Origin of the sequence: Roseicyclus sp. (assembly GCF_965662675.1) — a bacterium.
Lineage (GTDB): Bacteria > Pseudomonadota > Alphaproteobacteria > Rhodobacterales > Rhodobacteraceae > Roseicyclus.
This window is the reverse complement of the sequence record NZ_CBFIIK010000005.1, coordinates 1-55952: the sequence shown is the minus strand read 5'-3', so window position 1 is coordinate 55952 and position 55952 is coordinate 1. Positions and strand designations below refer to the sequence as shown.

Genomic DNA, 55952 nt, shown 5'->3' with positions numbered 1-55952 from the left:
GACATGCTGCAAGATCGCCTGATGGATGCACGCCCCGATTATGGCTGGCTATCCGAGGAAACCCCAGACGACCACGCAAGACTGGCGGCGCGGCGGGTTTTCGTCATCGACCCGATCGACGGCACCCGCGCCTTTATCGAAGGCAGCTCCGCCTTTTCGCATTCGCTGGCCGTGGTCGAGGATGGGGCGGTGATCGCGGCAGCGGTCTACCTGCCAATCCGCGGCAAGCTATACGCCGCGGCCCTTGGCGGGGGGGCGACACTCAACGACATGCCGATCCGTGCCTCGGAGGCGCGTCATTTCCACGAGGCCGAGGTTCTGGCCACGAAGCATACGCTTGGCCCTGCGCATTGGCCCCACGGCGTGCCGGCGGTGACCCGTGCCTATCGCCCGTCGCTGGCCTATCGCATGGCGCTGGTGGGCGAGGGGCGGTTCGACGCGATGATGACGTTCCGCGCTACATGGGAATGGGATATCGCCGCAGGTAGCCTGATCATCACCGAGGCTGGCGGCATGGCCACCGATGCGACGGGCCAGCACCTCCGTTTCAACAGTGCCAGTCCAAAAGTCGCCGGCGTGTTTGCCGGTGCGCCGGGATTGCACGCGGCCTTGCTGCATGCACGGGGCGCAGGCGATGGCCCGGCCGCTTGACCCGCGCCGACCAATCCCTAGGGTGCGCCGCAGCTACGACGGTCGCCCAAACATGAATGGCTGACATCTTCGATGGAACGCTCACTCTCCCTTGCACTCTATCTCGCCTGGTCCGGACGCGGCGCTCTGAGCTTTGCCGAACGCAAGCTGACGCAGCGCGCGGCTGTGGGCAAGGAAGACCCCGCGCGGCTGGATGAACGCCGCGGAATTGCCGGTCATGCCAGACCGCAAGGGCCGTTGATCTGGTTTCACGCGGCCAGCGTGGGCGAATCCCTTGCCCTGTTGGAATTGATCCGCTTGCTTTTGGAGGAACGACCCGATCTGTCCATTCTGGTCACAACCGGCACCGTGACATCCGCCGCCGTGATGGCCGATCGCTTACCCGAGGGGGCGATGCATCAATATGTGCCGCTGGATGCGCGCGTATTCGTGGGCCGTTTCCTTGATCACTGGAAACCCGATGTCGCGGTCTGGACCGAAAGCGAGCTATGGCCGGCCTTGATCTGCGAGACCCACGCGCGCGGCATTGCCATGTTGCTGCTCAATGCGCGCATGTCCAAGGCCAGCCATGATCGTTGGCGGTTCCTGCGTGGCATGGCACGCAGTCTCTTGGGACGCTTCCGGCTTGCGATGGTCCAAGACGATCTGAGCGCGATCTATCTGCGCCGCCTCGGCATGCCCATGGATCGCGTAATGGTGACAGGGACGCTCAAGGAAGGGGCCGCGGCCCTTCCCGTCGACAATCGGTTACTCGATGCCATGCGCGCCGTCATAGGAAACCGCCCGGTCTGGGTCGCGGCCTCGACCCATCCCGGCGAAGAGCGCAAGGTGCTGGAGGCGCACCGCATCGCGATGCGGACCAATCCGCGGCTCTTGCTGATCTTGGTACCGCGACACCCCGCGCGGAGTGATGAAATCGCCCTGATGCTGTCAGATGATGGTTGGGCCTTTACCCGACGCAGCGCAGGCGAAAACCCCGAGGCCGAGGCCCCCGTCTACCTGGCCGATACGATGGGCGAGTTGGGGCTGTGGTATCGCTTGGCGAGCGTCAGCTTCGTCGCTGGTTCATGGGAACCGATCGGCGGTCATAATCCGTTCGAGCCCGCAGCCCTTGGATCGGCCATTTTGCATGGCCCCTATGTCACCAATTTCGTCGATATCTACCAACGGCTGACCGATGCGCGCGCCGCGCGGCTTGTGCCATCTCCGCAGGCCTTGGCCGAGGCGGTCGATGAGTTGCTCGCACCCGATCGCGCTGCGGTCATGGCCCATGCCGCATGGGAGGTGGTCTCGGCCGGGGCGGATGTGACGGATCGCGCCAAGGCGATCTTGCTCGAGACCTTGGACGAGGCGGCCGGCTGATGCGCGCGCCGATGTTCTGGCACGAGCCACCGGGGCTTTGGGCGACGTTACTATCGCCGCTTGGCGCGCTTTACGCAGGCGCGACGCGGCACCGGCTGGCCAGCGGACCGCGCGAGAAGCTGGGCGTGCCGGTGATCTGCGTCGGCAATCTGAATGCAGGCGGCACCGGCAAGACACCGACCGTCATCGCGCTGGCTGCGCGTTTGGCGGCGCGCGGGATCACCGCGCATGCGGTGACGCGTGGCCATGGCGGGACGCTGCAAGGCCCGGTGCAGGTCGTGGAACGCCAGCACAAAGCCGCGGAAACCGGCGATGAGGCGCTGCTGTTGGCGGCCTTTATGCCGGTTTGGGTGGCCAAGGATCGCGCCGCGGGCGCACGCGCGGCCATCGCCGCGGGCGCGCAGGCGATCTTGCTCGATGACGGGTTTCAGAACCCGAGCCTTTCCCATGATCTGGCGGTGGTTGTGGTGGATGCGCATATGGGCTTCGGCAATGGCAAGGTGATCCCGGCGGGGCCGTTGCGCGAACCCATCGCCGTCGGCTTGGCGCGGGCCGATCTGGTTCTGTCTATCGGCGATGATGCGGCACAGTCGCGTTTTGGCGCAAGATGGGGCGCAAGCGTGCAGGTGCCGCATGTCACGGGCACGCTTGCGCCCTTGCCAACCGGCCTGCCGCTTGCGGGAATGCCCGTGCTCGCCTTTGCGGGCATCGGCCACCCAGAGAAATTCTTTCGCACGCTCAGCGCGCTGGGGGCGGATTTGCGCGCCACCCATGCACTGCGCGATCATCAACCACTGAGCGATGCCTTGATGCAGCGCATGTTGCGCGAGGCCAAGGCGCAAGGTGCGCAGGTGGTGACAACCGAGAAAGACGCCGTCCGCCTTGCGCCCGCGCTGCGCGCTGAGGTCATGACCTTGCCCGTGCGGCTGGAAATTGCGGATTGGACGGCACTCGATGCGGCGATCGCACGGATCTTGACGGGGCGGACAACGCAGCCATGACCGCAAGAAAAGGGCGGCCCAAAGGCCGCCCCATCGCGGCTTATTGCGCGGCGACAAGCGCCTCGTCGATCAGGGCCGACATGTCGCCATAGCTCATGTTGGAATGCAAACGTCCCGCGATGACAAAGGCAGGCGTCCCCGAAATATTATGCGCGGCCATGTTCGTCTCATAGGTGGTGATCAGCGCTTGGGCCATATCCGCATCGGTCAGGCAGCTGTCGAGCTGTTCATTGGTCATGCCCGCCGTACGCCCGATCCGGCGCAGGTTCTCGGCCACCTCGGCGGGTGCGCCTTGGGTCCATTCGGCTTGGCGCTGATAGATCATGTCGATGATGCCGAAATAGCGCTCGGGCCCGGCACAGCGCGCCACCATCCCGGCCCACAAGCCGAAGCGGTCGAAATAGACCTCGCGATAAACGTACCGCACGCGGCCTTGATCGATGTAATCGGCCTTGAGCAGGGGCAGCGTGTTCTCATGGAACGTTTTGCAATGCGGGCAGGTGAAGGAGGCGTATTCGATGATCTCGACCGGCGCATCGGGATCGCCCATCACCATCTCGATCACCTGCGGCGTATCGGCGGTGGCGGCATCACTTGTCTGCGCATTGGCCGGTTGCGGCAATAGCGGCAAGGCGGGGGTGCTTTGCGGGCGCATCAAGGCGTAGCCGCCAGCGACCAAGGCACCGGCACCTGCGCCCAAAAGAATGGTTCTGCGATCCATGTTCTACTCTTCTCCTCAACGATCTCGTGGGGTTAGCACATTGCGCGCAAGGCGTGCGAGTGCCTGTTTCAGCCCGTCATCGGCCACTTGGTCGACGGTCGCCATTGCGCGCGACAATTGGGACGGGTCGGGGGGCTTGGGTACTTTGGGCGGCGCAGGGCGAAAGGCCACCTGACCATCGGCAAAGCCCGTGGGCGCGGTCTGAGTGATATGCACATGCGCAATCGCGCGGTAGCCATAGGTGGCATTGACCTGCGCGAGGATGCGATCCTTTTGCATGTCCAGAACCGGGGCATGGCCGCCCGTCGTCAGCAAGACCAAGGTGCCGCCGAAGCCGCGGCTCCAGCTGATGCGGACGGGGCGGGCGATGGCGGCGATCTCGGTGCCGACGATCTCTTCCCAGTGGGTCAGAAGCTTGGCCTCGCCAAAGCCACGCCGCTCGGCGGGTGCCTTGAGCGTGCTGCTAAGCAACGCGCCCGCCGTCTCGAAGCCGCGCTTGCGGCGCGCGGGCGGCTCGTTCGGCGTTATCTTGGGCTTGCGCGGCATGGGTTGCTTTCGTGTTGTCGCGATCAATCTATGCCTTAATGCGATGCTAACCAATAACAGGCTGCGGGGGAGCAGATAAACCTTGCGTGACGGGTTTGCCGATAGCGACGCCAGCGCGTCTTTGTTGCCATGGTATGATCGCCATGCGCGCGATTTGCCATGGCGTATCTCGCCCGCCGCGCTGCGCGCAGGGGCAAGGCCCGATCCCTACCTTGTGTGGCTATCCGAGATCATGCTGCAACAAACTACCGTGGCCGCCGTGCGCGACTATTTCCAATCTTTCACAAAGCGTTGGCCTGATGTTGGCGCCTTGGCCGCCGCCGAAGATGCAGAGGTGATGGGCGCTTGGGCCGGGCTTGGCTATTATGCGCGCGCGCGCAACCTGTTGAAATGCGCGCGTGTCGTGGCGCAGGACCATGCTGGAATTTTTCCCGATACCGAGGCGGGGCTTTTGACCCTGCCCGGTATCGGTCCCTATACCGCCGCCGCGATCGCCGCGATCGCCTTCGACAGGCCCGCGGCGGTGATGGATGGCAATGTTGAGCGTGTTCTTGCACGGCTTTTCGCGGTGCAAACACCCCTTCCAGCCGCGAAAACAGAGCTGAAAGCCCTGGCCGCGCGGCTCACGCCCGTGCAGCGCCCCGGCTGCTATGCGCAAGCGGTGATGGATCTGGGCGCGACGATCTGCACGCCGCGCAATCCGACCTGTGGCATCTGCCCGCTACGCAGCATGTGCCAAGCCAGCATGATGGGCATCGCCGCCGACCTGCCGCGCAAGACACCCAAGAAACAAGTTCCGACGCGGCACGGCATCGCCTATCTGGTGCGGCGCTGCGACGGGGCGGTGCTGCTCGAAACACGGCCGGAGACGGGGCTTTTGGGCGGCATGCTGGGCTGGCCCGGCAGCGATTGGGCCGAAACACCACCGGCCGAGGCCCCGCCCATCACCCTGCACTGGCATGACCCGAAGCTGGAGGTGCGCCACACTTTCACGCATTTCCACCTACGGCTGTCGCTCAGGCTGGGGCATGCGGGGCAAGATGCGACACCTGATCGCGGAGAATTTCACCCGCGCGCCATATTCCGGCCCGCAAACCTGCCTACCGTGATGCGCAAGGCGTGGGATTTGGCGCAAGGGTCATGGCCAGAGGATTGACCAAAAGCGCCCCACGCGCAAAGCATAGCCAATGGGAGAAAGGAACGACCAGCCATGATCCCCGCAACGCAAGTCGCAAGATTAGCCCGCGCCCTGCCCTATTGGATGTCGCTGGCGCTGTTTCCGCTCATCGCCTTTGTCGCCGGGCAAGGGGGCTGGTGGTTGCTTGCGATGCCGCTCATGACGTGGTGGCTGTTCAGCATGCTCGATCTGGTCATCGGGCTGGATCTGGAAAATGCCGATCCCACCACGCCCGAGCGTGACCTGTTTTGGTATCGGATGGTCACGCTGATCTGGTTCCCGCTTCAGCTTGTGACGATTTTCGCGCTGATCCCTTACGCGGTGCATAGCGATCACCTGTCCACCGCCGAGGCGTTCGGCCTGTTCTTCGGGGTGGGTGTGATTTCGGGCACCATCGGGATCAATTACTCCCACGAACTCATGCACCAATCGAACCGGCTGGAACGCTGGCTGGCCGATCTGCTGTTGGCGACCGTGCTATATTCGCATTTCCGATCCGAGCATCTGTTGGTGCATCACCGCTATGTCGGCACCAGCCGCGATCCGGTCACCGCGCGCTATAACGAGGGGTTCCACCGCTTTTTCCCGCGCGTGCTGCGCGAAAGCCTGACCAGCGCATTCACCGCCGAAAAGGCGATGCTGGCCCGGCGGGGCAAAGCGTGGACCGATCCCGCCAACCCGTTCTGGCGCTATTGGCTGTTGCAGGGGTTTTTCCTGATCCTCGCCTTCGGCATTGGCGGCTGGCTGGGGCTGGCGCTGTTCATCTTCCAAGCCGTCGTCGCGGTCTGGCAGTTGGAATTGACCAACTACATCGAGCATTACGGGCTGACGCGCAAACACTTGGGCGAAGGCAAATACGAGCATGTGCAGCCGCGCCATTCGTGGAATGCGGCGCACAAGGCGTCAAACTGGCTATTGATCAACCTGCAGCGCCATTCAGACCACCACTACAAGCCCGACCGCCGCTTTCCGCTTTTGCAGAACTACGCCGAGGATGCCGCCCCGCAACTGCCCTTTGGTTATCCGGTGATGACGATGGCCGCGATGATCCCGCCCTTATGGCGCCGCATCATGAACCCGCGCGTCAAGGCGTGGCGCAAACAGTTCTACCCCGAGATCGCGGATTGGCAGCCCTATAACAAAGGCGCGCTGCCCGCCCCGCGATAAAGGCCTGCCGCGTCAAGCGCGGCCTGCCTGCGATGACAGTGTCATGGGCGAAATACCTAGGCTGGCCAGCGCCCCTTCCCATTTGCTTTCCAGCCGGGGGGCGAAAACCAGATCGGGCGGCGCATCGGCGGTCAACCAACTGTTCTCGCCGATCTCATCCTCCAACTGGCCCGGGCCCCATCCGGCATAACCCAAGGCCATAAAGGCCCGCGCAGGGCCCAGACCAGCCGCGATATCGCGCAAGATATCGCGCGTCGCGGTCAGCGCGAAATCGGCATTGATCTCCAAGAGTTCGGCGTCATCGGGGCGATACTCGGCACTGTGCAACACGAAACCGCGGCGCATATCCACCGGTCCGCCATAGCAGACAGGCATATCCGGCGTGCCTGCTTGCGTCGTGATCTCCAATTGCGTCAAGACATCGGAAAAACGGACATCGGACATGGGCTTGTTCAAGATCAACCCCATCGCCCCATCGGCGGAATGGGCGCAAATCAACACGACCCCGCCGTGAAACCGCGGATCGGCAAGACCGGGCATCGCGATCAAGAGCTGTCCCGTCAGATTGGCGAAGATGGGATTGGGTGTGTCCATGATCAGACAATGGGGTCTCGACCCCGCACGATCAAGCGATGCACGCGGCAAGTGGGCCACAGATACGGGTGCGTCGCCAAAACGTGACTTTCAATTTCATCGCCAAGTTTCTAGCTGCATCAGGATGAGGATCGCAGCAAAAAGATATTTCGCCGTTCTGGCCACCCTGAGCCTGCTTTGGGGCGGCAATGCCGCGCGCGCCGAGTTTCAGGGGCAATCCGTGTCAGATGTGGTCGCGGTGTCGTTCCTGTCGGGCTGGCGCTTGGCTGATGGCAACCATATGGCCGCGATCCGGATCGATCTGGCACCGGGGTGGAAGACCTATTGGCGCGCGCCGGGCGAAGGCGGGGTGCCGACACTCATTCATCTCGACGAGACGCGTGATGTCCGCGACGTCGTGATCCATTGGCCAAGGCCGGATGTCTTCGTGGTCAATGGCATGCGCTCGATCGGTTACAAGGACAGCGTGGTTCTGCCCTTGGAATTCGCCCTCGATGCGCCGGGCGAGATCGCGATCGCAGGACGCGTGGATATGGGCGTATGCCTCGATGTCTGCATCCCCATAACGCTGAACCTATCGGGTGGTTTGCCCACGGGCACGCAGCGCGACGCGGCGATCGTCGCGGCGCTGACCGACCGACCCCTCACCGCCGCCGAGGCCGGTGCCGGCACGGCGCGCTGCCAACTGACCCCGATTTCCGACGGGCTCCGCGTGAGCGTTTCAATCGCGCTACCCGAGACGGGGGCGTTGGAAACCGTGGTGATCGAACATCGCGATCCCGGCATGTGGGTGTCAGAAACCGTTACCCGGCGCGAAGGCACAACTGTTTCGGCCACCGCCGATATCGTGCCGCCGCATCACGGGGCTTTTGCGCTGAACCGGCGCGATCTGCGCTTCAGCGTGATCGGCTCACGAATGGCGGTTGAGCTGGACGGCTGTCAGGGCTGAACGCTCAGGCCGACCCCGCCTTGGTCCGGCGCGTCAGCACCAAGGCCACCACCCAGACCACCAAGCACAACAGACCCGCGCCCGCGATAAAGACGCCAAAGGCCGCTCTCGTTCCGTCGCCCAAGCCAGCCAATGGCCCGATCATGCCCCCGCCCAAGATCACGCTGCCCAATGTCGCGGCGAACAGGGCCAGAATGGCAAAGGTCAATCCACCCATCCCCAACGCAACGCCGCGTTGGCGATGGATCGCGCCCAAGGCACGGCGCAAGGCGGTGAATTGCTTGGCGATATCTTGCTGCATGGCCAAGATCGCGGGCACGACCAAAAGCACGATCAACATCCCGAAACCCAAACCGTAAACCAGCGTGATCACCGTGGGCTTGAGGAATTGCGCATCCGACGATGTCTCATAGAGCAGCGGCGCAAGCCCCAGAACCGTGGTGAGCGTCGTCAGCAGAACGGGGCGCAAACGGTCACAGGTACCGTCGATGATCGCAGGGATCAAACCACGCTCTTCGGCATATTCATCGACAGTCGTCACCAGCACGATCGAGTCGTTGATGATGATGCCCGTCATCCCGATCAAGCCCACCACGGTGAACATGGATAGTGGCACATCCCACAGCGCATGGCCCCATATCGCGCCCACAAGGCCGAAGGGAATGATCGCCATTACCACCATCGGCCGCGTCCAGCTGCCGAAGATCCACGCCAGCACAAGATAGATGCCGACAAGGCACAAGATGAAGCCGGTCATCGCGTCGCCAAGAAAGGCTTGTTCCTGCTCGGCGAGGCCCGCCAAGCGGGTGGCTACGCCATAACGCTCTTCGACCTGTGGGATCAGAACCTCGCGCAGTTCGGTCATGATCTCTTCGGCGCGCACGGGGTCATCCTCGGACAGATCGCCGGTGACAGAGATCAGCCGCACGCCGTTTTCGCGCTGGATGGTGGAAAAGCCCTGCCGCGCGGTGACGGTCACGATATCGGCCAGCGGCACATATTGCCCCGAGGCCGCGCGCAACAGCGTCCGGTCGAGGAAATCAGCCGTCAACTCATCCTTGGGCATTTCCACGCGGATAGTGGCAGTGCGCGGCCCGTCGGGGAAACTTGCCGCTTCGATACCGCCCAAGCGGTCGCGCAGGACACGGCCCAACGTCCCGATCTCAAAGCCCAGCGCCGCACCTTGCGGCGTCAGTTCAAGGCTCAACTCTTCGCGGTCATAGGCCATGCTGTCTTGCAGCCCCGACACCTCGGAAAAGCGGGAAAGCTGGGCCTGCAGGCTCACCGCCGCCTCTTTGAGGGTCGTTGTGTCGGCGCCGAAAATCTGCACATCGATCGCATCGCCGCCGGGGCCGCCACGGAACCCGCGGAAACTGACGGTTTCGGTCAACGGAAGCTGGCGCACCTCGTCTTGCAAATCGGCGACGAAGGCGAATGAGGAATAGGGGCGCAGATCGGCGTCGATCAATTCGATCGCGATGGAGCCCAACAGATCGGCATCCTTGTTATCGACACCAGACAGCCCGCCGCCCGTATTGCCGCCGACTTCGGCCACGACATAGACCAACGGGTTGGCGCCATGCTCGGCCTCATAGCGCGCGGCGACCGCATCGGCGGCGCGCTGCATCTCGCGCATCATGGCCAGGCTATCATCGCGATCCGCCGCGTCGAGCATGGCGAAATTTCCTGTCACCGACGACAGCTCCGGCGCGTTGAAAAAGCGCCAGACGACATCGCCGCGCATGAAGCTGGCTACTTGGGTCGCCAGCAAGAAGATCATCGCCGCCAAGACCGGGTAACGCGCCACAACGACAAAGCGCATCATCGGGCGAAAGGCGGTGCGCTTGAACCAGTCAAAACCCCGATTGACCACCCGCGAAGGCAGATCATACCAATGCGTCTTGGCAGAATGGGCCAGCGCATGGGCCATGTGATTGGGCAAGATCAAGAAGCATTCCACAAGGCTCGCGATCAAGACCACGATCACCGTAAAGGGGATATCGGCGATCAAGCTGCCGAAACGGCCCCCAATCGCGGTCAGCGCGGCAAAAGCCAAAACGGTGGTCACCGTGGCTGAAAACACCGGGGCCGCCATGCGCCGCGCGGCGGTTTCAGCGGCGGTGACCGGGTCTTCGCCCAGATGTCGCGCGCGGTAGTCGGCATGTTCTCCCACGACGATGGCGTCATCCACGACGATGCCAAGCGTGATGATCAGCGCGAAAAGCGAGATCATGTTGATCGTCAGCCCCGCCGCCCACATCAGCGCGATGGCCGCCATCATCGCCACGGGAATACCCGCCGCCACCCAGAATGCGGTGCGCGCATTCAAAAACAGGAACAACAAGCCCACGACCAGCGCCAAACCCAACAGCGCATTGTCGAGCAAGATATTGATCCGGCCCGTGATCGCCTCGGCGCGGGTACGGATCAGGTCGATGGTGGTGCCGCTGGGCAGCGTCGCCTCCATCTCGGTGGCGACCTGTTCGACCAGCGCCTGAATCGCAATCGCATCGCCATCTTCCGAACGGTCCACGCGGATGGTGATGGCCGGGTTCTCACCCACGAAATAGGCACGTTCGCGGTCCACACCCTCGGAGCGGACAAGGGCGACATCGCCGATGCTGAGCGTCGATCCATCGGCATTTGTGCGCAGAGACAGCGCCGCGATCTCGGCGGCGCTACGCTGGGCGGCACCGGTGCGGATACGCGCATTTGCGCTATCGACATCCCCCGCAGGCGCGGTGGTCGCTGCCGCGGCGATCACGCCCGCGATCTCGGACATGGAGATATCATGCCGGATCAGCGCGGCAGGCGAGACCTCGACCACGGTTTGGCCAGCCGCGACACCACGAATCGTGGTGCGCGTAACACCGACGGCAAAAAGGCGGGCGGCAAATTCATCGGCGAAACGGCCAAGCTGGGCAGGCTCGACAGGACCGGTGATCACCACATCGGTGACATTGTCCCACCACGAGCCACGGCGCACCGATGGGTCATCGGCATCTTCAGGCAGATCAGACACGGCATCGAGTGCGGCCTGCACCTCATCGGCGGCGCGGCCCATATCCCAGCCCGGCTCGAATTCCACCCCGATCGAGGCACGCCCCTCGCGGCTGGAGGCATCGGTGGCGACGACACCCGGCACAAGCAAAAGCGCGGGCTCCAGAACGGCAACGACGCCTTCATCCACATCTTCGGCGCCCGCACCTTCCCAACCGATGACGATCGTGATCTCGTCCGAGATGACATCGGGAAAGAACTGCGCGCGCATCTGCGGGATCGCGGCCAGACCCGCCACGACCAAAAGCGTCAACAACAGGTTCGCCGCCGTGCGGTGGCGGGTGAAGTAGCTCAAGATGCCGACACCGCCGGGGGGAAGACTGCGCATGGCTTAGCTTCCCATCCGGCTTTCGATGCGCGCAACCATCTGGGCGGGCACCTCGTCTTGCGACAATTGGTTAAGCATATTCGCCTTCACATCGGCGGGGATGAAGCCATTGGCCTCGACAAAGGCGATCAGGCGGGCGCGCCGCTCGGGATCAAGCGCGATGGTCTGCGGCGTGTCAGGCACGGCGGTATCGGAACCGCTCTCGCGGATCGGATTGATCCGGATACCGTCACCCAGAACCGGCGTGCGGGCCAAAACCACCTCGCGCCCATCCAGACCAGGCGCGCGCACCAGCACGTCATCGCCTTGGCGGCGCAAAAGCGTCACGGCCACGGATTGCAGCCGGTCTTCGTCGCCCAGAACGAGGATACGCCCATCCGATCCATAGGCCGTCGCCGGAAGCCGCGCGACACCGTCAAGCGGCGGCTCTTCCAGTTCGACGCGCACGAAATCACCCACGCGCAGGCCACGCGGCACATCGATACTGGCAAACAAAAGCCGCCCCGATTGCCCCGCCTCGACCGCGCCGCTTTCGCGGGTCAATCGCGCGGTCGAGGCCAGATCCATGCCGAATACATCCAAGATCACTCGCACATCGGCATCGGGCAATGCCGCGCCATCGCGCAAAATCTGTGCATACTGCGCGGTCGAAATGCGAAATGCCACCTCGAGCGCGTCAGGGTCGATCAGCCGCGCGATCTGTTCGTTGCGGTTGACCAAGCGCCCCTCAACCAACGTGACGCCGGAAAGCACACCGTCGAAAGCGGCGGTCAGCACGGTTTCGGCGCGCGCGCGCTCGGCCTCGGCCAAGGTGATGCGGCGGCGCTCAAGCGCGGTTTCTGCCTGTGCAACACGGGCCTGCGCTTGAGCGAGAGCCTGCCTGCGCGACAAGACCGCTTGGGCCGCCGTCGCCGCCGCAAGCTCGGCGGTTTCGACAGATGCCGCACTGCCGACACCGCGCGCGAGCAGATCGTTTTGCCGCGCCAATGCGCGGTCGCGCAATTCAGCCTGACGGCGCGCCGCGGCCACATCTTCGTCGGCCAGCGCAAGCGCGCGCCCGGCATCGGCCAGTTCGGCCTCGGCGTCGCGCAGATCGGTGCGCGCGGTGGCCAAGGCGGAATCAGCCTGCGCGGGATCGATCCGCAACAAGACCTCGCCCGCCATGACCGCGCCGCCCTCTTGGAAACTGGGGGAAAGGGCGATCACCGTCCCCTCGGCGGGAGCGCGCAGCTCGAGCGTGCGGCGCGAACGGATTTCGCCAAAAGCGGTCAGAACCGGTGTTTGCGACCCGATCGCGATCGGCGCGACCTCGGCGGAAAAGACACGCTCGCGCGCAGGCATCCCGCCGCCGCCATCGGCCATACGATCTTGGATCGCACCGAAAATCGTCTGTCCGGCCATGGCCAAAAGGCCAAGCGTCACGGCAAAAAGGAATAGCCCGGTCAGGGCACGGCGGAAAAAGCGCATAATTGGCTGCCTTTAGGGGTCGCTTGAGCTAAGATAGGCACGAAAACCGACAGGGCAAAAAACATCGTTGCAGCGGTTACACGTAGCATCGACCTATTTCCGTCGCAGGTGCTCGTCCAACCGTGGCAATATCTCCACGAAGTTGCAGGGCCTATGGCGATAATCAAGCTGGAAGCACAGGATTTCATCCCACGCATCGCGGCAGGCCCCGCTCGATCCCGGCAGCGCGAACAGATAGGTGCCACCCGCCACACCGCCCGTCGCGCGCGATTGCACCGCCGAGGTGCCGATCTTTTGCATCGAGATCATGGTGAAGACCGTGGCAAAGGCCTCGATCTCTTTCTCATAGACATCGCGATGTGCCTCGACCGTGACATCGCGGCCCGTCAGGCCGGTGCCGCCCGTGGTCAAGATCACATCGATGTCGGGATCGGCCACCCATGCGCGCAGTTGATCGGCGATCGCGGCACGCTCATCGCGCAGGAGGTGGCGCGCAGCCAGAATATGGCCCGCCGTCGTCAGACGTTCGACCAAGAGATCGCCGGATTTATCCTCGGCCAAGCTCCGGGTGTCCGAGACCGCCAAAACGGCGATGCGCACGGGGTGAAAGGGGCGGGTTTCGTCGATGCGGCTCATGTCTTCGTCCTCAACCGGGAATTGAGCGACAAAAGATCCGCCCATGCCGCTGCTTTTTCCTGTGGGCGGCGCAACAGATAGGCGGGGTGCAGCATGGGGATCGCGGGGCGATCATCCAGCGTGACCCAAGCGCCGCGCAGCCGCGTGATGCCGGTTTGGCCGATCAAGGCCTCGCAGGCGGCATTGCCCATCAACACGACCAGATCCGGCGCGGCCAAGGCGATGTGGCGGCGCATGAAGGGGGCCATCATCGCCAGCTCCTCGGCCTCGGGCTTGCGGTTTTGTGGCGGGCGCCACGGCACAACATTGGCGATATAGACCGCCTGCGCCGGATCGGTCGCGGCACGGTCAAGGCCGATGGCCGCCAACATCCGGTCGAGCAACTGGCCCGATTGACCGACGAAGGGCTTGCCTTGCTGTTCCTCGTCGCGCCCCGGCGCCTCGCCCACGATCATCACGCGCGCGCCCGGCAGGCCATCGGCAAAAACCAGCCGTGTCGCGGTTTCGCGCAGCGGGCAATGCGCGAACCCTTCCATTGCGGCGCGCAGCGCGGGCAGGTCTTGTGCGGCGCTAGCGGCGGCTTGGGCCAAAGCGACCACATCGACAGCGGGCGCCAAGGGCGCCTCATCGACGGGCGGCGGCGCAACCGCGCCGCCCATTTTGGGCGCAATGGCGGCAGCGGCGGTGGCGGGCGCTTGATCAGCCAAGGCGAAACGGTCGACGGGCGCGTCGAGAATCGCTTCATCCGCGCCCAGCTCTATCTGCCAGTCGAGCATCGCAAGCGCGTCGTGAAAGCCCATATCATCCATAAGCCCAAGGTTATGCCGCCCGGCGTCGCGATGGAAGAGCCGAACAGCTTGCCGCCCTGCCCCACCCGCACTTATAAGCGGGAAACGCGTCATGCACCGGGGCAGAGCGATGACATTCAGCCAGACCCATCTTCTGGGGATAGAAGACCTCCATCCGGTGGAGATCACGACGCTTCTCGATCGCGCCAATGCCTATGCCGAGGCCGAGCGCGGCAGCCGCGAGCATGGCCAACCCCTCAAGGGGCTGACGCAGATCAACATGTTCTTCGAGGCCTCGACCCGCACGCAGGCCAGTTTCGAGATCGCCGGCAAGCGGCTGGGTGCCGATGTGATGAACATGGCGATGGCGGCTTCCTCGCTGAAAAAGGGCGAGACGCTGATCGACACGGCGCTGACGCTGAACGCGATGCATCCCGATCTGCTGGTCGTGCGCCACCCCCATTCCGGCGCGGTCAAACTGCTGGCCGACAAGGTGAATTGCGCCGTGCTGAATGCGGGCGACGGGCGGCATGAACACCCCACGCAAGCGCTACTCGATGCGCTGACGATCCGGCGGGCCAAGGGCCGTTTGCACCGGCTGACCATCGCGATCTGCGGGGATATTGCGCACAGCCGCGTCGCGCGCTCGAATATCCACCTTTTGGGCAAGATGGAAAACCGCGTGCGCCTGATCGGGCCGCCCACGCTGATCCCTTCAGGGGCGGGTGATTGGGGGGTCGAAGTCTATGGCGACATGGCCGAGGGGCTGAAAGACGCCGATGTGGTGATGATGCTCAGGCTTCAGAAAGAGCGGATGGATGGTGCCTTCATCCCGTCGGAGCGCGAGTATTTCCACCGCTTCGGGCTGAACGCCGAAAAGCTGGCACATGCCAAGCCCGACGCCATCGTGATGCATCCGGGGCCCATGAACCGCGGGGTCGAGATCGACGGCAACATCGCCGATGACATCAACCGCTCGGTGATCCAGGAACAGGTCGAGATGGGCGTAGCCGTGCGCATGGCCGCGATGGCGCTTCTGGCCGAGAACCTGCGTGCGCGGCGGGCGGCATGAGCGAGCGGCTTTTTGTCTTTGCGGTCAACGCACAGACGGATGTCTGCCACACGCATCACTCCCGCGCCCAAGGCGTGACGCCCACGCTGCCGCCCTTGGCCGATTGGTTGGGCGCGGGCGTGGATACCGACGAGATCGAACTGTTTACGCTACAAGATATCGGGGATCTCCGGCTGAGCGATTATGTCGATCTGGCCTTTGCCCCCGAGGATATTCCAAGCGATGCCGCGCGGCGGATGAATGCGCTGGAGGGGTCGGTGCTGTTGGTGCCGGGCCGGGCGCTGTCGGGCGACCTCGCGCCCGGCGCCGCGCTGACACTGATCGCGAGCTTGCCCTTGGCGCAGGCCGATCACAGCGCCGCCTTGCCCAAGGCGACGATGGACACCCTGACGGGCGGGAACGATGCGCCGGTGATCATGCCTCGGCACCTCGGCACGCTGCCTTGGCTGATCTTGGGACTTGCGCTGGTTGCGCTGATCCTTTTGTGGGTGTCGTGATGAGGATGACGGCGCCATTTTGCCCAAACGGCGCAACAAGCAGCAACCGCGTGGCGGGATGGACGGCATAAGATGACCAACGCACTTCTCAGAAACGCGCGCCTGATCGACCCCGAGGCGGGGACGGAAACGCTGGGTTGGCTCAGGATCGAGGGGGGGCGCATCGCGGAAACCGGAGAGGGGCCACGCGCGGGCGGCATCGACTGCGGCGGTGCCTGCATCGCGCCCGGCATCATCGACATCGGCGTCAAGGTCGGGGAACCGGGCGAGCGGCACAAGGAAAGCTTTCGCACCGCGGGGCGGGCCGCCGCGGCCGGGGGGGTCACGACGATGGTCACCCGGCCCGATACCGCCACCCCCATCGACACGCCCGAGGTGCTGGAATTCGTCACCCGCCGCGCGCAAGAGGATGCAGCCGTCAAGGTGCGCCCCATGGCCGCCCTGACCAAAGCCCGTGAAGGGCGCGAGATGACCGAGATCGGTTTCTTGATCGACGCAGGCGCCGTGGCCTTCACCGACGGAGATGCCGTTACCGCCGATCCAAAAGTGCTGTCGCGCTGCATGACCTATGCGCGCTCTTTGGGCGCGCTGATCGTGGGCCATGCCCAAGACCCAGGGCTGAGCGACGGGGCCGCTGTGACATCTGGCAAATTCGCCTCGCTGCGCGGGCTGCCGGCGGTGTCACCGATGGCCGAGCGGATGGGGCTGGAGCGGGATCTGGCCTTGGTCGAGATGACGGGGGTGCGCTATCACGCCGACCAGATCACCACCGCCACAGCCCTGCCCGCGCTGGCGCGTGCGAAAGCGGCGGGCCTTGATGTCACGGCTGGCGTGTCGATCCATCACCTGACACTCAACGCCTTCGACGTCGGCGACTACCGCACCTTTTTCAAGGTCAAGCCGCCCTTGCGCGACGAGGATGACCGCGCGGCGATGGTGGCCGCGCTCCGCGATGGGCTGATCGACATCATCTGTTCGATGCACACGCCGCAAGACGAGGAGAGCAAGCGCCTTCCGTTCGAGGCGGCGGCCTCGGGCGCGGTCGGGCTTGAAACACTCTTGCCAGCCGCACTCAGGCTCTACCACGCCGAGGCGCTCAGCTTGCCGGAATTGTTCCGCGCGCTGTCGCTGAACCCGGCGCAGCGCTTCGGGTTGCAGGGCGGGCGGCTTGCGCCCGGCACACCCGCCGATCTTGTGATGTTCGATCCCGACATCCCCTATGTTCTCGACCGTTTCGCATTGCAGTCCAAGTCGAAGAATACCCCCTTCGACGGACAACGCATGCAAGGGCGTGTGCTGCGCACATGGGTCGATGGCGCGGTGGTCTATGACCGCGCGCAAGGCGCGCTTGCATGATCCCCATGATCGAGACCTCGGTTGCGCTCTTGGGGTTGGCGGCATGCTTGGCCTATTTGCTGGGCGCAATCCCCTTTGGCGTTGTGATGGCGCGGCTTTTTCGGCTGGGCGACCTGCGCCAGATCGGATCGGGCAATATCGGGGCCACCAACGTCTTGCGCACCGGCAACAAGCTGGCGGCTTTTCTGACCTTGGTGCTGGATGCGGCCAAGGGCGGGGTCGCGGTGCTGCTTGCGCGCCAATTGCTTGGCGAGGATGCCGCCCAGATCGCGGCGTTCACCGCCTTCTTGGGCCATTGCTACCCGGTGTTTCTGGGGTTTCGTGGTGGCAAGGGTGTCGCGACCTTCCTTGGCACGCTTCTGGCGCTGGCTTGGCCCGTCGGTCTGGCCGCCTGTGCGACATGGGCGGCGGTAGCAGCGGTCAGCCGGATCTCTTCACTCGCCGCGCTGGTGGCAGCCGCGCTGTCGCCGCTCTGGGCGCTGATGCTGGGATTGCCGCAGGTCACAGCCTTGGCCATCGCGCTGGCCGCGCTGATCGCGTTGCGCCATCAGGCCAATATCGCCCGGCTAGTGGCGGGGACCGAGCCGCGCATCGGCAAGAAACGATAGGTCAGTAGCGATAGGCGTTGTAGATCTGGGTCAGATCGCCTGCCCAATCGTCATGGTAATGGGCAAGCAGTTCATCGGCAGGCACGCGGCCGGTGTCGATGCTTTCCTTTAGGGCATTCAGGAAATGCGTCTCGTCGGGGATCAGCCCTTCGGCACCGGGGCAGGCCCGGGCCTTGAGCCCGGCCTCGGCGATGGCAACAGCCTCGCGCGCGATGTCATGCATGCGGACCGCGCCCACCACGGCCTGCAACCCATCGACCGAGGCCGCGACCCGCAACGCATCGCGCGTCTCGGCATCCCAGCCCTTGACCAGATCCCAGGCCGCATCGAGGGCGGATTGATCATACATCAGCCCCACCCAGAATGCGGGCAGCGCGCAAAGCCGGCGCCACGGGCCACCATCGGCGCCGCGCATCTCGATATACTTCTTGACCCGCGCCTCGGGGAACACCGTGGTCAAGTGATCGGCCCAATCCGACAATGTCGGCATCTCGCCGGGAAGCGCGGGCAATTGCCCCTTGAGGAAGTCACGAAATGACTGACCCAACGCGTTGATGTATTTGCCGTCGCGATAGACGAAATACATCGGCACATCGAGGACATACTGCACCCAAGCCTCGAAGCCGAAACCCTCCTCGAAGACGAAGGGCAGCATGCCGGTGCGCGCGGGATCAAGATCGCGCCAGACGCGCGCACGCCATGATTTATGCCCGTTGGGCTTGCCGTCGAGGAAGGGCGAATTGGCGAAGAGTGCGGTGGCGACCGGCTGAAGCGCCAAGGCCACGCGCATTTTCTGAACCATATCGGCCTCGGAGCCGAAATCGAGATTGACCTGCACCGTGCAGGTGCGACGCATCATCGTGGTGCCCATGGTGCCGACCGATTGCATATAGCCATCCATCAGCTTGTAGCGCCCCTTGGGCATCAAGGGCATGTCTTCATGCCGCCAGATCGGGGCGGCCCCAAGTCCGATGAATTCCACGCCGATCCGGTCGGCCACTTCGCGTACTTCGCGCAGATGCGCGTTCACCTCGTCGCAGGTCTGGTGGATCGTCTCGAGCGGTGCGCCCGACAACTCCAACTGCCCGCCCGGCTCGAGGCTGACATTCGCGCCATCCTTGGTCAGACCGATGATGTTGCCGCCCTCGAACACGGGCGTCCAGCCGAACTTGGCCTGCATCCCCTCCAGCACCGCCTTGATCGAGCGCGGGCCGTCATAGGGCAAAGGCGCGAGCGTATCGCGGCAATAGCCGAATTTCTCATGCTCGGTGCCGATACGCCACTGATCCTTGGGCTTGCAGCCCGAGGCGAGATATTCGGCCAATTGGTCATGATGTTCGATCGGGCCGCCGCCGGACTGGGGGATGGACATCGTGTTCTTCTTCCGCGCTCGGGGCAGTCTCGCGCCGAGAGGTGGCCCGATGGGGCTACTGTGTCAAGGCCGGAACGCCCACGCGCCGCCAAAGTCGCTGTTCGCCCAAGGCCATACCATGGCGCGCCGCCAACAAGCGTTGGCCGCCAAGACCCGGCAGGGTCGTGAAGGCATCGAAAAGCGCATCCGCCCCCGTTGCATCGACCGGCACCTCCAAATCCTGTCCCGCTTCGCGCAGAACCCAGACAGCCGCACCCGCATGGTCGCGCCTGAGGGCAAGCTCGGTCAGTTCGGCAAGCGAGATCGCGCCGCCGGTGACCGGGCCCATGTAGAGAATGCGCCCCTCGATCACTTGTACGACACCGGGCCCGTCGCCTGCGCTGGCGAAACGGGCGCGCCGCACCGCAGGGATCAGCGCGAGCGCCGCCAAAACGGCCAGCACATAGCCGAAACCCTGCACCACCGGGCCGGGGCGCGCCGCGATCCACAAGCCCAGCGCCAGCACAAGGGCTGCCGCGATCACCTCGGCCCAGCGGCGCAGAAGGCGTGCGACTTCGGGCCGAAGAAACCCGATCACCGCCAATCCCCCAAGCGGGCCTGAAACAGTGTCAGCGCGGCCACGGCGGCGGTATCCGCGCGCAAAATGCGGGGACCAAGGGAAATGGCCGTGACGAAGGGCAGCGCGCGCAGGCGGTCGCGCTCGGCCGTGGAAAAGCCGCCTTCGGGACCGATCAGAATGGCCCAGCCCCCGGGCAAGGCATCGGTTGCGGCCCCGTCGGGCAAGGGCGCGGCGCGGCCAACCGCGTCTTCATCGGCAAAGATCAAGCGCCGCCCATCGGGCCAGTCCGACAGCAGCCGGTCGAGACGCTGCAAATCCGTGACCTCGGGCACGAAGGTGCCGCCGCATTGCTCGGCGGCCTCGATGGCATGGGCCTGTAGCCGGTCTTGGCGGATACGTTCGGCATTGGTGAAATCCGTCTGCACCGGAATGATGCGCGCGACCCCCATCTCGGTCGCTTTCTCTACGATGAAATCGGTGCGCGCTTTTTTGATCGGCGCGAACAACAGCCACAGGTCGGGTGGCAGCATCAAGGGCGCGGTTTGCACATCGCAGACAAGGCTGCCGCCGCGCTTGCCCGCCTCGGCCACGATGGCGCGCCATTCGCCGTCGCGGCCATTGAACAGTGCCACTTCGGCGCCCTGCCCCAACCGCATGACGTTGAACAGGTAATTGGCCTGCTCCCGCGACAGCGCGACCGTTTGCCCCGGCTGCAAGGCGTGGTCTACATAGAGACGTATCTTGGGACGGTCCGACATGGGGCAAAGACTATGAGCGAGGCCAGCGAAACACCAGAGGGTCAGGTGGCCGATGCGGTGCAGGGCAATTGGGTCGACCGCTTGGCCCCTCCCGCCACGCGGCCCTATCTGCGGCTCAGCCGCGCCGATCGCCCGATCGGGACATGGCTGTTGCTTTTGCCCTGCTGGTGGGCGGTTTTCCTAGCGGCAGCGTCGGGGGACGCCGGGCTTGGTCCAAGCGAGCTTTGGCTGTTCGCGGGCGCGGCCATCGGGGCTTTCTTGATGCGCGGTGCAGGCTGCACATGGAACGACATCACCGACCGCCATATCGACGGGTCGGTGGCGCGCACGCGGTCGCGGCCGATCCCATCGGGTCAGGTCAGCGTCACGCAAGCCTTGGTCTGGCTGGTGGCCCAAGCGCTGGTGGCCTTTGCGATCCTGTTGACCTTCAACCTCAACGCGATCGTCTTGGGCATCGCCTCTCTTTTGACGGTGGCGATCTATCCCTTCGCCAAGCGCTTCACATGGTGGCCGCAGGTATTTCTGGGCCTTGCCTTCAACTGGGGCGCTTTGCTGCTATGGACCGCGCAAACAGGCCAACTCGGCTGGCCGGCGATCTTGTTGTATCTCGGCGGGATCAGCTGGACGCTGTTCTACGATACGATTTATGCCCATCAAGATCGCGAGGATGACGCCTTGATCGGCGTGAAATCGACCGCGCGGCTTTTTGCACAGCATACGCGGGCATGGCTGCGCGTCTTTCTCATCGCGACGGTTGGATTGCTTGGTCTGGCGGTGCTTGTCGCGTTGGGCGATGCGTCGATCTTGGCCTTGGTTGTTGCGGTGGCCGGTGTCTGGGGCATGGGCTGGCACATGCTGTGGCAATTGCAGCAGCTCGATATCGATGACCCCGCGATCTGCCTGCGGCTGTTTCGCGCCAATCGTGATACGGGGTTGATCCCTGCGCTGTTTTTCGCCGTCGCGGCTTTGCTTTGATTGAACCCGAGCCCGCAAGACTGTAGGCCGCTGGGAAACCTCCGCGCGAAAGATGCCAAAACAGCTCATGATCCGGTCCCCCCTGCTTCTTCGCATTTGCGCCTTCGGCCTTGGGCTTACGCTGTGCATCGTGACGGCTGGCCTGCTTGCCTTGTGGATGGAGCGGCGGTCGGTCGATGCCATCAGCGGCGCGCTGGCGGAAGGCGGGCTGACTTGGGCCACGGTATCGGCGGATGGTCTCAAGGTCTTTCTCGACGGCACCGCACCGAACGAGGCTGCCGCCTTTCGGGCCAGCCAGCGCTCCGCGGCACTGGTCGATGCCGATCGCATCATCAGCCGGGTCGAGATCGCCCGGCGCGATGATCTGCGGCCGCCGCGTTTTTCCCTCGACATTCTGCGCGCAAGTGACGGGATTCAGGTCATCGGCCTTGTCCCGGCGGCGACGGGTGTCGATGCGATCAATGACACCGTGACGCAGCTTGCCCAAGGTGACGCCGTCGACAATCTGGTCGAGACCGCCGATTTCGCCGTGCCGCCCACATGGGAGGCGGCGCTTGGCTATGGGCTGAATGCGCTCAGCCGCCTTCCGCGATCCAAGGTCACCATCTATGCCGACCGGGTCGAGGTGCAGGCCATCGCTGAGAGCGTCGTCCAACAGGCCGAATTCATGCGGATGCTGGGCCAAAATCAGCCCGACGCGGTCGCGGTTTACCTCGATATCTCGGCACCGCGCCCGGTTTTCACACCTTTTCAGCTCAGGTTTTCAATCGGCGAGGGTGAAGCGCGCTTGGAAAGTTGCGCGGCCGATACCGAGGCTGCGCAGCGCCGTATCCAAGCCGCCGCTGTGGCCGCAGGCGCTGCGGCAAATCCCGTTTGCCAGATCGGGCTCGGGGCCCCTTCGGCGCAATGGAGCGACGCCGTTGTCACCGCGATCGCCGCCTTGGCGGATTTGGGCAATGGAACGATCGCCTTTTCCGATACCGACGTGACCTTGATCGCGGCCGAAGGCACCAGCCAAGACGATTTCGACCGGGTCATGGGGGAATTGGCCAATGCCTTGCCGGATCTGTTTTCGCTGCAAGGGGTCTTGACCCAAGCCAGCGAAAGCGGCGCGAGCCCCGAGGGCCCCGCCCGGCTGATCGCAACGCTGGATGCCGAAGGCCAAATGCGGCTGCGCGGGCGCGTACCCGAGGGTGCGGTCGGGCGCTCGGTCGAGGCCTTTGCCCGCGCTCTTTTCGGCGCGGAGCGTGCGGATATCGCGATGCGCGAGGTCGGCGACCTGCCTGCCGGTTGGTCGGTGCGCGCGATGATCGGGCTGGAGGCACTTTCACGGCTGAACGAAGGCACCATGACGCTGGAGCCCGAGGCGCTTTTGTTGCGCGGACGCACCGGCGATGCGGCGATGGAGGCAGAGCTTTCACGCTACTTGGGTGACGCCTTGGGCCAAGGGGCAGCTTTCGAACTGCGCGTCAGCTATCTCGAGGCGCTCGATCCCATGACGGCCCTGCCCAGCCCGGAAGACTGTGTCGCGCGCATCGATGCGATCCAGGCTGACACGAAGATCACCTTTGATCCCGGTTCGGTCGAGATCAACGAAAGCGCAGCCGCCATTCTCGATCAGATCGCGGCGGTGTTGCCCGATTGCCGCCATGTCAGGATGGAGATCGCAGGCCATACCGACAGCCAAGGCCGGGAGGAAATGAACCTCAACCTCAGCCAGTCGCGCGCGGCCGCGGTGCTTAACGGCCTTTTGGCGCGCAATGTGCTGGTGTCCAACCTCGTCGCCCAAGGCTATGGCGAAAGCCAACCGATTGCGTCGAACGAGACCGAGGCAGGACGCGAACAAAACCGCCGGATCACCTTCAGATTGCTGAGCGAAGCCAGCGATGAAAGCGTGCTGGAGAACGATGCACCCCAAGATCCGCGCGGCCCGTCGATCGGCAATCCGCAGCCACGCCCCGACCGAAGCCAAGATGGGGTCGCGCGCGCCCAAGAGCAGGAGTGACCTGAGTTGAACCGTCTCGAATTCGTCATCGCCATCGCGGCTATCTTGTTTGTCGCCTTTATTCTCGGATGGGTGGCGCACATGCTTTTGTCGCGCTTCCATCAAGTGTCGAGCGCCGATCTGAACGAAATGGATGCAATGGCAAAAGCGCTGCATGACGCCGAGGAAACCCGCGATCAAGCCATCGCTTATCTGCAGCAGCGTGAGGCGGAGCTGACGGGCCAGTTGAGCCAGACCGAGGCGGAATTACGCGCGACCATGGATGGGCTGCGCGAGGCACGCCAAGAGACCGAGGAATTGCGGCTCTATATCGAGCGGAGCAATCAAGGGCAGGATTGAAGGCCGGCGCCTTTCAGCGTGGTCGAGGATGGGGGCTCTGCCCCCGCCCGTTCCGGGCTCCCCCGGGATATTTTTGAAACGAAGAAGTCGGCGGGTTCGGGCGCCCTACTCGGGTTTTGACCATGCGCTGAGTGCATCTTCGTCTTCGGCGCGCGCCGTGACCCAGCTGGTTTGCGAGGCCGTGATCTCTTTCTTCCAGAAAGGGGCGCGTGATTTGAGGTAATCCATCAAGAAGGCGGCCGCATCGAAGGCATCGGCGCGGTGCCGCGCGGCGGTGGCGACCATCATGATCGGGTCGGACGGGGCAAGCGGGCCGTAGCGATGCAAGATCATCGCGTCGATCAGATTGAAACGCGCCAGCGCATCAGCCCGGATCGCGGCAAGGGCCGTTTCGGTCATGCCGGGGTAGTGTTCGATTTCCATCGCTTGCAGATCGCCGCTCGCCAGATCGCGGGTAAGACCCGAAAAGCTGACGACAGCGCCGGCACCGGGCACGGTCGCGGCGAAGGCATTGAGCTCGGCGCCCATGTCGAAAGGCGCGGATTGCACGCGGATGGGCGGAGCAGCCATGCTCAGCCCCCTGTCATCGGTGGGAAAAAGGCCACCTCGCGCGCGCCAGCGAGCGGTGCATCCATGCCGACCAATTCATGATCGATCGCCGCGCGGATCGCGCCCGGGTCGGAAAATGCCAAGGCATAGCCTTCGTCGCGGCCGCGCAGCTCGACGATCAGATCGGCAATGCTGACAGCCTCGGTCTCGACCGTTTCGGCGGATGTGCCAACGCGTTCGCGCAGCCAGGCGAAATAGCGAATTTCGAGTTTCATCACCGCTCCGTCAGATAGGGCATCGCCTTGCGGAAATAATCGAGCCCGGTGACCAGTGTCAGGGCGGCGGCGAACCACAAAAGGAAGAGCCCGCCATAAGACGACAGCATCAGGCCGCTGAATTTCCAGTTCAGCCCGACATCATCGCGGATCGCGCCATCGAGGATGCCCGCGACGATCTCGGCATTCATGCCCAAGGTCTGCATCACGAAGTAATGATCGAAGAGGCCCCAGGCGAAAAGCATGGTGATCGCCACCATCTGGACGAGCGTTTTCCATTTCGCCAGCTGCGTGACCTTGAGCGTGCTGGCCTGATGGCCCAAGAACTCGCGCAGGCCCGACACAAAAACCTCGCGCAGCAAGATCGCGACGACGGGGATCAAGGTCCAGGCGGTGATGCCATGGATGCCGAGGATCACCGCAAGCGCGATCACCACCACGGCCTTGTCCGCGATCGGGTCGAGCATGGCGCCGAAACGGCTGATCTGGTTCCACGCGCGGGCAAGGTAGCCGTCGACATAATCGGTCAGCGAGGCGAGCAGAAAGATCGTCATCGCCGCCCAATCCGCGAAAGGGCGGGGCAGGATCAAGAACACCAGCGCGACCATCGGGGCGGCGATCATGCGGGCGACAGTCAGGATATTTGGCAAGGTCCAGCGCATGAGGGATGGGTAGCGCGAATGCGGCTCCGGCGGAAGGGGGGCGTTAGCCGCGCTCGTGGAAATGATCGTAGATCTTCTGTGCCAAGGCCTCGTTCACGCCGTCGACGGCCCGCAGATCCGCGAGATCCGCGCGCGCAACAGCCTTGGCCGAGCCGAAATGGGCCAAAAGCGCGCGTTTGCGCGCGGCGCCAACCCCGGCGATATCATCAAGCGGCGTGGCCGAGACGGCCTTGGCCCGCTTGGCGCGATGCGCGCCAATGGCGAAGCGATGCGCCTCGTCGCGTAGGCGTTGGATGAAGTAAAGCACCGGATCGTTGCGTTGCAGGGCGGTGGGACGATGACCGGGACGATGGAATTCCTCCTTTCCCTGATCGCGATCGATGCCCTTGGCAACACCGATGAAGGGGATATCGTCGATGCCGAGATCATCCATGATCTGCTTCACGGCGGAAACTTGCCCAGCGCCCCCGTCGATGAGCAGGAGATCGGGCCAAATGGCGGTTTCGCGATCGGGATCTTCCTTGAGAAGTCGCTGGAATCGGCGGGTCAGTACCTCTTTCATCATCCCGAAATCATCGCCGGGCGTCAGATCGGTGCCGCGGATATTGAATTTGCGATATTGCGATTTGAGAAACCCGTCGGGGCCCGCGACGATCATTGCGCCGACCGCGTCGGTGCCTTGGATATGGGAGTTGTCATAAACCTCGATCCGCTGCGGCGGGGCGTCGAGCGTGAAGGCATCGGCCAGCCCTTCGAGCAGCTTGGTCTGCGCTTGCCCTTCGGCCATGCGGCGGGCGAGGCTTTCGCGCGCATTGCGCAGCGCGCCATCGACCAGCTCGGCCTTTTCGCCGCGTTGCGGGACCAAGAGTTCGACCTTCCGGCCCAGCTTTTGCGACAGCGCATCGACCATCAGATCGGCATTCTCGATCATATGGCTGAGGATCAGCTGGGGGGGTGGGTCTTTTTGGTCGTAGAATTGGCCCAAGAACGCCTCGAGCACCTCGGGTGGTTCGATATCGGGGCCGATGCGCGGATAGTAATCCTTGTTGCCCCAGTTTTGATTGGCGCGGATGAAAAAGACCTGCACGCAGGCCTGCCCGCCCTCCATGTGGAGCGCGATCACATCGGCCTCGCGCACGCCACGCGGGTTGATGCCTTGGGCCGATTGCACATTGGTCAGCGCGCGGATGCGGTCACGCAAGGCGGCAGCGCGCTCGAATTCCATCGCCTCGGCGGCTTGCGTCATCTGGGTTGCAAGTTGCGCCTGCAATTCGGTCGAGTCGCCCTTGAGAAAGCGCATCGCATCATTGACCGAGCCCGCGTAATCAGCCGCGCTTATCTGTCCGGTGCAAGGGGCAGAGCAGCGCTTGATCTGGTAAAGCAAGCACGGGCGGCTGCGGCTTTCAAAAGTGGCATCGGTGCAATTGCGCAAAAGAAACACGCGTTGCAGCTGGTTCAATGTGCGGTTGACGGCGCCCGCGCTGGCAAAGGGGCCGAAATAGTCGCCCTTTGCCGTCTTGGCACCGCGATGTTTCATGATCTGCGGAAACGCATGGTCGCGGGTGACAAGAATATTGGGAAAGGACTTATCATCACGCAAAAGCACGTTGTAGCGGGGCTTCAACTGTTTGATGAGGTTTTGCTCCAGCAGCAACGCCTCGGTCTCGGTGCGCGTGGTCAGGAACATCATCGCGGCGGTCTCGCGGATCATCCGGGCGATACGAGGGCTGTGGCCCGTGGGCTTGGCGTAGTTCGACACACGTTTCTTCAGCGCACGCGCCTTGCCGACGTAAAGCACACGGCTTTGCACATCGAGCATGCGGTAAACACCCGGCGAATTGTCGAGTGAGCGCAGATAGGCGTGGATCACCTCATGGCCGGTGGCGGGGCCGCTTTCGGGCGTCTGTGGCATCGTCATGTGTGCTTTCGCGATTCCCTTGATGGCTGCAACGCAACCGAGGGATGATCAAGTGCTAAGCTTTCCACCAAAGCTGTGGATAAGACTGCGGAGAAAACAGGGGAGAGCGGAATTTTTCTTTGTTTTTGCATAGGTTCTGCGATTTGCCCAAAAAATAGGCTTATATCTAACGCATTGGTTTCATGCGGTATATTTTTTCAAACTGTATAAGATTAAGCATTTGTTACGTTAATTTAACAAATGCTTCACATTCCAAGGCGCGGTGGAAAAGTACCGATCCCCATCGAAAGGTGGCGCTATTCAACGCCAAGGACATCCGGCGTTTCCCAGCCAAGATGTTGACCGCCATCGACACAGATCAATTGGCCCGTGACCGCGCGCGCATCGAGCAGATATCGCAGCGCGTCGCAGATGCCTTTTGCATCGGCACCGCGCTTGAGAATGGTGGCGGCGCGCTGACGCGCGAAATGTGCAGCACTCTGTCTTGCGCCTTGTAGTGTCGGGCCGGGGCCGATGGCATTGACGCGCACATGGGGGGCCAAGGCCTGAGCGGCGGTGCGGGTCAGCGCCCAAAGGCCCATCTTGGCGATGGTGTAGGACATGAATTCCGGCGTCAGCTTATGCACCCGCTGGTCGATCATATTGACGACAAGACCTTGTGCCAGCGGCTCGCCATTTTCATCGGCGACCGGATCGGGGATCTGCGCGGCGAAGGCCTGCGTCAGGACGAAAGGCGCGCGCAGGTTGGATTCCATATGCCGGTCCCAACTGTCGCGCGTGGCACTTGCCAAGTTGTCGTATTCAAAGATCGAGGCGTTGTTGATCAGCACTGTGATCGGCGCCCCCAAGGCGGCGACGGCGCGCGGCACAAGCGCCTGCATGTCATCTTCGCGGGTCAGGTCGGCCTGTAGGGTCGCGGCGCGCACACCCAGCGCGCGCACCTCCTTTGCCGTTTGCTCGGCCGCGTCGGCGCTGCCGGCATAATGGATGGCGACATCATGGCCGGCTTGCGCCAATTCCAGCGCCATTGCCCGACCCAGCCGCAGCGCCGCCCCTGTCACCAATGCCGTCATCTGTGCTGCCTCATGCGAAAATGCTTACCATGTAGGCAAGATAGAGCCCGGTGAAGATCGCGCCAATCACGCGGCCCATCGGCCAGCGCAAGAACACGAACGGGGCGAGAACCAACGTGGCGGCCAGCATCACCCAAAGGTCGACCCGCAAGATCGCCGGATCGACGGGGATTGGCCCCACCAGCGCGGCCACACCGATGATCCCCATCAGGTTGAACATGTTCGAACCGATCACATTGCCGATCGCCACATCGGCATGGCGGCGCAGCGCGGCCATGACGGTCGTGGCCAATTCCGGCAACGATGTGCCGATCGCGACCAAGGTCAGACCGATCACGGTTTCGCTGATCCCGACATCACGCGCGATGGCGACCGCGCTGTCGACGAACAGGTCCGCCCCCAAGGGCAGGCCGATCAGACCAAGGAAAAGGTAGATCGCGATCTGCCATGTCGGCATATCGGGGTCGGCCTCTTCCAGAAGTTCTTGATCATCTTGCGCGGCAAGCGCATCGGCCGTGGCGCGGCGATGGGATTGCGCGCTGCGTGCGGCATCCACCAAGATCAGGCCCAGCCCCCCCAAAAGGATCAGCCCGTGCCACCAGACATAGGGGCCGGCAAAGCCCAACGCGATGAACACAAGCGTGCCGATTAGCATGAAGATGTAGCTGCGCCGCGTATCGCTACCGACGCCCAAGCCGAAGATGAGCGCGGGCACACCAAGGATCAGCAAGACATTCGCCGTGTTCGAGCCCACGACATTGCCCAAGGCCAGACCCGGCACATCGCCGAGAACGGCCTTGATCGAAATCAGCAACTCGGGCGCCGAGGTACCGAAGGCCACCACGGTCAAGCTGACGATCAGCGCGGGAATGCCAAGGCGCAGGCTGAGATTGACCGCCCCTTTGACCAGCGCATCGCCCGCAAGCAACAAGATGATCAGCCCGAGACCGGCATAGAATAAATCGAAGATCACCGGGTCAACCTTTGTCGTTGCGGCAATGGCGACAGGGGCCGCCGCGCAGATTGTAGCGCCCGCAATCAGGGCATAGGCGCGGCTTGGGCAATTGCGCCTTGCCCCCGCCCTTGCGCCCGATACCGGGCAGGCGGAGACGGCCGAACATGGCCAGCACCACCATGAAGATCAAAAAGAGGCTGACGATCTTGAGCATCAGGTCAGACCAAAGCGCGCCCAATGGCTGCGGTCTTCGACCCCGGCCAAGACTTCGGCACCAAGGCTTGCGCCGAAACGCTGAAAAAGACCGCGCTTAGGTCCATAGTGGCGCAAACGCACCTTGTCGCCGTACAGCGCGGTGAGCTTGGGCATCATATGGGCGACACCATCGGCCAGCCCCAGCTCGACCGCGCGCGCCCCCGCCCAAAAGCGGCCTGTGAACAGCTCTTCGGCCGCGTTCAGGCGATCGCCGCGGCGCGCGGTGACATGAGCGATGAAGCTGGCGTGGATCTGATCCTGGATCGCGCGCAGGCGGACCACATCCTCGGGGTTTTCGGGTTTGAAAGGATCGAGCAGGGATTTGTCGCGCCCGGCTGTGTGCAAGCGACGCTCAACCCCGATGCGCGCGATAGCATCGCTGAAACCGAAACCCGCCGAGATCACGCCGATCGAGCCGAGGATCGAGCTTTCATCGACCCAGATGTCATCGGCGGCACACGCCAGCCAGTAGCCGCCCGAGGCCGCGACATCCTCGACGAAGGCATGGATGGGAATGCCCTTTTCATCGGCAAGGCGACGGATGCGCGCCGCGATGAGCGAGGATTGTGCCGGGCTGCCGCCGGGGGAATTCAGCACCAAGGCCACGGCGGCAGGCTTGCCCTTGGCAAATGCCCGTTCGATGGCCGGGGCAAGCGCCTGATCGCTCAGCCCGCCACCACGGGCAGAGGCCACGATGACACCCGACAGGCGGATCACCGAGACGACGGGGGCTTTGGAGATGAACGGGACGAAGCGTTTCATGTGATCCGATGTAGAGTGCGGCTTGCGCGGGAACAAGGCGGCGGCGGTGGAATGACGGCGCTGTGGTTTGTTCGCATCGGCGGATGCGCAGGGGTGGCACGGTCGCAGCAAGGGGGGGCGCTGCCCCCCCACGGGCTCCGCCCGCCCCCCGGGATATTTATGAAACGAAGAAGGATGTGGGTCCGTGGCCTGATATTCAGCCGCTCAGCATCTCGCGCAGGGTGGTCTTGAGCACCTTGCCGTAATTGTTCCGGGGCAGATCGGCGATGGGGATATAGGCCTTGGGGCGTTTGAACCGGGCGAGCGCGTTCAACAGATGCGCATCGAGCGTCACGGGATCGGGTGTCGCGCCGGGTGCAGGGACGATGAAAGCCACCACCTCTTCGCCCCATGCGGGCGAGGGGCGCCCGACGACGGCCACCGCGTGGACCGATGGATGGGTCAGCAAGACCTCTTCGATCTCGCGCGGATAGATGTTCGTGCCGCCCGAGATGATCACATCCTTGGAGCGGTCGACCAATGTCAGGTAGCCATCCGCATCGAGGTGCCCCAGATCGCCGGTCTTGAGCCATCCATCGATCAGCGTGGCGGCGGTGGCGTTCGGGTTGTTCCAATAGCCGGGCATCACGGGGGCGCCACGCACCATGACCTCGCCCGTCTGGCCGAGGGGAAGGGGTTGGCCCTGCGCATCCATGATGGCGAGCGTCACGGCGCTTTGCGCCCGGCCGACCGAGGCGAGGCGTTCGCGCCAACGCGGGTGGCGGCGATCGGCGATATCGGCGCGCGACAAGGCAGTGATCGCCATGGGGCATTCGCCTTGGCCGTAGATCTGGACGAAGCGGGGGCCGAAACAGGCCACCGCCTCTTCGATATCGGCGCGATACATCGGCCCACCACCATAGACGATGGTCTTGATCCCATGGCCGGGGCTTTTCGCAGCACGCGCGGCATCGGTCAGGCGGCGCAGCATGGTCGGCGCCATGAACATGGATGTGGGGCCATGCGCTTGTGATAAGGCCAAGACCTCGCCGGGATCGAAGACGCCCGAGCGCGGCACGATATGGCGCGCGCCCATGCGCACATGGATGGGCGCGTAAAGCCCCGCGCCATGGCTCATCGGTGCGGCGTAAAGCGCCGCATCCTTGGCGCTGACTGGGTCCACATCGACGGGGTAGCACAGCGATGTGGCCATCAGCATGCCATGGGTGATCTGCACCCCCTTGGGTCGGCCGGTGGTGCCCGAAGTGTAGAAAAGCCATGCCAGATCATCCGCATCGCGCGGAGTGACCGCACCAGGCGGGCCGGCCGTGAGCGTCGCGAAATCGGGATTGTCGAGGCAGACAATGGGCAGCGGGGTCTGGGCGGCCAAGCTTTCGCGCAGCGCGGCATCCGCGAAGATCTGGGTCGCGCCGCTATCGTGCAGGATAAAGGCGACCTCCTTGGGATGAAGTTTGGCATTGATCGGCACGATCACGCCACCTGCGATCCAGACGCCGAACATGGCAACGAGGTAGTCGGGCGTGTTGGCGGCGCAAAGTGCCACCCGGCCGCCCTTGGACAGACCACGCGCGCTCAGCCCTGCGGCCAGGGATGCCGCGCGGGCGTGAAACGATGCATAATCGGCCAAGAGGTCATCGCCGTGCATCAAGGCGGGCGCGTCACCCGCGATATGGGCGGTCCGTTCAAGCCAATGGGCGATATTCATCGAAACCTCTCGCGTCGGGTTGTGGGTAATCTTCCGCGTCTGGCGCGGGCAAGCAAGGGCCGCTAGGGTCAAAGCGGGCCATGCAGGAGATCCGCCGTGCCGCATGATATCGTCATCTTGGGCGTCTTCGTCGCCGACGCCGCCTTTCGCAGTGACCGCCTGCCCGTCTTGGGCGAGACGAAAATCGCCACGGGCTTCACGCTCGGACCGGGCGGCAAAGGGTCGAACCAAGCGGTTGCCGCAGCGCGCGCCGGGGGGGATGTGGGCTTCATCACCCGCATCGGCGACGACGCATTCGGGCAGATGGGCCAGCGGGTCTGGGCCGCGGCGGGGGTCAATCCGTTGATCACCTGTGACCCCGATCATCCGACCGGGGCCGCGGGGATTTTCATCGAAGAGGGCAGCGGGCGGAATGCGATCTTGATCAGCCCAGGCGCGGCGGGGGCCATCACGACGGCCGATCTGACGCCCCATGCGGCGCTGATCGCGGGGGCCAAGGTGGCGGTGACGCAGCTGGAACAGCCAGTCGCGGTCGCGCGTGACTTTCTGCGGATTGCGCAAGCGGGTGGAGCGATCACCATCCTGAACCCCGCCCCGGCGACATCCCTGCCCGGCGAGATGCTGGGGCTGTGCGATTACGTCACCCCGAACGAGACCGAGGCCGCGGCGCTGACTGGCATCGCCGTCGTCGATCTGAATAGTGCCGCGGCTGCGGCCGAGGCGCTTTTGGCGCAAGGCGTCCGGCAGGCCGCGATCATCACGCTGGGCGCCGAAGGTGCGCTGGTGCGCGATCGCAAGGGCGCGCGGCATATTCCCCAGATGCAGGCCGGGACGGTTGTCGATACGACCGGGGCGGGCGATGCGTTCAACGGCGGGTTCGCCTGCGCATTGGCGCAGGGGATGGATCTGGACCGTGCCTTGCGGTTCGCCACCGCCGTTGCCGCGATCTCGGTCACGCGCGCAGGAACGGCGGCCGCCATGCCCGCAGCGGCCGAAATTCGCGCGCTTTTGCAGGGCTAGTCGAGTAGCGCCGCCTCCTCGAAAACCGCGCGCGCTGCATCATGATGGGCCTTGGGCAAGAGGTCGAAGAACCGCGCACGGATCGCGGGCCATTGCGGGGCTGCGGCCAGAAAGCGGAAGCGGTGGTAATGCAGGATATGGGCGTCGGGCGTATGGGCGATGTCGCTTCCGCGATAGGATAGCGCGTAGTTCCAGCTTTCCTCCAGCACATGTGCCGTGTAGCCGAAGCGCGCCACGGCCAGCGGCAGGGTGATCTGGTCGAGCCAAGGCCGTTTGTTGGCGATCTTGCAGTTATGATCGAAATCCAGCGCGGTTTCGAGCCAATGCTCGGCGAAGCGCTTGCCATCGGGCTGGGGGGCCTCAGGCATGGCGACAAGGCCCGCGTTGAAATAGGGCAGATGCTCGGGCCGATCACCGCGCAACAGCCGCACGCGCGTTGTCGGCATGGGCAGATCGTAATGGGCGTAAGCGCGCTCCCAACGTTCATCCGGGCCCCATGTGGCGCGCCCCTCGGGGGCGGCCGCGATTTGGTCGTCGGGCAGGTCGGACAGCTCGGTCAGATCGCGCAAGCAGACCATGTCGGTATCGAGAAAGATCGACCACCCGGCCCCTCGTGGATCGCTGGCGGCAAGGAGCTTGTTGCCATGTGGATAGGGCTTGGCCCATTTCGGCGGCGGCGGCAGCGGGCGCAAGGCGACCCCGGCCGCCGCATAGACCGCTCGCGTGACCGGCCCGATCTGGGGCAGCCATTCGGGGCTGGCATAGGCATAGATGTGAACATCGGACCGCCCGTTATGCGCATGGGCGAGGCTGGCGGCCAAAAGCCATGATTGGATTTCCAAACGCTGGCCATCGGCGACAAAGAAAATATGCGTATCCGCCATGCCCGATGCGCCCCCATTTACGCGACTACCGCGTGAACGATGCACAAATCAGGCGGGGCTGGCCAGATCAGATGACCAGATCGGCGACGAAAATCCCGTCATGGCCCCCGGCGCTGGCCGCAACCAGCATCGCGCCCGCGCGGATATGGTCGGGATGGCCCTCATAGGCAAGATGCGCGGCGCGGTCGGCGAAGGTCACCGTGAACCCATAGGTGAAGCGCGCCGATTTCCCCTCGAAATCGCGGTTGGGGCCATGGTTGAAGCCCGCCGCCCCCGGCACCGCGTCACAGACAGCGGCAAGGATCGGCATGGCGGCCTTGATCTGGTCCAAGCCCTGCGCGCTTGCCGGTTCCAGCAAGACGATATGATGCAGCATCGGCTTACCCTTCGATCAGGATGGCGCGGAAATCATTCACATTGGTCAGCGTCGGGCCGGGCACGACCTGTCGCCCGATCTTGCCGAAGAATGTATGCGCATCATTGCGCGCCAAGGCCGTGACCGGATCAACGCCAGCGGCGCGGGCAAGGGCAAGCGTATCGGGGCCGATCACGGCGCCTGCAACCTCGGCGGCGCCATCGACACCATCGGTATCGCAGGCGATGGCATGGATACCCGGCGCCCCATCAAGCGCCAGCGCAAGGGCCAGCGCATATTCAGCATTCGGGCCACCGACCCCGTCACCGCGGCGCGTGACCGTCAACTCGCCCCCTGACAAGATCAGGCGCGGCCCCTTGGCGGCCAGTGCCAGCTTGGCATGGTCTGCCGCCACATCGCGCGCCTCGCCCTCGATCGCGTCGCCGAGAATATCAACGGCATAGCCCTGCGCGCGCGCCAATTCGGCGGCCGCAGCCATCGATTGGGCAGGGGCCGCATAGATCACATTCTCGACCCGCGACAGGCGCGGATCATCGGGGCGCACGGGATCGCCGCCCGCATCGAGATAGGCTTGGATCGCGGGGGGAGGTGTCACGCCCCAGCGGGCCAGCGCAGCCAAGGCGCGCTTGGCACTGCCGTCATGCCCGACAGTGGGGCCGGATGCGATGTCGCCCGGATCATCGCCCGGCACATCGGAAATCATCAGGGCCAGCATCCGCGCCGGATAGGCGGCCGCCGCCAGCCGCCCGCCCTTGACCGCCGAGATCTCCTTGCGGATGCCGTTGATCTCGCCGATGGGCGCGCCCGAGGCCAAGAGCGCTTGGGTCAGCGCTTGTTTCTCATCCAGCGTGATGCCCGCCGCAGGTGCGCATAACAGCGCCGATCCGCCACCCGAGATCAATGCCAGAATGAAGTCCCCCTCGCCCGCGCTTGCCACCAGATCGAGCATGCGGCGCGTCGCATCGACGCCCGCCTGATCGGGAACGGGGTGCGATGCCTCGACGATCTCGATGCCCCGACAGGGGCGGCCATAGCCGTAGCGGGTGATCACCAACCCGTCGCAAGGGCCCCATGCGGCCTCGACCGCTTCGGCCATGCGCGCGCTCGCCTTGCCCGCGCCGATCACCAGCACGCGGCCCTGTGGCTTGGGTGGCAAGGCGGCGGCAAGGCTTTGCATCGGGTCGGCGACCGCAACGGCGCGGTCGAACAGGGCAAGCAACAGGTCGGAGGGGGTCATTCATCAACACCAAGGCTCGAGGCGCGCGCGATCAGCTGCACCGGGCTACGCAGTTCGGGCGCGGGGCGCTGCCCCTCGACCATCCAGTTGAGAAGGCGGTCGGCGGTGTCACGCGCAAAGCCTGCGATATCGCAGGCGACCGAGGACAGCGGCGGCCAGCTTTGGGCGGCCTCCTCGATATCGTCGAAGCCCACAACGCGGAACCCATCGCCCACCGGGCGACCAGCGCGGGCGAAGCCGCTGATCAGGCCAAGCGCCACCAGATCGTTGAAACAGACCGCCGCATCGACATCGGGATGCTCGGCCAAGAGAACCTCGGCCGCTTGCATGCCGAAGGCGCGGCTGGATTTGCCATGCAGCGCGATTTCGGCGACCCCTTCTGCTTTCAGCACCTCGCGCCAGCCCGATTTCCGCTCGCGCGTGATCGCGCGGCCGGGCAGGCCACCGACAAAGGCGATATTGCGCGCGCCCTGTTCGGTCAAATGGCGCGTCGCGGCGGCGCTGCCTGCGGCGTAGTCGAAACTGGCGAAGGGAAAAAGATCGGTCCGCTCATCGCCCTTGCGCAAAACCTGGCAGACCGGAAGGCCGGTACGGGCCAAGCGATCGAAGGTCTCGCTGCCTTCGCCGTAAACGGGCGAGATGACCAAGGCGGCGACACCATGTTCGATCATCGAGCCCACGAGCTTTGCCTGCAGCGCCGGGTCTTCGTCAGCATTCGCGATCACCGTGGCATAGCCATGCGAGGCGAGTGTCATCTGCAAGGTGGTCGCGAATTCAGTGAAGAAGGGGTTGCGCAGGTCGTTGATCACCAACCCCACCAGCCCGACCGAAGCCGAACGCAGGTTCGCCGCCGCGCGGTTATAGACATAGCCGATCTCGGCCATCGCGCGTTGCACAGATGCCCGCGTTTCGGGCTTCACCTGCGCAGAGCCCTGCAACACAAGCGAGACGGTGGATTTCGATACACCCGCGCGGGCGGCGACATCCATGATGGTGGGACGGCGTTTCATGCGCCCTATTTAGCCATCGATCCCCTGCGTGACCAGAAGGCTGCGCATGCGTTTTTCCGCCAAATCGGGCTGGATCAGCAGGCGCGCCTGATCGGCGAGGCGAAAGACCTGCGCGTAATGGGCGATCTCGCGCGAGGATTGGAGCCCGCCGGGCATCACGAAATGCGCCTGCGTGCCGTTGAGCCAACTCAGAAAGGCGATGCCCGCCTTGTAGAATTGGGTCGGCGGTTTGAAGATCTCGCGGCTGAGCGGAACAGTCGGGGCGAGCAGCGCGTGATAGGTCGCGCTGTCGCCCATCGCCAAGGCCTCGAGCGCTTGGGAAGCCGCGGGTGCGATGGCGGCGAAGATGCCCAAGAGCGCGTGGGAGTGATGGTTTCCGTCGCCTTCGATCAGCGCGGCATAATTGAAATCATCGCCGGTATATAGCCGCACACCTTCGGGAAGGCGCGCGCGAAATGCCTCTTCATGGGCTTGGTCGAGCAGGCTGATCTTGATGCCGTCGATCTTGGATGCATGCCGGCCGATCAGGTCAAGCACCACAGTATTGGCGGTTTCGATATCGCGCGCTCCCCAATAACCGCTCAGGGCGGGATCGAACATCTCGCCCAGCCAATGAAGGATCACGGGGGCGGCCGATTGGGTGATCAGATCATCATAGACCCTTGCGTAATCCTCCGGTCCGGCCTTGATCGCGGGAAGCGCGCGGGTGGCCATCAAGATGATCTGACCGCCTGCGGCCTCAATCGCCTCCATCTGTGTGCGGTAGGCGGCGGTGATCGCTGCAAGGCTGCTCAGATCGGCAAGCGGCACGTGATCGGTGCCCGCCCCGCAGGCCACGCGTGGGCGCATCGGGTGGGCCTTGGCTGCGACCATGGTGCGCTGGATCAATTCCAGCGCCGTGGGCCAATCCACGCCCATGCCGCGCTGCGCGGTATCCATCGCCTCGGCCAGACCCAAACCCTGATCCCAAAGCCCGTGGCGAAAGGCGAGCGTCGCCTCCCAATCCACGGCTGGTCGGCTCATCCACGGGCCGCGTTCGGCCAAGGGGTCGCTGATCACATGGGCGGCGGCAAAGGCGGTGCGGGTAAGCGCCACCTTGGGCGCGCGAGGGCTCAGCGGTTCGCCCGTCAAGCGGTACTCTTCCAGCTTTCCCTGATAGGTCGGCAGCAGCATGATCAGCCCCTCGCGTCTTGGCGGATCATGTCGGCGGCTTTCTCGCCGATCATGATGGCCGCGGCATTGGTGTTCGATGAAATCACCGTCGGCATGATGGAATTGTCCACCACGCGCAGCCCGGCGATGCCGTTCAGGCGCAGGCGGATATCGACGACGGCGGCGGGGTCAGGCCCCATCCGGCAAGTGCCCGCGCAGTGATGCGAGGTTTTGGAATGGGCACAGATGAAGTCGAAATAATCCTGATCCGTCCTCACATCCGGCCCCGGCAGACGCTCGGCCAGCACGTATTTGGCCAATGGGACCTGCGCCATGATCTCTTGCGTCAGCTTCAGACCCCGGATCGACATTTCGCGATCATGCGGATCTTGCAGATAATTCGGGTCGATCAGCGGTGCCTTGGCCGGATCGCCCGAGGCAAGCCGCACGCTGCCGCGCGAACGCGGGCGAAGGTGGCAGGAATTCAGCGTCACGCCACCCTGCGGCATGGTTGCGACACCTTTTTCGATGCCGGTGCCGAGGCCCAGATGGAACTGGATGTCAGGCGAGCGGGCGTTGCTGTCGGCATACCAGAAGCCGCCGGTTTCAAAGAGCGACGAGGCGACCGGCCCCTTGCGGGTGAGCAGGTATTGCAGCCCGGCTAGCACCGCCATGTGGGGCTTGGCGTAGCGGTCATAGCTATAGGGGCCGCTCAACTCGACGATACAGTAGAGATCGAGGTGATCTTGCAGGTTCTCGCCCAGCTGCGGCTGGTCCAGCACGACCGGAATGCCCAGATCTTGGAGATGATCCGCCGGGCCGATCCCCGAGAGCATCAGCAGACGCGGCGAACCGATCGCACCCGAAGAAAGGATCACCTCGGTGGTGGCGGACAGGATTGTGCCATCGACCAGTTCCACGCCCGTCGCGCGGCCGCCCGTGACCGTGATGCGCCGCACCTGCGCCCCGGTCTTTACGGTCAGGTTGGCGCGCCTCGCGTTCGGCGCGACATAGGCCATCGCGGCCGATGACCGCCGCGCGTTGCGCTGGGTGAGCTGGTAATAGCAGACGCCGTCTTGCGTCTCGCCGTTGATATCGAGGTTGCGCGGGATGCCAAGTGCTGCTGCAGCTGCGAAATACGCCTCGCAGATCGGCAGGGGCGCGATGGGCTGCGACACGCCCAAGGGGCCGCCCTTGCCGTGATAGCGGTTGTCGTAGGTGTCGTTATCTTCGGCCTTGCGGAAATAGGGCAGAACATCCTCATACCCCCAACCCTCGCAGCCCATCTGCCGCCACTCGTCGTAATCCTGCGCATTGCCGCGGGTATAGATTTGCGCGTTGAGGCTGGAGCCACCACCGATCACACGCGCCTGCGTGTAGTTGAAGACGCGGCCTTTCATGTGGCGCTGCGGCACGGTTTCCCAGCCCCACGATCCCAACCCCTTGGTCATCTTGGCAAAGCCCGCCGGCAGGTGGAACAGCGGGTTACGGTCGCGGCCGCCGGCCTCAAGCAGCAGCACCTTAGCGGCGGGGTCTTCCGACAGGCGGGCGGCCAGCACGCAGCCCGCGCTGCCGCCGCCGATGATGATGTAGTCAAAGCCCTCGGCCATGTTCATCCCTCAGAGCCGGTGAATGGACAGCCCGCCATCGACGGGGATCACCGCCCCGGTGGCAAAGGCGAAATCGCCGCGCACAAGCGGCAGGATGGTCTGCGCGATATCGCCGGGGTTGCCCCAGCGGCGGGCGGGCACAAGGCCATCGGCGATGCGTTGGTCGTAGCGGTCGCGCACGGGCGCGGTCATCGGTGTTTCGATGATGCCGGGGCGAATGTCGAAGACGCCGATATTCTCGGGCGCAAGGCGGGCGGCAAAGGCCTGCGCCATCATCGCGGCCCCCGCCTTTGAGATGCTATATTCAGCCCGGTCGGGCGACACCATCGCCGCGCTGACCGAGGTGATGAAGACGAGCGACCGGTAAGGTTCGGGCGGTAGGGCCTGCATGCGGCGCGCGCATTCTTGTGCAAGGAAAAAGGCACCGCGCAGGTTCACCGTCATGCAGCGGTCAAAACTCTCGGGTGAGATGTCCAAAAGATCGCCGCGCACCTTCGCGGGGACGCCTGCGTTCGAGACGAGCGTCGTGACCGGCCCCACCGCGTCGAGAAGGGCTGTGACATTTGAGAGGTCGGACAGGTCGTGCTGGTGGTAGCTGGCCCCCGGCAAGGCAGCCAGCGCCGCCTGCACTCTCTCCGCCTCGGGCGGCAGTTCGGAGGCCAACGCCACCTTCCAACCCGCGCGATGAAGCGCAGTGGCGATCCCAAGCCCGATGCCCTGCTGGCCGCCGGTGATCAATGCGCGTTTCATGCCGCAACCTCCTTTGCGATGCGGTCGGCCTGCCTGAGTGCCAGCGCCGCAATGGTCAGCGACGGGTTCACCGCCGCCGACGTCGGCAAAAGTGCGGCATCGCAGATCCACAGATTGGGATGATCATGGCATCGCCCATAGCGGTCTGTCACGCTGCGCGCCGGATCATCGCCCAAACGCGCGGTGCCGCATTGATGCGAGGGCGTGCGTCGGTCGAAGGCCTTGGACAAAACGATGGGAAAGCCCGCGCGCCTGAGCGCGGCCTTTAGCCGGCTGACGAGCGCCTCATGCGCTTCCCAGTTCGAACGCCGCCAACCGAGCACGATATCATCACCTTTCACGCTGACCCGGCTGTCCGGGTGGGGCAGGTCTTCTGACATGGCGTAGAAATCGATGGCGCGATCCGCGATCAGCTTGGCCAATGGCCCCGGCAACCCGCTTTGCGCGACAAGGATCGGGGCGGACACACGGCCCAAAAGCTGCACATTGCCCAAGGGTGCGCCGCCCTGCCCGTCGGCCAGATACCAATCATTGATCTGCAATGTTTTCTGATAGACCGAGCGGTTGCGCCGCAACGACAACGCCAGCACGGCGGACGCATTGTGGTTCATGAAATTGCGCCCGACATGATCGGAGCGATTGGCAAGCCCGGTCGGGTGCCGTTCATCGGCCGAGCGCAGCAAGATCGCCGCCGTCATTACCGCGCCCGCCGCCAACACCACGCGCGGCGCACGGAAATGGCCGCGGTCGGTGATGACGATGCTTATCCTGTCGCCCTCGGTCGCAAGGCGCGCGACGGTTGTGCCGGTTTCAAGCCGTACATTGGGGTGCCGCAGCGCCTGTGCCAAGGCGGCGGTCTCGGCATCAAGCTTGCCGCCCGTGGTATCGGGAAAAGCATCCCAAGGCGTCGCAGCCCGCGCAAGCCAACGGTCGAGATCGACGGCCAGCGGCAGGGGCGCGGGGTGCAGCCCCACGGCCCGCAGCCGCCGCGCCAGATCAGCGATGGCGGGCTCATGTGGGACGGGAGGATAGGCGTAAGGGGTCGCGCGCGGCGGCTCGGTCGGGTCAAGACCCGCTTGCCCCCGTACCTGGTAAAGCGCCTCGGCCTTGTCATACCATGACGCAAGCGTGTCATAGGCAAAGGGCCAGCCCGGCGTCATGCCGCCCAGATGGCGAATGGGCGCGAAATCGGCCTCGCGGTAGCGCATCATCACTGCGCCATAGAATTTCGAATTGCCGCCGACATAGGCGTAATTGCCGGGGTTGAAGCGATCACCCTCGGGCGTCAGCCATGTCTCGGCGGGTCGGAAATGTCCCTTGGCGAAGATCGCGAGCGGATCGCGCGCCTCGGGGGTGTCGGGCAAACGTTCCCCGCGTTCGAGGATCAAGATCCGCAGACCCGTCGGCGCAAGCCCAGCAGCCAGCGTCGCCCCGCCCATTCCGGAACCGATGATGATGATGTCTGCGTCGGTCATGGCGCGCCCCTTGCCGCTAATTGATAGCTTTTGGATCGTTCCAATTCCAGATCAAAATTGCGCCCGCTGCCCAAGGATGCGGGTGGATCATGGTCAGGCGATCCGTACTTCCGTCTTGGGGTCGAACAGCACCGCCTTGTCCATGTTGATGGCAAAGGCAAAGTCGCGGCCGGGCTGCACATCGGCATCGGCGCGCATCCGCGCGATGCAATCCTTGCCCGACATCGTCATGGTCACGAAGGTATCGGCGCCCGCCGGTTCGGTCACGGTCACGCGGTTGGTCAAATGCTGGATGTTGCGGGCATTGCGATCGGCACCTTCGGGGTCGGTGATCGCCTCGGGGCGGATGCCGAGCAACACCTTAGCATCCTTGTAGGTGCCATAGGCCGGGGGCGCGTTCTCGATCCTGAGCGCACGCTCTTGCCCATCGGCGGCCGTGATCAGTGCATGTAGCGCACCATCCCGTTCAACAAGCTGCGCAGGCAGCACATTCATCGCCGGGCTGCCCATGAAGGTCGCGACAAACAGGTTCGCGGGCGCGTCGTAGATTTCCTTGGGCGTGCCCAATTGCTGGACAAAGCCATCATACATCACCGCGATCCGGGTCGAGAGGGTCATCGCTTCGATCTGGTCATGGGTCACATAGACGATGGTGGTGCCAAGGCGCTGGTGCAGCTTCTTGATCTCGATGCGCATATCGACGCGCAGCTTGGCATCGAGATTCGAGAGCGGCTCGTCGAACAAGAACACATCGGGATTGCGCACAAGCGCACGGCCCATGGCGACACGCTGACGCTGCCCCCCCGACAACTGGCCGGGCTTGCGGTCGAGCAGATGCTCGATCTGCAACAGCTGGGCCACATCCTTCATCGCCTTCTCGCGCGCGGGCTTGGGTGTGCCGTGCATCTCGAGGCCAAAGGTGATGTTCTGGCCCACAGTCATGTTCGGGTAGAGCGCGTAGGATTGGAACACCATCGCGATGTTGCGGCGCGAGGGATGCACGCCGTTCATCACCCGGTCCTTGATCCGGATCTCGCCCGAGGAAATCCCTTCAAGCCCCGCGATCATGTTCAGAAGCGTGGACTTGCCGCAGCCCGAGGGTCCGACAAGGACGAGGAACTCACCCTCTTCCACCGCGATGTCGACCTTGTGCAGCACTTCGACCGCGCCATAGGATTTGGTCACGTTGTCGATATCGAGAAAGCCCATGGTGTTTATCCTTTCACGGAGCCAGCCATGAGACCGCGGACGAAGTAGCGGCCGGCAACGATGTAGACGAGAAGCGTGGGGGCGGCTGCCATGATGGCGCCTGCGAAATGCACGTTGTATTCGCGCACCCCCGTCGAGGAGTTGACGAGGTTATTGAGCGCCACCGTCATCGGTGCCGACCCTCCGCTGGCAAAAGACGCCCCGAACAGAAAGTCGTTCCAGATATTGGTGAATTGCCAGATGAAACTGACCGCGATGATCGGCCCGGACGAGGGCAGCATGATGCGCCAGAAGATCTGGAAGAACCCCGCCCCGTCGATCTGCGCCGCGCGCACCAGTTCTGTCGGGAAAGCGGCGTAGTAATTGCGGAAATAGAGCGTGGTGAACCCGATCCCGTAGACGAAATGCACCAAGATCAACCCCGGTGTCGTCCCCGCGATATCGAGCAACCCAAGAATGCGCGCCATCGGGATCAGCACGATCTGGAACGGGATGAAGCAGGAGAACAAGAGCAGCCCGAAGATGATGGTGGACCCGCGGAATTGCCATTTCGTCAGCACATAGCCATTGAGCGCGCCGACCACTGTCGACAGCATCACGGCGGGAATGGCCATGACCAGCGAGTTGATGAAATACGGGCGCAAGCCCGTCGGCTCGACCCCGATCTGGGCGGTGGACCACGCCGAAAGCCACGGCGCGATCGTCCAATCCTGCGGCAAGGCGATCATGTTGCCGCCGGTGATCTCGGACAAGGGTTTCAGCGAGTTCACCAGCATGATCCCGAATGGCAGCAGGTAGAACAACGCGAACAAGAGCAGGAAAAGGTAGATGAAGGCCCGCGTGATGCGCGAGGTGCGGATGGCGGTATCAGAGGATGCGACGGCCATCACTTCTTCTCCTTCAACTCGGCATAAAGGTAGGGAACCATGATCGCGGCAATCGTCATGAGCATGATCACCGCCGAGGCCGCACCGATGCCCATCTGGTTGCGGGTGAAGGTGTAGGAATACATGAAGGTCGCAGGCAACGCCGTGGCATTGCCCGGCCCCCCGCCTGTCAGCGCGATGACCAAGTCATAGGATTTGATCGCCAGATGGCTGAGGATCACGAAGGCCGACAAGAAAGCGGGCCTGAGTTGCGGCAGGATGATCCGGCGGTAGAGGTTCCAGTTCGAGGCGCCGTCGATCTGGGCGGCTTTCAGGATCTCGTTGTCGATCCCGCGCAGGCCCGCCAAGAACATTGCCATCACGAAGCCCGAGGATTGCCAGACCGCGGCGATGACGACGGTATAAATCGCCATTTCGCGGTCTTTGATCCAGTTGAAGGTGAAACTTTCCCAACCCCAAAGATGCATCGTGTTCTCAAGGCCGATGGCGGGATCGAGAAACCATTTCCAGGCTGTGCCGGTGACGATGAAGCTGAGCGCCATGGGGTAAAGGAAGATCGGGCGCAGTACTCCTTCGCCGCGGATTTTCTGGTCGAGGAAGATCGCAAGGCTAAGCCCGATGAGCGTCGAGATGCCGATGTAGAGCGTGGCGAACACCGCCAGATTGCTGATCGCGGTGTTCCATTCACGGATGCGGAACAGGCGGTCGTAATTATCCCAGCCGACCCAGCCGAAGGACGGCAACATGCGGCTGTCGGTAAAGCTGAGGTAGATCGTGAAGGCGATGAAACCGTAGACGAACACCAGCATGATCGCGAGCGAGGGCGCCAAGACCAGCTTGGGCAACCAAGTCTGAAGCCGTGTGCGCAGATCAACGCCCGTATCGGTCGATGCGGCCATCGGCTTACCCCCCTTTTGTCGCGAGAATGTTTGTGCGGTCCTGTTGGACCGGAAAAAAGACCGGCCCCGAAGTGATCGGGGCCGGTCATATCTGCGCGGATTACTGCGCGATCTCGACGGCGGTGACGAGTTCCGCGGCAGCGGTCTCGGCATCGTACTCGCCGTTGAAATGCGCGGTGATCACGTCATACATCGCGTTCTGAACCGAGGGCGGGTTGGCATGGCCATGCGCCATCGACCCGAACAGACCACCCGAAGCACCCGCGGCCGCCAGCTGTGCCATGCCCATCTGGCCGCACATGTCGAACTGGTCGGAGGGGATGTCGGTGCGCGCGGGCACCGAGCCCTTGACGAGGTTGAACGCCACCTGGAATTCCGGGCTCAGCACGGCGGATGCCATGGCAAGCTGGGCCTGCTGCGCGGCAGCGTCGGTCACGTTGAACATCGCAAACTGGTCGGAGTTGAAGGTCACGGTGCCTTCGGTGCCGGGCACGCGGAAGCAGGTGAACTCGTTGCCGGCGGTCATGCCCGCGTTCACGAATTCGCCCTTGGCCCAGTCACCCATGATCTGGAACAGCGCGTCGCCATTGATGACCATCGCGGTGGCGAGGTTCCAATCGCGGCCCGAGAAGTTGTCATCGACAAAGCTGCGCAGCGTTGCCATGCGGTTGAAGGCCTCGACCATAGTGTCAGAGCCCAGCGCTGCGGGGTCGAGATCGACCATCGCGGCTTGGTAGAAGTCGGGGCCACCGGCACCCATCACCATCGAGTCGAACATGGTGGCTTCCTGCCATGCCTGACCACCATGGGCGAGCGCGGTCTTGCCTGCGGCCTTGGCCGCTTCCATCGCGGCGACGAACTCTTCCCAGCTGTTGGGCTGCGATAGGCCAAGCTCGGCCATCAGCGCGGTATTGGCCCAGACCCAGTTGGTCGAGTGGACGTTCACGGGCGCTGCAACCCAGCTCCCCTCATAGGTCGAGAAGGCTTGAAGTGCGGCGGGGACGACATCGTTCCAGCCCTGCTCGGCGGCCAGCGCGTCGAGATTGGCAAGCGCGCCTTCAGCGGCCCAATCCTGAATCGAGAAGCCGAGCATCTGCACGGCTGTCGGTGCGTCGCCTGCGGTGACGCGCGCGCGCAGCACGGTCATGGCGTCAGAGCCACCACCACCAGCGACGGGCATATCCTGCCAGCCCACGCCGCCAGCGGCCAGCGTGTCGCGCAGTGTACCAACGGCGGCAGCTTCACCGCCCGAGGTCCACCAATGCAGCACTTCCACCTCTTGGGCTGCGACCGCGGTGGTCGACAGCGCCAAAACGGCGGCGGTCATGTGTAGTTTCTTCATCATGGTCATGTCTCGGTTCCTCCCTGATTGACCATCGCCCTTATCGGGCTTGGGATAATTGAAACGTTATAAATTGGGGTCGCGTCAACCCCAAATTGTAAGTTTCAATGTCTCGTCGTTTCGCGTAAGCAGCAATAAAGGCGAGATTATTCTGCGGTGCAGAAAAATAATCGTTGCAGATTTGACTATTGAAACGTTTGAAAACTTGGTCACTATAACCAAGGACACAACCCAAGGACGCAACCGGGCGATGGGCGACGATATTCAAGGCGACAAGCCAACCTTGCGCACCTTGTCGCAAGAAACCGGCTTTGCAGTGGCGACGGTGTCGCGCGCCTTGGCGGGTGATCCGCGAATCGCTGCGCGGACACGCGAAACGGTGAGTGCGGCAGCCACGCGGCTGGGCTATGTGCCTGACCGCGCCGCGCGCCGCTTGCGCACCGGCCGGACGCAGGTCATCAGCCTTTTGCTCAATACCCAGCATGAATTTCTGGGCTTCACCCATGAATTCTTGGCCGGCATCACCGAGGTCTTGGCCGGCACCGGCTATTCCGTCACCGTGGTGCCCGATAGCCCCGGCGAAGACCGGCTGGCCCCTGTGCGCACCATCTTGCGCAACAACTTGGCCGACGGGATCTTGTTCACCCGAACCGAAGCCTTCGATCCTCGCGTTCGCCTGTTGATGGAGGCGGATTTCCCCTTTGTCAGCCATGGCCGGACCGAGTTCACCATGGCCCATCCTTGGGTGGATTTCGACAACGAGGCTTTTGCGCGGCAGGCGGTTCGGCATCTGGTGTCCAAGGGGCGACGCCGGATCAGCCTTGTGCTGCCCGGCGATCAGTTCACCTTTACCCAGCATTTGCGCTACGGGTTCCTCTCGGCGGTGCGCGAGGCCGGGATCGATTACGAGATCGTGGCCGGCGTGACCCTCGACAGCCCGCCGCCCCACATCGCCGCCGCCTTGACGCAGCGCCGTGGTGCCGCCGATCCACCCGATGGCTATGTCTGCGTGGGTGAGGTCACGGCCCTGTTGGCCTTGGCCGCGCTGACCGACACGGGTGCGGTGCATGGGGTGGATGCCGATATCGTGGCCAAGCGCGCCTCGCCGATCTTCGACAATATCCGTCCGCGCATCGACACAGTGTTCGAGGATCTGCGCGCCACGGGCCGCGCCATGGCCGAGATGCTGCTCAGGCGCATGAATGGCGAGCCGCAAGATCGGCTGAATCGCCTGTTCTTGCCAGACCCCGATGTGTGACGCGGCGCTTCGCATCAGGCGACCCATGCCCCCCATGTCTGACCGATGCGCATCTGGACGGTTTTGACCTCTAGGAATTCTTCCAGGCCGTAGCGGCCCAACTCGCGCCCTTGCCCGCTTTCCTTGAACCCGCCAAAGGGCAGTTCGGCGAACCCATCCATCCATGTGTTGGTCCAGACCGTGCCCGCGCGCACGCGGCGCATGAAATCGAGGCAGGTCGAGACATCGCGACTCCAGACGCCCGCCGACAAGCCATAGGCGGCATCATTGGCGAGCGCGATGGCTTCATCCGCCGTGCAGAAGGTCAGGACCGAAAGGACCGGGCCGAACACCTCCTCGCGGGCGATGGCCATGTCGGGTGTCACGCCCGTCACGATGGTCGGCTGGTAGAATTGCGCCCCCAAGCCGCCGACATCGAGTGCCGCACCGCCCAAGGCGACTCGCGCGCCCGCGGCGACCGCCCCACGGACATAACCGTCGATCTTTTCCAGATGTTCGGGCGAGATGATCGCGCCGACCTGCGTGCGCGGATCGAGCGGCTCGCCAAACGGCACGCGACGGCTGAGTGCGGCGATTTTGTCAATGAGGGCGGCGGCCACATCCTCATGCACGATGATCCGGCTGCCCGAATTGCAGCATTCGCCGGCGTTGAAATAGACGCCGAATGCGATGGCGTCAGCCGCCTGATCCAGATCGGCATCGGGGAAAATCACCTGCGGGTTCTTGCCGCCGAGTTCCAGGCTGACTTTCTTCAGTGTTGCACTTGCCGCCGCGCTGATGCGCTTGCCCACAGCGGTCGAGCCGGTGAAGGACACCATGTCCACGCGCGCATCCGTCGACAGCATCGCGCCCACCGGATCGCCATAGCCCAGCACGATATTGCACACGCCCTTGGGCAGGCCTGCTTCTTGTAGAAGTTCGCCCAGCATCACCGTGGTGCCCGGCGTCAGTTCCGAGGGTTTGACCACCGCCGTGCAGCCCGCCGCCAAGGCAAAGGGCAGTTTTTGCGAGATGATGAGAAAAGGGAAATTCCACGGCGTGATCATCGCCACCACGCCGATGGGTTCCTTCAGCACCAGACCCAGCATATCGGGGCCAAGGCTGTTGTGGCTATCGCCATGGATCGTGCGGGCCAATGCGGCCGCATAGCGCCAGATATCGGCGGCGCCTTCGATCTCGGCCATCGCCTGCGTGATGGGTTTGCCCGATTCCAGCACTTCCTGAAGGGCGATCTTGGCGCGGTCGCGGTCGATCAGATCGGCGACTTTCAGCAAGAGCGTGGCGCGATCCTTGCCCGATGTCTTCGCCCATGGGCCGGAATCAAAGGCCGCGCGTGCTGCGGCAATCGCGGCCTCGACCTCAACCCTGCCGCCCTTGGCCGCGACGGAAACAGGCACGCCATGGGCGGGCGAGCGGCGCTCACTGGTCGCGCCATCGGCGCTATCGATCCATGCACCAGCGATCCAGTGGCGCAGCACCATCGGCGCATCAGGGAGCGTTGCGGCATTGGTGGCGGGGATGATCGTCAGGTCCAGCATCGGTCAGCTTCCGGGAAATTCGGGTTTGCGTTTTGCGGCAAAGGCGGCGACCCCTTCGGCCTTGTCGGCGCTCGCCGCGATCATGCCGCCGCCCAGCGCCTCGATCATCGCGGCGCGGTCTTCGCCGACGGCGGCATGGATCTGGTATTTCGCCACCTCGACCGCGCGGGGCGAGGATCTGGCGAGGCTTGCAGCAATCCCCATTGCAGCGGCCAACGGATCATCGGCGACTTCCGCCGCGAAGCCCAAGCCATACGCGCGGGTCGCATCGATCCGGCGGCCAAAAAGGGCCATTTCCTTCATCACTGCTTCGGGCAAAAGCCGGGCAAGCCGCTGCGTGCCGGACCAACCCGGCACGATGCCGACCTGCGCCTCGGGCAGGGCCAGCGTGGCGGTGGAGGCCATCACGCGGATATCGCAACAGGCTGCCAGTTCCAGCCCGCCGCCGAATGCCGGGGCGTGGATCACCGCGATCGTCGGTTTCGACAGCCGCGCCAGCCGGTCAAAGATGCGATGCCCCTCGCGCACCCAAAGACGCGCGAAATCAAAGGGTGAAAGCCCCGCCCAAGCGGTGATATCGGCCCCGGCGCAAAAGGCGCGCTCACCTTCGGAGCGCAGGATCACACAAAGCACCTCGGGCGAACGCTCCAGCGTGGCGCAATGTGCCTCGAGCTGCGACAGCATGTCAGGCGTGAAGGCGTTGAGCTTGCCGGGGTTGTCGAGAACGATGTGCGCTGTGGCCCCGTCAAGGATCAGGTGAACGGCGCTCATGGCGACCAACCCATCGGCTGATCGCGCAGAAGCGCAAGGGGCATGGTGGTGGCGTTTTCGGCCAGCGTCACGCGCCCGCCGCTAGCCGCCACGATATCGCGGGCAGGCTCGATCCCCGGCATCACCTCGACCGCGACCAAACCCTTGGGCGTCAGGCGGATCACGCAGCGCTCGGTCACGTAGATCACATCTTGCCCCTGCGCGACGGCACGCGCGCCCGAAAAGGTGACATGTTCGACTGCATCAACCATCTTGGCGAATTTGCCGGGCTTGGTGACCCGCAGGCCGGTATCGGAGAGGTCAAGCGCGGCCCCGGCCTCGAAGAACCCCGAAAAGACGATCTTTTTCGCATGCGCTGTAATGTCGACGAAGCCGCCGCAGCCCGCCGTCAGATAGGGTTTCTTGCCCAGTTTCGAGACATTGACGTTGCCCTGAACATCCACCTCGAGAAACGAGAGGAAGGTCTGGTCAAAGCCGCCGCCCTGAAAATAGCTGAATTGGTTGGGCGAGGGAACGAAAGCATCGGCATTCGACGCGCAGCCAAAGGCGAAACCGGTCAGCGGCATGCCCCCCACGGCACCTTGTTCGATAGCCCATGTCACCGCTTGCGCATGGCCTTCTTCCAATAGAATGCGCGGCACCATGGCGGAAATGCCAAAGCCCAGATTGGCGGTCTGGCCGCGCCTGACCTCCATCGCGGCGCGGCGCGCGATGACTTTCTCCACGCCATGTTCGCCAAGCGCAAAACTGTCCCATGGGCGCATGATCTCGCCCGAGATGGCGGGGTCGTATTGGGTTTCGGTGGTCTGTTTCTGGTCGGGGGCCAGCACGATCAAATCGACCAGATGGCCCGGCACATGCACATCATGGGGCCGCAGCGATCCGGCGGCGGTCATGCGCTTGACCTGTGCGATCACCAGCCCGCCGTGGTTGCGGGTGGCGATCGCCTGATCCAGCGCGCCGAGATAGGCACCCTCGTGCTCATAGGTCAGGTTGCCGCGCTCATCCGCCGTGGTCGCACGGATGATGGCGACATTGGGCACGATGTTGGGGAAATGCAGCCATGTCTCGCCCCCGAATTCGGCGCGCTGCACGATGGGCGCGGCCGCCCCCCGCGCATTCATCGCGCAGCCCTCGCGGATCGGATCGACGAAGGTCTCGAACCCCACCTTGGTCATCACGCCGGGGCGGCGCGCGGCGACATCGCGGTGCATGTCGAACAGGATACCGGAGGGGACGTTATAGGCGGCGACGCGATCCTCGACGACCATCTTCCAGATTTCGGGCATGGGCAGGTTGGATGGCCCGGAGGGATAGCTGCCCGCGATCACGCGCGACAAGAGCCCGTCTTGCGCGATATGGTCGATGCCCTTGACGCCATACATGTCGCCCGCCGCGATCGGATGCAGCGTGGTTAGCCCCCGTGGATGCCCCTCGGCCCGGAAGCGTTCGCCTAGCGCCTTCAGTACTGCATCGGGGCAGCCCAGCGCCGACGACGACGACACCGTGACAACCGCCCCATCGGGGATGCGCGCGACAGCCTCGGCGGCGGTGACATGCTTGCCCATGGCTCAGACCCCGCCGTAATCGACCGTTGTGCGCTGACCGGTCTTGGCGGCCTGCGCCACGGCGGCGGCGACGGCCAGCGATTTGATCCCGTCGATCCCATCGGCCGATGGCCGCCCCTTTCCCTCCATCGCGGCGTGGAAATGATCCAGCGCGCGGACATAAAGGTTGTGATCGGAAAAGGTGATCGCCTCCTCCCCCGCTTCGGTGCGCAGCGTGATCTGCCCCACCGGGCGCTGCGTCATCACATTGCGCGCGATGATCGATCCCTTGGTGCCATGCAGTTCCAGACCCGTCTGGGCAAAGGCATGGGTAAAGCTTTCATGCGCCATGACCATCGCACCCGAGGGCATGGACCAGACCGACATGCAGCTATCCTCGACCCCTTGGCCAAGGCCGGAGGCCGCGTCGATGGCAACGACATCCACCGGATCTTCGCCCAGATGAAAGCGCACGGTGTCGGCGTCATGGACAACGATATCGGGGATGACACCGCCGCCCGCGCCGGGATTGTCGAGGCGCCAGCCATGCAAGAAAGGGGGCAGATAGACGGCGTGAAACACCCGCACGCTCAGCACATCGCCGATGCGGCCCGCCTGTACCGCCTCGCGGATCGCCAGATGCGATCCTGCGTTGCGCAGGTGATGGTTGGTGCCGAAGACAACGCCCGCCGCATCGGCGGCGCGCACCATTGTGACGGCATCCGAAACGCTCATCGCGAGCGGCTTTTCGCAAAGCACGTGCTTGCCGGCTGCGATGGCAGACATGGCTTGGGCGAAATGCTTTTCATTGGTGGTCGAGATATAGACCGCGTCCAGACTGTCGGCGGCCAGCATCGCGTCGAGGTCATCATACCCATGCGCGATGCCATGTTCGGCCGCGTAGCTCTTGGCGCGGTCAGCGCTTGCACTCAGCACAGAACGGATATCACCGCCTGCGCCGCGAATGGCCCCGATCATGTGGTTGGCGGCGATATTGCTCGCGCCGATCAATCCCCAACGCATGGCAGAATTCCCCCCTTTGGCGATCCGCGCACGAATCGCAGGCCGGTTTTCCGGCGGTGTCGGCAAATTATTGGATCGTTCCAATTTTCTTGTCAACAAAACAATCTGGCAAGCCGGATCATTCATTTTTTATTTTATATCAGTATATTGACTGAATTTCGGCCAGCGCGGGAACCTTCGCTGGCCGAAATTCTTTGCACACCGATCAATGGTCGCTTTTCACCGGCGGCGTGCCATGGGTGTGGAAGGTCTCGATGGTCTTGAGGCCCCACGCTTGTCCCTTCTTCCGCTCGGTCTCGGTCCAGACGACGGGCGCATGATCAGGGGCAAGGATCAGCCGCGCGCCGGCATTTGCCAGCTCCATCCGGTTGCCTGCCGGTTCCCAGACATAGAGGAAGAACGTGCCTTGAATCGCGTGTTTGTGCGGCCCGGTTTCGATATGCACCCCGTTTTCAAGAAAGATATCGGCGGCGCGCAGAATATCCTCGCGCTGGTCGGTGGCGTAGGTGACGTGATGCAGCCGCCCGTCACCCCGGCCATGCTCCTCGGTGCAGGCAAGATCATAGGTCTTGTTGTTGACGGTGAACCAGCAGCCGCCGACGCGGCCATTGTCGAGCTGGATCATCTCGGTCACGCGGCTACCAAGACAGGTTTCCATGAAACGGCGGAACGCGGCCACATCGGTCGCCAGCAGGTTCAAGTGATCGAGCCTGCGGGGGCTGGCTCCTTGGGCGGTGAATTTCGACGCCATGTTCTTGAGTGCGGGTCGATCACCCTCGGCGGGTTCGGCGCGGCGGGTGTCGTAGTAAAGCTCGAACACATGGCCGAAAGGGTCTTCGAACCGAAAGGCGCGGCCATGGCCGGGGTCGTCATCGAACCAGCCATGCGTCTTGTAGCCCGCAGCCGTGATGGCCGCGACGCGACGCTCCAACGCCTCGGGGCTTTCCGCGCGATAGCCGATATGGCCTACCCCGGTGGTGTGGTGGCGCGTTAGCTTGAGGCTGTGGAACTCGTAATCATCCCACGCCCTCAGCCACGCCGTATCCTGCTCCAGCAGAGACAGCTTGAGGCCGTAGATCCGCGTGTAAAAATCAAGGCTTTCCTCGAAGCGGTCCGAATAAACCTCGACATGGCCCAGATGCGCGACATCGCCCATTTCGCTATCTCCCCCCTGTTTGAGCTTGGTATTTCTGCGGGCGAGGATGCGCCGCGGGCGCGACGATTTCCAGACGCAATTTCAGATGGTCAGGCTGGTTCAGTTCGCGCGCTGCCATGTCTGACGCTGGCAAATACCCATCACGCAGCCCGACACGACGAGGCGGTCTCCCCGCGCCTCCATCCGGGAATTGAAGGTGCGGTCATTGCGCGGGTCCCAGATGCGGCCATCGCGCCATTGTCCATCGCCATCAGGCATCATCGCCCAGATCATCTGTCGCCCGGTATGCGGATAAGGCTGCTCGCGCCCTTGCAAATCGCGCGCGCGCAGGATCGTGCCGCAAAGCGCGCCGCCTTGGCAGGGGGCGATGCTGACCTCCAGATAACCTTGATCGGTGGGTTCGGTCCGCCACAGCCCTTGTGCGCCATCGGCCAAGGCAAGGGTCGGTAAAAGAACACTCAATAGCGCAAGGCCGACAGGGCCGAACTGTGTGCGGATCATCTCAACGCCTCCGTAAACTCAGAACACGAAAAAGGGCTGGCCCATCAGCGCCTGCACACAGGCCAGCACCGTCAGCCCGGTGTAAAGGCCAGCCGCCAGCCAGACCGCGGGAACAGCCAGCCGTGCGCCCAAGGCAAGATGGGCGGCAAACCCCGCCAAAGGCACGGCATGAAGCGCATGGGTCGCCAAAAAATGCGCGACACGCAGATCGCCCACTTCGCGCGACCAACCCATGACGGGCAGATGCGCCCCGCTTATCGGCGTGCCGATCAAAGGGCCGGGCAGCGATGAAAGAACCCCGGCCGCGGGAACGGTCAGCGCGAAGGTCAGGATCAGGCCCAGCGCCACCGCAAGCCGCAGCGCATCGGGCAAGACGCTGGCGCGGTCGCGCCAGATCGCAAGGCCGAAGACAAGGCTTGTCGTTGTCAGCAAAACGGCAAACGCCCCCATCAACAGATAGAGGCCATACATCACGGGATGGGTGTTGTAGTGCGAGGGGATCGCGAACATGGCCGCGCCGCCGATCCAGATCATCTCGGCCACGACCGCGCCCGCGACCGCCATCAGGAAAAGCCGCATCCGCCGCTGCGCTATCGCGGGCCTTGGTATGAAGCGCGCGAAATAGGCGAGGGTGAGCAAATAGATCGCCAAGGCGATCTGAAACTTCACCGGCTTCAGCCAGACCCCTTCTCCATCAAGGGTGCGGCCATCGAGCCAGAGGGCGGGCAGGGTCAGGGCCAGTGAAAGGATCATGAAGAACCCCATGCCGCCAAGGATCGGCTCAAACCGATGGAGGGCCGGGATGCGGGGGGCAGCGGGGGCGATCTGTGCGGTCAGCATGGCCATGTCAAAGCACCTCTTGGGGAGTGGAAAAGCCACTGCGCCGCACAAGCCGCAGCGCGAAATAGGCAGCAAGGCCGATGGGCCCGAAGAGAAATGCAAAGGGCAAGATCGGCAAGATCACCAGATGTCGTTCACCCTGCGCACGGGCATGGCGCACGATCCATGCGCCGATGAACAGGTCGAAGGCGAGGAAATGCAACCAACCCGCCAGCGCGATATCGGGATCGGTGAACAGCGCTTGCACCGCATCCAAGTTGCTGTAGCCGCCCGGCGCGTCGGCCCAATGCACGAGGATCAGCACCGCATAGCCCAGCGACAAAAGGCCGGGGATGATCCAGCCCGCCATCAGATCGGCCCACCGCGGTGCAAGCGGGGCGAAGGCCAGGGCGATCCAGCCCAGCAAGGCAAAGGGGTTGGCGATGGTAAAAAGGGTCTCAGCAGCCATGGCGCTTTCCCCGGAAACTGGTTATATCTAGACAGCGTCAACATAGACTAAGCTTGTGATCTTGACGCCGTCAAGATAATCTTTGCGCAATAACGCGAACGGAGCATGATCTTGCCACCTGAAGGGAAAAAACCCGGCTACCATCATGGCGATCTACGCAATGCGCTGCTGGCTGCGGGCGAGGTGGAACTGGCCCAATCCGGTCTGGCGGGGTTTTCGCTGCGCAAGTTGGCGGCGCGCGCGGGCGTCAGCCATTCGGCCCCTGCGCATCATTTCGGCGATATGGCGGGGTTGATCGATGCGCTGGCGGTGCGTGGCTTCGACCAGCTTTTGGACAAGATGCAAACCCGCCAAGCCACGACCCTCGATGACGCCGGGGAACGGCTGGTCGCCTCGGGCCTTGGCTATCTGGAATTCGCAACCACGCATCCGGCGCTTTTTCGGCTGGTTTTCGGCACGCCGATGCGGGCAAACTCCAGCGCTGATCTGCATGCCGCGGCGGCGCGCGCCTATGACCACCTCGCGGCGGTGGTGGCATCACTGCCGGGCGCACCCGGCGCTGATGATCCTGCCCTGCGGGCCGAGGTTTTGGGCTATTGGGCGCAGGCCCATGGTTTTGCCGAACTTCTGCTTTCCGGGCATATCTGCGGCGACGCGGGTGCGCAGATCGACGATCAAGCGCGCGAGGCCCTGTTTCGTGACGCTTTTTCGCGCAGGCGATCGGGTGCCGCGACGCGCTGACGGGCTGGCCTTGCACCGGATCATGTGCGGGCGGTCGCGCAGGGCGTCGGAGCATCAACCCTTGGCAAAGCCCATCGCACGATCTGGCCGCAAGCAATGCGTTATGCTTTATCAGCAGAGACTTTCACGCGACCAC

At 63.9% G+C, this 55952-nt stretch carries 55 protein-coding genes (1 of these 55 running past the window's edge); 16 read left to right on the top strand and 39 right to left on the bottom strand.

Features of this window, described 5'->3' with window-relative positions; all coding sequences use genetic code 11:
• The 3 genes from ACTG4J_RS02390 to lpxK all read left to right on the top strand — a co-directional run.
• Nucleotides 1-651: the 3' portion of a 3'(2'),5'-bisphosphate nucleotidase CysQ gene (locus tag ACTG4J_RS02390; RefSeq protein WP_439136907.1), read on the top strand. Its footprint begins 129 nt before the window's first position; the window shows 651 of its 780 coding nt (coding positions 130-780); its start codon lies beyond the left edge, outside the window; it ends in the stop codon at nt 649-651.
• 72 nt (nt 652-723) lie between these two features.
• A complete protein-coding gene (locus ACTG4J_RS02385; RefSeq protein ID WP_439136891.1) occupies nt 724-2013 on the top strand; it encodes a 3-deoxy-D-manno-octulosonic acid transferase in 1290 nt (429 codons plus the stop codon).
• On the top strand, nt 2013-3014 hold the full coding sequence (lpxK, locus tag ACTG4J_RS02380) for a tetraacyldisaccharide 4'-kinase (protein WP_439136890.1): 1002 nt from the start codon (nt 2013-2015) through the stop codon (nt 3012-3014). Before ACTG4J_RS02385 ends, lpxK begins: the two co-directional genes overlap by 1 nt.
• A gap of 40 nt (nt 3015-3054) precedes the next feature.
• Here lpxK and ACTG4J_RS02375 read toward each other — a convergent pair whose 3' ends face one another.
• Nucleotides 3055-3735: a DsbA family protein gene (locus ACTG4J_RS02375; protein WP_439136889.1), complete on the bottom strand. Its 681-nt coding sequence runs from the start codon at nt 3733-3735 to the stop codon at nt 3055-3057.
• 15 nt (nt 3736-3750) lie between these two features.
• Nucleotides 3751-4281, bottom strand: coding sequence for a DUF721 domain-containing protein (locus ACTG4J_RS02370; protein ID WP_439136888.1), 531 nt, complete (start codon nt 4279-4281; stop codon nt 3751-3753).
• An 82-nt stretch (nt 4282-4363) separates the two neighbouring features.
• On the opposite strand from ACTG4J_RS02370, the gene mutY reads away from it, so the two are divergent.
• Nucleotides 4364-5437, top strand: a complete 1074-nt coding sequence (gene mutY, locus ACTG4J_RS02365; RefSeq protein ID WP_439136887.1) for an A/G-specific adenine glycosylase — start codon at nt 4364-4366, stop codon at nt 5435-5437.
• Nucleotides 5438-5491: 54 nt separating this feature from the next.
• Nucleotides 5492-6625: an alkane 1-monooxygenase gene (locus ACTG4J_RS02360; protein WP_439136886.1), complete on the top strand. Its 1134-nt coding sequence runs from the start codon at nt 5492-5494 to the stop codon at nt 6623-6625.
• Nucleotides 6626-6637: 12 nt separating this feature from the next.
• Here ACTG4J_RS02360 and ACTG4J_RS02355 read toward each other — a convergent pair whose 3' ends face one another.
• On the bottom strand, nt 6638-7219 hold the full coding sequence (locus tag ACTG4J_RS02355) for a YqgE/AlgH family protein (RefSeq protein ID WP_439136885.1): 582 nt from the start codon (nt 7217-7219) through the stop codon (nt 6638-6640).
• Between the two features lie 124 nt (nt 7220-7343).
• Here ACTG4J_RS02355 and ACTG4J_RS02350 point away from each other — a divergent pair, with 124 nt between their 5' ends.
• Nucleotides 7344-8168 carry a protein-disulfide reductase DsbD domain-containing protein gene (locus tag ACTG4J_RS02350; RefSeq protein WP_439136884.1) on the top strand — a complete coding sequence of 275 codons (825 nt, stop codon included), beginning with the start codon at nt 7344-7346 and terminating at the stop codon, nt 8166-8168.
• A gap of 4 nt (nt 8169-8172) precedes the next feature.
• On the opposite strand, the gene ACTG4J_RS02345 is transcribed toward ACTG4J_RS02350, so the two are convergent.
• The 4 genes from ACTG4J_RS02345 to ACTG4J_RS02330 all read right to left on the bottom strand — a co-directional run bounded on the left by ACTG4J_RS02345 (nt 8173) and on the right by ACTG4J_RS02330 (nt 14468).
• A complete protein-coding gene (locus tag ACTG4J_RS02345) occupies nt 8173-11556 on the bottom strand; it encodes an efflux RND transporter permease subunit (protein ID WP_439136883.1) in 3384 nt (1127 codons plus the stop codon).
• Nucleotides 11557-11559: 3 nt separating this feature from the next.
• Complete coding sequence (locus ACTG4J_RS02340) at nt 11560-13023, bottom strand: efflux RND transporter periplasmic adaptor subunit (protein WP_439136882.1); 1464 nt, start codon at nt 13021-13023, stop codon at nt 11560-11562.
• A gap of 93 nt (nt 13024-13116) precedes the next feature.
• The gene (moaB, locus tag ACTG4J_RS02335; protein ID WP_439136881.1) at nt 13117-13659 is read right to left on the bottom strand and encodes a molybdenum cofactor biosynthesis protein B; all 543 of its coding nucleotides are present in this window, start codon (nt 13657-13659) and stop codon (nt 13117-13119) included.
• Nucleotides 13656-14468, bottom strand: coding sequence for a uracil-DNA glycosylase (locus ACTG4J_RS02330; RefSeq protein WP_439136880.1), 813 nt, complete (start codon nt 14466-14468; stop codon nt 13656-13658). The genes moaB and ACTG4J_RS02330 overlap by 4 nt, the downstream gene beginning before the upstream one ends.
• Nucleotides 14469-14577: 109 nt before the next feature.
• Between ACTG4J_RS02330 and ACTG4J_RS02325 the strand changes: the two genes are divergently transcribed.
• The 4 genes from ACTG4J_RS02325 to plsY all read left to right on the top strand — a co-directional run bounded on the left by ACTG4J_RS02325 (nt 14578) and on the right by plsY (nt 17980).
• Complete coding sequence (locus tag ACTG4J_RS02325) at nt 14578-15519, top strand: aspartate carbamoyltransferase catalytic subunit (protein WP_439136879.1); 942 nt, start codon at nt 14578-14580, stop codon at nt 15517-15519.
• Complete coding sequence (locus ACTG4J_RS02320; RefSeq protein ID WP_439136878.1) at nt 15516-16016, top strand: hypothetical protein; 501 nt, start codon at nt 15516-15518, stop codon at nt 16014-16016. The genes ACTG4J_RS02325 and ACTG4J_RS02320 overlap by 4 nt, the downstream gene beginning before the upstream one ends.
• Nucleotides 16017-16088: 72 nt before the next feature.
• On the top strand, nt 16089-17372 hold the full coding sequence (gene pyrC / locus ACTG4J_RS02315; RefSeq protein WP_439136877.1) for a dihydroorotase: 1284 nt from the start codon (nt 16089-16091) through the stop codon (nt 17370-17372).
• Nucleotides 17372-17980, top strand: a complete 609-nt coding sequence (gene plsY, locus ACTG4J_RS02310; RefSeq protein WP_439136906.1) for a glycerol-3-phosphate 1-O-acyltransferase PlsY — start codon at nt 17372-17374, stop codon at nt 17978-17980. The genes pyrC and plsY overlap by 1 nt, the downstream gene beginning before the upstream one ends.
• Nucleotide 17981: 1 nt before the next feature.
• Here plsY and ACTG4J_RS02305 read toward each other — a convergent pair whose 3' ends face one another.
• Genes ACTG4J_RS02305 through ACTG4J_RS02295 form a run of 3 tightly spaced genes read right to left on the bottom strand, consistent with a single transcriptional unit; the run spans nt 17982 to nt 20669 of the window.
• Complete coding sequence (locus ACTG4J_RS02305; protein ID WP_439136876.1) at nt 17982-19352, bottom strand: glutamate--cysteine ligase; 1371 nt, start codon at nt 19350-19352, stop codon at nt 17982-17984.
• Between the two features lie 55 nt (nt 19353-19407).
• Entirely contained in the window at nt 19408-19929 is a 522-nt protein-coding gene (locus ACTG4J_RS02300; protein WP_439136875.1) for a hypothetical protein, read from the bottom strand.
• Complete coding sequence (locus tag ACTG4J_RS02295) at nt 19926-20669, bottom strand: 16S rRNA (uracil(1498)-N(3))-methyltransferase (RefSeq protein WP_439136874.1); 744 nt, start codon at nt 20667-20669, stop codon at nt 19926-19928. The genes ACTG4J_RS02300 and ACTG4J_RS02295 overlap by 4 nt, the downstream gene beginning before the upstream one ends.
• A 12-nt stretch (nt 20670-20681) precedes the next feature.
• Between ACTG4J_RS02295 and ubiA the strand changes: the two genes are divergently transcribed.
• The 3 genes from ubiA (at nt 20682) to ACTG4J_RS02280 (ending at nt 23988) form a co-directional block, all read left to right on the top strand.
• Nucleotides 20682-21644 carry a 4-hydroxybenzoate octaprenyltransferase gene (ubiA, locus tag ACTG4J_RS02290; protein ID WP_439136873.1) on the top strand — a complete coding sequence of 321 codons (963 nt, stop codon included), beginning with the start codon at nt 20682-20684 and terminating at the stop codon, nt 21642-21644.
• A 67-nt stretch (nt 21645-21711) separates the two neighbouring features.
• The gene (locus ACTG4J_RS02285; protein WP_439136872.1) at nt 21712-23649 is read left to right on the top strand and encodes an OmpA family protein; all 1938 of its coding nucleotides are present in this window, start codon (nt 21712-21714) and stop codon (nt 23647-23649) included.
• A 6-nt stretch (nt 23650-23655) separates the two neighbouring features.
• Nucleotides 23656-23988, top strand: a complete 333-nt coding sequence (locus tag ACTG4J_RS02280; protein ID WP_439136871.1) for a hypothetical protein — start codon at nt 23656-23658, stop codon at nt 23986-23988.
• Nucleotides 23989-24093: 105 nt separating this feature from the next.
• Here ACTG4J_RS02280 and ACTG4J_RS02275 read toward each other — a convergent pair whose 3' ends face one another.
• From ACTG4J_RS02275 to ACTG4J_RS02235, 9 genes are all read right to left on the bottom strand, one after another.
• Nucleotides 24094-24558 carry a molybdenum cofactor biosynthesis protein MoaE gene (locus ACTG4J_RS02275; RefSeq protein ID WP_439136870.1) on the bottom strand — a complete coding sequence of 155 codons (465 nt, stop codon included), beginning with the start codon at nt 24556-24558 and terminating at the stop codon, nt 24094-24096.
• Nucleotides 24559-24560: 2 nt separating this feature from the next.
• Nucleotides 24561-24812, bottom strand: a complete 252-nt coding sequence (locus ACTG4J_RS02270; protein WP_439136869.1) for a MoaD/ThiS family protein — start codon at nt 24810-24812, stop codon at nt 24561-24563.
• The gene (gene pgsA, locus ACTG4J_RS02265) at nt 24812-25474 is read right to left on the bottom strand and encodes a CDP-diacylglycerol--glycerol-3-phosphate 3-phosphatidyltransferase (RefSeq protein ID WP_439136868.1); all 663 of its coding nucleotides are present in this window, start codon (nt 25472-25474) and stop codon (nt 24812-24814) included. The genes ACTG4J_RS02270 and pgsA overlap by 1 nt, the downstream gene beginning before the upstream one ends.
• Before the next feature lie 43 nt (nt 25475-25517).
• Nucleotides 25518-27386, bottom strand: a complete 1869-nt coding sequence (gene uvrC / locus ACTG4J_RS02260) for an excinuclease ABC subunit UvrC (RefSeq protein ID WP_439136905.1) — start codon at nt 27384-27386, stop codon at nt 25518-25520.
• Between the two features lie 302 nt (nt 27387-27688).
• On the bottom strand, nt 27689-28465 hold the full coding sequence (locus ACTG4J_RS02255) for an SDR family oxidoreductase (protein WP_439136867.1): 777 nt from the start codon (nt 28463-28465) through the stop codon (nt 27689-27691).
• A 10-nt stretch (nt 28466-28475) separates the two neighbouring features.
• A complete protein-coding gene (locus tag ACTG4J_RS02250) occupies nt 28476-29435 on the bottom strand; it encodes a calcium/sodium antiporter (protein ID WP_439136904.1) in 960 nt (319 codons plus the stop codon).
• A 7-nt stretch (nt 29436-29442) separates the two neighbouring features.
• Nucleotides 29443-29637 (bottom strand): hypothetical protein, encoded by a 195-nt coding sequence (locus ACTG4J_RS02245; protein ID WP_439136903.1) that lies wholly within the window; start codon nt 29635-29637, stop codon nt 29443-29445.
• Nucleotides 29634-30437 (bottom strand): S49 family peptidase, encoded by an 804-nt coding sequence (locus ACTG4J_RS02240; RefSeq protein WP_439136866.1) that lies wholly within the window; start codon nt 30435-30437, stop codon nt 29634-29636. Before ACTG4J_RS02240 ends, ACTG4J_RS02245 begins: the two co-directional genes overlap by 4 nt.
• A gap of 196 nt (nt 30438-30633) precedes the next feature.
• A complete protein-coding gene (locus ACTG4J_RS02235; protein ID WP_439136865.1) occupies nt 30634-32142 on the bottom strand; it encodes a class I adenylate-forming enzyme family protein in 1509 nt (502 codons plus the stop codon).
• A gap of 96 nt (nt 32143-32238) precedes the next feature.
• Here ACTG4J_RS02235 and ACTG4J_RS02230 point away from each other — a divergent pair, with 96 nt between their 5' ends.
• Nucleotides 32239-33162, top strand: a complete 924-nt coding sequence (locus ACTG4J_RS02230; RefSeq protein WP_439136864.1) for a ribokinase — start codon at nt 32239-32241, stop codon at nt 33160-33162.
• Here ACTG4J_RS02230 and ACTG4J_RS02225 read toward each other — a convergent pair.
• The 12 genes from ACTG4J_RS02225 to ACTG4J_RS02170 all read right to left on the bottom strand — a co-directional run bounded on the left by ACTG4J_RS02225 (nt 33159) and on the right by ACTG4J_RS02170 (nt 46002).
• A complete protein-coding gene (locus ACTG4J_RS02225) occupies nt 33159-34046 on the bottom strand; it encodes a hypothetical protein (RefSeq protein ID WP_439136863.1) in 888 nt (295 codons plus the stop codon). The genes ACTG4J_RS02230 and ACTG4J_RS02225 overlap by 4 nt on opposite strands.
• A gap of 67 nt (nt 34047-34113) precedes the next feature.
• Nucleotides 34114-34422 carry a Dabb family protein gene (locus ACTG4J_RS02220; protein ID WP_439136862.1) on the bottom strand — a complete coding sequence of 103 codons (309 nt, stop codon included), beginning with the start codon at nt 34420-34422 and terminating at the stop codon, nt 34114-34116.
• 4 nt (nt 34423-34426) lie between these two features.
• The gene (locus ACTG4J_RS02215) at nt 34427-35659 is read right to left on the bottom strand and encodes a glycerate kinase type-2 family protein (RefSeq protein ID WP_439136861.1); all 1233 of its coding nucleotides are present in this window, start codon (nt 35657-35659) and stop codon (nt 34427-34429) included.
• Nucleotides 35656-36669: a LacI family DNA-binding transcriptional regulator gene (locus tag ACTG4J_RS02210; protein WP_439136860.1), complete on the bottom strand. Its 1014-nt coding sequence runs from the start codon at nt 36667-36669 to the stop codon at nt 35656-35658. The genes ACTG4J_RS02215 and ACTG4J_RS02210 overlap by 4 nt, the downstream gene beginning before the upstream one ends.
• Before the next feature lie 9 nt (nt 36670-36678).
• Complete coding sequence (locus ACTG4J_RS02205; protein WP_439136859.1) at nt 36679-37842, bottom strand: dihydrodipicolinate synthase family protein; 1164 nt, start codon at nt 37840-37842, stop codon at nt 36679-36681.
• Nucleotides 37843-37844: 2 nt separating this feature from the next.
• On the bottom strand, nt 37845-39431 hold the full coding sequence (locus ACTG4J_RS02200; protein WP_439136902.1) for a GMC family oxidoreductase: 1587 nt from the start codon (nt 39429-39431) through the stop codon (nt 37845-37847).
• Between the two features lie 9 nt (nt 39432-39440).
• A complete protein-coding gene (locus ACTG4J_RS02195) occupies nt 39441-40181 on the bottom strand; it encodes a 3-ketoacyl-ACP reductase (protein WP_439136858.1) in 741 nt (246 codons plus the stop codon).
• Complete coding sequence (locus ACTG4J_RS02190; protein ID WP_439136857.1) at nt 40178-41656, bottom strand: FAD-dependent oxidoreductase; 1479 nt, start codon at nt 41654-41656, stop codon at nt 40178-40180. The genes ACTG4J_RS02195 and ACTG4J_RS02190 overlap by 4 nt, the downstream gene beginning before the upstream one ends.
• Nucleotides 41657-41749: 93 nt before the next feature.
• Nucleotides 41750-42865 carry an ABC transporter ATP-binding protein gene (locus tag ACTG4J_RS02185; protein ID WP_439136856.1) on the bottom strand — a complete coding sequence of 372 codons (1116 nt, stop codon included), beginning with the start codon at nt 42863-42865 and terminating at the stop codon, nt 41750-41752.
• Between the two features lie 5 nt (nt 42866-42870).
• Complete coding sequence (locus ACTG4J_RS02180; RefSeq protein ID WP_439136855.1) at nt 42871-43752, bottom strand: carbohydrate ABC transporter permease; 882 nt, start codon at nt 43750-43752, stop codon at nt 42871-42873.
• On the bottom strand, nt 43752-44651 hold the full coding sequence (locus tag ACTG4J_RS02175; protein ID WP_439136854.1) for a carbohydrate ABC transporter permease: 900 nt from the start codon (nt 44649-44651) through the stop codon (nt 43752-43754). The genes ACTG4J_RS02180 and ACTG4J_RS02175 overlap by 1 nt, the downstream gene beginning before the upstream one ends.
• A gap of 100 nt (nt 44652-44751) precedes the next feature.
• Nucleotides 44752-46002: an ABC transporter substrate-binding protein gene (locus tag ACTG4J_RS02170; protein ID WP_439136853.1), complete on the bottom strand. Its 1251-nt coding sequence runs from the start codon at nt 46000-46002 to the stop codon at nt 44752-44754.
• Between the two features lie 241 nt (nt 46003-46243).
• On the opposite strand from ACTG4J_RS02170, the gene ACTG4J_RS02165 reads away from it, so the two are divergent.
• On the top strand, nt 46244-47251 hold the full coding sequence (locus tag ACTG4J_RS02165) for a LacI family transcriptional regulator (protein ID WP_439136852.1): 1008 nt from the start codon (nt 46244-46246) through the stop codon (nt 47249-47251).
• Between the two features lie 14 nt (nt 47252-47265).
• Here the strand turns inward: ACTG4J_RS02165 and ACTG4J_RS02160 are convergent, their stop codons facing one another.
• The 8 genes from ACTG4J_RS02160 to ACTG4J_RS02125 all read right to left on the bottom strand — a co-directional run bounded on the left by ACTG4J_RS02160 (nt 47266) and on the right by ACTG4J_RS02125 (nt 55075).
• On the bottom strand, nt 47266-48789 hold the full coding sequence (locus ACTG4J_RS02160; RefSeq protein WP_439136851.1) for an aldehyde dehydrogenase family protein: 1524 nt from the start codon (nt 48787-48789) through the stop codon (nt 47266-47268).
• 3 nt (nt 48790-48792) lie between these two features.
• On the bottom strand, nt 48793-49560 hold the full coding sequence (locus tag ACTG4J_RS02155; RefSeq protein ID WP_439136850.1) for an enoyl-CoA hydratase/isomerase family protein: 768 nt from the start codon (nt 49558-49560) through the stop codon (nt 48793-48795).
• Nucleotides 49557-51128 (bottom strand): acyl CoA:acetate/3-ketoacid CoA transferase, encoded by a 1572-nt coding sequence (locus ACTG4J_RS02150; protein WP_439136849.1) that lies wholly within the window; start codon nt 51126-51128, stop codon nt 49557-49559. Before ACTG4J_RS02150 ends, ACTG4J_RS02155 begins: the two co-directional genes overlap by 4 nt.
• Before the next feature lie 3 nt (nt 51129-51131).
• Nucleotides 51132-52130 (bottom strand): Gfo/Idh/MocA family protein, encoded by a 999-nt coding sequence (locus ACTG4J_RS02145; protein ID WP_439136848.1) that lies wholly within the window; start codon nt 52128-52130, stop codon nt 51132-51134.
• A gap of 205 nt (nt 52131-52335) precedes the next feature.
• Nucleotides 52336-53286 carry a VOC family protein gene (locus tag ACTG4J_RS02140; RefSeq protein ID WP_439136847.1) on the bottom strand — a complete coding sequence of 317 codons (951 nt, stop codon included), beginning with the start codon at nt 53284-53286 and terminating at the stop codon, nt 52336-52338.
• Between the two features lie 99 nt (nt 53287-53385).
• Nucleotides 53386-53787, bottom strand: coding sequence for a DUF2147 domain-containing protein (locus ACTG4J_RS02135; protein ID WP_439136846.1), 402 nt, complete (start codon nt 53785-53787; stop codon nt 53386-53388).
• 18 nt (nt 53788-53805) lie between these two features.
• Nucleotides 53806-54633: a hypothetical protein gene (locus ACTG4J_RS02130; RefSeq protein ID WP_439136845.1), complete on the bottom strand. Its 828-nt coding sequence runs from the start codon at nt 54631-54633 to the stop codon at nt 53806-53808.
• 1 nt (nt 54634) lies between these two features.
• Complete coding sequence (locus tag ACTG4J_RS02125) at nt 54635-55075, bottom strand: ABA4-like family protein (RefSeq protein WP_439136844.1); 441 nt, start codon at nt 55073-55075, stop codon at nt 54635-54637.
• 105 nt (nt 55076-55180) lie between these two features.
• Here ACTG4J_RS02125 and ACTG4J_RS02120 point away from each other — a divergent pair, with 105 nt between their 5' ends.
• A complete protein-coding gene (locus ACTG4J_RS02120; RefSeq protein ID WP_439136843.1) occupies nt 55181-55816 on the top strand; it encodes a TetR/AcrR family transcriptional regulator in 636 nt (211 codons plus the stop codon).
• Nucleotides 55817-55952: the final 136 nt, after the last annotated feature.

What these genes read in the sequence shown, in the direction of transcription:
- ACTG4J_RS02150 (WP_439136849.1), bottom strand. Translation starts at nt 51,128, where the DNA reads ATGGGCAAGCATGTCACCGCCGCCGAGGCTGTCGCGCGCATCCCCGAT.
- ACTG4J_RS02170 (WP_439136853.1), bottom strand. Translation starts at nt 46,002, where the DNA reads ATGACCATGATGAAGAAACTACACATGACCGCCGCCGTTTTGGCGCTG.
- ACTG4J_RS02270 (WP_439136869.1), bottom strand. Translation starts at nt 24,812, where the DNA reads ATGAAACTCGAAATTCGCTATTTCGCCTGGCTGCGCGAACGCGTTGGC.
- ACTG4J_RS02355 (WP_439136885.1), bottom strand. Translation starts at nt 7,219, where the DNA reads ATGGACACACCCAATCCCATCTTCGCCAATCTGACGGGACAGCTCTTG.
- ACTG4J_RS02320 (WP_439136878.1), top strand. Translation starts at nt 15,516, where the DNA reads ATGAGCGAGCGGCTTTTTGTCTTTGCGGTCAACGCACAGACGGATGTC.
- ACTG4J_RS02130 (WP_439136845.1), bottom strand. Translation starts at nt 54,633, where the DNA reads ATGGCCATGCTGACCGCACAGATCGCCCCCGCTGCCCCCCGCATCCCG.
- lpxK (WP_439136890.1), top strand. Translation starts at nt 2,013, where the DNA reads ATGCGCGCGCCGATGTTCTGGCACGAGCCACCGGGGCTTTGGGCGACG.
- ACTG4J_RS02140 (WP_439136847.1), bottom strand. Translation starts at nt 53,286, where the DNA reads ATGGGCGATGTCGCGCATCTGGGCCATGTCGAGGTTTATTCGGACCGC.
- ACTG4J_RS02240 (WP_439136866.1), bottom strand. Translation starts at nt 30,437, where the DNA reads ATGAAACGCTTCGTCCCGTTCATCTCCAAAGCCCCCGTCGTCTCGGTG.
- ACTG4J_RS02210 (WP_439136860.1), bottom strand. Translation starts at nt 36,669, where the DNA reads ATGAAACGCCGTCCCACCATCATGGATGTCGCCGCCCGCGCGGGTGTA.
- pyrC (WP_439136877.1), top strand. Translation starts at nt 16,089, where the DNA reads ATGACCAACGCACTTCTCAGAAACGCGCGCCTGATCGACCCCGAGGCG.
- ubiA (WP_439136873.1), top strand. Translation starts at nt 20,682, where the DNA reads ATGAGCGAGGCCAGCGAAACACCAGAGGGTCAGGTGGCCGATGCGGTG.
- ACTG4J_RS02325 (WP_439136879.1), top strand. Translation starts at nt 14,578, where the DNA reads ATGACATTCAGCCAGACCCATCTTCTGGGGATAGAAGACCTCCATCCG.
- ACTG4J_RS02340 (WP_439136882.1), bottom strand. Translation starts at nt 13,023, where the DNA reads ATGCGCTTTTTCCGCCGTGCCCTGACCGGGCTATTCCTTTTTGCCGTG.
- ACTG4J_RS02205 (WP_439136859.1), bottom strand. Translation starts at nt 37,842, where the DNA reads ATGCTGCTGCCGACCTATCAGGGAAAGCTGGAAGAGTACCGCTTGACG.
- ACTG4J_RS02175 (WP_439136854.1), bottom strand. Translation starts at nt 44,651, where the DNA reads ATGGCCGCATCGACCGATACGGGCGTTGATCTGCGCACACGGCTTCAG.
- ACTG4J_RS02185 (WP_439136856.1), bottom strand. Translation starts at nt 42,865, where the DNA reads ATGGGCTTTCTCGATATCGACAACGTGACCAAATCCTATGGCGCGGTC.
- ACTG4J_RS02275 (WP_439136870.1), bottom strand. Translation starts at nt 24,558, where the DNA reads ATGGCTGCTCCGCCCATCCGCGTGCAATCCGCGCCTTTCGACATGGGC.
- ACTG4J_RS02370 (WP_439136888.1), bottom strand. Translation starts at nt 4,281, where the DNA reads ATGCCGCGCAAGCCCAAGATAACGCCGAACGAGCCGCCCGCGCGCCGC.
- ACTG4J_RS02285 (WP_439136872.1), top strand. Translation starts at nt 21,712, where the DNA reads ATGATCCGGTCCCCCCTGCTTCTTCGCATTTGCGCCTTCGGCCTTGGG.
- ACTG4J_RS02330 (WP_439136880.1), bottom strand. Translation starts at nt 14,468, where the DNA reads ATGGATGATATGGGCTTTCACGACGCGCTTGCGATGCTCGACTGGCAG.
- ACTG4J_RS02215 (WP_439136861.1), bottom strand. Translation starts at nt 35,659, where the DNA reads ATGACCCCCTCCGACCTGTTGCTTGCCCTGTTCGACCGCGCCGTTGCG.
- ACTG4J_RS02375 (WP_439136889.1), bottom strand. Translation starts at nt 3,735, where the DNA reads ATGGATCGCAGAACCATTCTTTTGGGCGCAGGTGCCGGTGCCTTGGTC.
- ACTG4J_RS02225 (WP_439136863.1), bottom strand. Translation starts at nt 34,046, where the DNA reads ATGGCGGATACGCATATTTTCTTTGTCGCCGATGGCCAGCGTTTGGAA.
- ACTG4J_RS02180 (WP_439136855.1), bottom strand. Translation starts at nt 43,752, where the DNA reads ATGGCCGTCGCATCCTCTGATACCGCCATCCGCACCTCGCGCATCACG.
- ACTG4J_RS02360 (WP_439136886.1), top strand. Translation starts at nt 5,492, where the DNA reads ATGATCCCCGCAACGCAAGTCGCAAGATTAGCCCGCGCCCTGCCCTAT.
- ACTG4J_RS02220 (WP_439136862.1), bottom strand. Translation starts at nt 34,422, where the DNA reads ATGCTGCATCATATCGTCTTGCTGGAACCGGCAAGCGCGCAGGGCTTG.
- moaB (WP_439136881.1), bottom strand. Translation starts at nt 13,659, where the DNA reads ATGAGCCGCATCGACGAAACCCGCCCCTTTCACCCCGTGCGCATCGCC.
- ACTG4J_RS02295 (WP_439136874.1), bottom strand. Translation starts at nt 20,669, where the DNA reads ATGTCGGACCGTCCCAAGATACGTCTCTATGTAGACCACGCCTTGCAG.
- ACTG4J_RS02120 (WP_439136843.1), top strand. Translation starts at nt 55,181, where the DNA reads ATGATCTTGCCACCTGAAGGGAAAAAACCCGGCTACCATCATGGCGAT.
- ACTG4J_RS02190 (WP_439136857.1), bottom strand. Translation starts at nt 41,656, where the DNA reads ATGACCGACGCAGACATCATCATCATCGGTTCCGGAATGGGCGGGGCG.
- ACTG4J_RS02135 (WP_439136846.1), bottom strand. Translation starts at nt 53,787, where the DNA reads ATGATCCGCACACAGTTCGGCCCTGTCGGCCTTGCGCTATTGAGTGTT.
- ACTG4J_RS02350 (WP_439136884.1), top strand. Translation starts at nt 7,344, where the DNA reads ATGAGGATCGCAGCAAAAAGATATTTCGCCGTTCTGGCCACCCTGAGC.
- ACTG4J_RS02155 (WP_439136850.1), bottom strand. Translation starts at nt 49,560, where the DNA reads ATGAGCGCCGTTCACCTGATCCTTGACGGGGCCACAGCGCACATCGTT.
- ACTG4J_RS02200 (WP_439136902.1), bottom strand. Translation starts at nt 39,431, where the DNA reads ATGGCCGAGGGCTTTGACTACATCATCATCGGCGGCGGCAGCGCGGGC.
- ACTG4J_RS02160 (WP_439136851.1), bottom strand. Translation starts at nt 48,789, where the DNA reads ATGCTGGACCTGACGATCATCCCCGCCACCAATGCCGCAACGCTCCCT.
- ACTG4J_RS02385 (WP_439136891.1), top strand. Translation starts at nt 724, where the DNA reads ATGGAACGCTCACTCTCCCTTGCACTCTATCTCGCCTGGTCCGGACGC.
- ACTG4J_RS02125 (WP_439136844.1), bottom strand. Translation starts at nt 55,075, where the DNA reads ATGGCTGCTGAGACCCTTTTTACCATCGCCAACCCCTTTGCCTTGCTG.
- ACTG4J_RS02235 (WP_439136865.1), bottom strand. Translation starts at nt 32,142, where the DNA reads ATGAATATCGCCCATTGGCTTGAACGGACCGCCCATATCGCGGGTGAC.
- ACTG4J_RS02195 (WP_439136858.1), bottom strand. Translation starts at nt 40,181, where the DNA reads ATGAAACGCGCATTGATCACCGGCGGCCAGCAGGGCATCGGGCTTGGG.
- ACTG4J_RS02255 (WP_439136867.1), bottom strand. Translation starts at nt 28,465, where the DNA reads ATGACGGCATTGGTGACAGGGGCGGCGCTGCGGCTGGGTCGGGCAATG.
- ACTG4J_RS02345 (WP_439136883.1), bottom strand. Translation starts at nt 11,556, where the DNA reads ATGCGCAGTCTTCCCCCCGGCGGTGTCGGCATCTTGAGCTACTTCACC.
- ACTG4J_RS02165 (WP_439136852.1), top strand. Translation starts at nt 46,244, where the DNA reads ATGGGCGACGATATTCAAGGCGACAAGCCAACCTTGCGCACCTTGTCG.
- ACTG4J_RS02145 (WP_439136848.1), bottom strand. Translation starts at nt 52,130, where the DNA reads ATGCGTTGGGGATTGATCGGCGCGAGCAATATCGCCGCCAACCACATG.
- pgsA (WP_439136868.1), bottom strand. Translation starts at nt 25,474, where the DNA reads ATGCGCTGGACCTTGCCAAATATCCTGACTGTCGCCCGCATGATCGCC.
- ACTG4J_RS02305 (WP_439136876.1), bottom strand. Translation starts at nt 19,352, where the DNA reads ATGTCCATCCCCCAGTCCGGCGGCGGCCCGATCGAACATCATGACCAA.
- uvrC (WP_439136905.1), bottom strand. Translation starts at nt 27,386, where the DNA reads ATGCCACAGACGCCCGAAAGCGGCCCCGCCACCGGCCATGAGGTGATC.